The organism is Brevibacillus sp. M2.1A (assembly GCF_013284355.2).
GTDB lineage: Bacteria > Bacillota > Bacilli > Brevibacillales > Brevibacillaceae > Brevibacillus.
The window spans coordinates 4,514,972-4,572,642 of record NZ_JABSUY020000001.1 but is presented as its reverse complement, the minus strand read 5'-3'; the positions used below and the strand labels follow the sequence as shown (position 1 = coordinate 4,572,642).

The 57,671-nt window shown below is 48.1% G+C and carries 59 protein-coding genes and 1 riboswitch (2 of these 60 running past the window's edge); of the genes, 47 read left to right on the top strand and 12 right to left on the bottom strand.

Translation table 11 applies throughout. The annotated features are described in order from the left end of the window. Window positions 1-406 carry the 5' portion of a GNAT family N-acetyltransferase gene (locus HP567_RS21965; RefSeq protein WP_173608242.1) on the bottom strand. The gene continues 89 nt to the left of window position 1, outside the view, so only the first 406 of its 495 coding nucleotides appear in the window; it begins with the start codon at window positions 404-406; its stop codon lies off the left edge, out of view. Window positions 407-725: 319 nt separating this feature from the next. Here HP567_RS21965 and speD point away from each other — a divergent pair, with 319 nt between their 5' ends. Beyond that, window positions 726-1,127, top strand: coding sequence for an adenosylmethionine decarboxylase (speD, locus tag HP567_RS21960; protein WP_007723244.1), 402 nt, complete (start codon window positions 726-728; stop codon window positions 1,125-1,127). A 79-nt stretch (window positions 1,128-1,206) separates the two neighbouring features. Here the strand turns inward: speD and HP567_RS21955 are convergent, their stop codons facing one another. After that, on the bottom strand, window positions 1,207-1,818 hold the full coding sequence (locus tag HP567_RS21955) for a YhcN/YlaJ family sporulation lipoprotein (protein ID WP_173608241.1): 612 nt from the start codon (window positions 1,816-1,818) through the stop codon (window positions 1,207-1,209). A gap of 139 nt (window positions 1,819-1,957) precedes the next feature. Between HP567_RS21955 and typA the strand changes: the two genes are divergently transcribed. Beyond that, window positions 1,958-3,799 carry a translational GTPase TypA gene (gene typA, locus HP567_RS21950; protein ID WP_048033790.1) on the top strand — a complete coding sequence of 614 codons (1,842 nt, stop codon included), beginning with the start codon at window positions 1,958-1,960 and terminating at the stop codon, window positions 3,797-3,799. A 69-nt stretch (window positions 3,800-3,868) separates the two neighbouring features. On the opposite strand, the gene HP567_RS21945 is transcribed toward typA, so the two are convergent. Next, window positions 3,869-4,342, bottom strand: coding sequence for a glutathione peroxidase (locus HP567_RS21945; protein WP_173608240.1), 474 nt, complete (start codon window positions 4,340-4,342; stop codon window positions 3,869-3,871). 231 nt (window positions 4,343-4,573) lie between these two features. Here HP567_RS21945 and HP567_RS21940 point away from each other — a divergent pair, with 231 nt between their 5' ends. The 3 genes from HP567_RS21940 to HP567_RS21930 all read left to right on the top strand — a co-directional run bounded on the left by HP567_RS21940 (window position 4,574) and on the right by HP567_RS21930 (window position 6,759). Beyond that, complete coding sequence (locus HP567_RS21940; RefSeq protein WP_088908425.1) at window positions 4,574-4,900, top strand: YlaH-like family protein; 327 nt, start codon at window positions 4,574-4,576, stop codon at window positions 4,898-4,900. 10 nt (window positions 4,901-4,910) lie between these two features. Beyond that, the gene (locus tag HP567_RS21935; protein ID WP_173608239.1) at window positions 4,911-5,186 is read left to right on the top strand and encodes a hypothetical protein; all 276 of its coding nucleotides are present in this window, start codon (window positions 4,911-4,913) and stop codon (window positions 5,184-5,186) included. A 190-nt stretch (window positions 5,187-5,376) separates the two neighbouring features. Then, entirely contained in the window at window positions 5,377-6,759 is a 1,383-nt protein-coding gene (locus tag HP567_RS21930; RefSeq protein WP_173608238.1) for a hypothetical protein, read from the top strand. Between the two features lie 9 nt (window positions 6,760-6,768). On the opposite strand, the gene HP567_RS21925 is transcribed toward HP567_RS21930, so the two are convergent. Then, window positions 6,769-7,110, bottom strand: coding sequence for a DUF5665 domain-containing protein (locus HP567_RS21925; RefSeq protein WP_007723262.1), 342 nt, complete (start codon window positions 7,108-7,110; stop codon window positions 6,769-6,771). Between the two features lie 138 nt (window positions 7,111-7,248). Between HP567_RS21925 and HP567_RS21920 the strand changes: the two genes are divergently transcribed. From HP567_RS21920 to HP567_RS21910, 3 genes are all read left to right on the top strand, one after another. After that, entirely contained in the window at window positions 7,249-7,707 is a 459-nt protein-coding gene (locus HP567_RS21920; RefSeq protein ID WP_007723265.1) for a pyridoxamine 5'-phosphate oxidase family protein, read from the top strand. A 74-nt stretch (window positions 7,708-7,781) separates the two neighbouring features. Beyond that, window positions 7,782-7,901, top strand: a riboswitch (SAM riboswitch). 94 nt (window positions 7,902-7,995) lie between these two features. Further along, entirely contained in the window at window positions 7,996-9,159 is a 1,164-nt protein-coding gene (locus tag HP567_RS21915; protein WP_173608237.1) for an aminotransferase class I/II-fold pyridoxal phosphate-dependent enzyme, read from the top strand. After that, window positions 9,156-10,343, top strand: a complete 1,188-nt coding sequence (locus tag HP567_RS21910; RefSeq protein ID WP_173608236.1) for a trans-sulfuration enzyme family protein — start codon at window positions 9,156-9,158, stop codon at window positions 10,341-10,343. Before HP567_RS21915 ends, HP567_RS21910 begins: the two co-directional genes overlap by 4 nt. Window positions 10,344-10,365: 22 nt before the next feature. Here HP567_RS21910 and HP567_RS21905 read toward each other — a convergent pair whose 3' ends face one another. Next, on the bottom strand, window positions 10,366-10,971 hold the full coding sequence (locus HP567_RS21905; RefSeq protein ID WP_173608235.1) for a YhcN/YlaJ family sporulation lipoprotein: 606 nt from the start codon (window positions 10,969-10,971) through the stop codon (window positions 10,366-10,368). A 203-nt stretch (window positions 10,972-11,174) separates the two neighbouring features. Between HP567_RS21905 and HP567_RS21900 the strand changes: the two genes are divergently transcribed. Then, entirely contained in the window at window positions 11,175-12,509 is a 1,335-nt protein-coding gene (locus tag HP567_RS21900; protein WP_173608234.1) for a PhoH family protein, read from the top strand. Window positions 12,510-12,842: 333 nt separating this feature from the next. On the opposite strand, the gene HP567_RS21895 is transcribed toward HP567_RS21900, so the two are convergent. Then, window positions 12,843-13,319: a DinB family protein gene (locus tag HP567_RS21895; RefSeq protein ID WP_173608233.1), complete on the bottom strand. Its 477-nt coding sequence runs from the start codon at window positions 13,317-13,319 to the stop codon at window positions 12,843-12,845. A gap of 139 nt (window positions 13,320-13,458) precedes the next feature. Here HP567_RS21895 and HP567_RS21890 point away from each other — a divergent pair, with 139 nt between their 5' ends. Next, window positions 13,459-13,905 (top strand): hypothetical protein, encoded by a 447-nt coding sequence (locus HP567_RS21890; RefSeq protein WP_173608386.1) that lies wholly within the window; start codon window positions 13,459-13,461, stop codon window positions 13,903-13,905. An 83-nt stretch (window positions 13,906-13,988) separates the two neighbouring features. Continuing rightward, a complete protein-coding gene (locus HP567_RS21885) occupies window positions 13,989-14,528 on the top strand; it encodes a hypothetical protein (protein ID WP_173608232.1) in 540 nt (179 codons plus the stop codon). A 51-nt stretch (window positions 14,529-14,579) separates the two neighbouring features. Here HP567_RS21885 and HP567_RS21880 read toward each other — a convergent pair whose 3' ends face one another. Next, window positions 14,580-15,080, bottom strand: coding sequence for a hypothetical protein (locus HP567_RS21880; protein WP_173608231.1), 501 nt, complete (start codon window positions 15,078-15,080; stop codon window positions 14,580-14,582). A 63-nt stretch (window positions 15,081-15,143) separates the two neighbouring features. Between HP567_RS21880 and HP567_RS21875 the strand changes: the two genes are divergently transcribed. Further along, on the top strand, window positions 15,144-15,791 hold the full coding sequence (locus HP567_RS21875) for an MBL fold metallo-hydrolase (RefSeq protein ID WP_173608230.1): 648 nt from the start codon (window positions 15,144-15,146) through the stop codon (window positions 15,789-15,791). Between the two features lie 93 nt (window positions 15,792-15,884). Beyond that, entirely contained in the window at window positions 15,885-17,141 is a 1,257-nt protein-coding gene (locus HP567_RS21870) for a CapA family protein (RefSeq protein WP_173608229.1), read from the top strand. Between the two features lie 13 nt (window positions 17,142-17,154). Here HP567_RS21870 and HP567_RS21865 read toward each other — a convergent pair whose 3' ends face one another. Next, window positions 17,155-18,228 (bottom strand): hypothetical protein, encoded by a 1,074-nt coding sequence (locus tag HP567_RS21865; protein ID WP_173608228.1) that lies wholly within the window; start codon window positions 18,226-18,228, stop codon window positions 17,155-17,157. 93 nt (window positions 18,229-18,321) lie between these two features. Between HP567_RS21865 and HP567_RS21860 the strand changes: the two genes are divergently transcribed. Further along, on the top strand, window positions 18,322-19,419 hold the full coding sequence (locus HP567_RS21860; RefSeq protein ID WP_173608227.1) for a class I SAM-dependent methyltransferase: 1,098 nt from the start codon (window positions 18,322-18,324) through the stop codon (window positions 19,417-19,419). A gap of 47 nt (window positions 19,420-19,466) precedes the next feature. Here HP567_RS21860 and HP567_RS21855 read toward each other — a convergent pair whose 3' ends face one another. Next, window positions 19,467-19,733 (bottom strand): DUF2626 domain-containing protein, encoded by a 267-nt coding sequence (locus HP567_RS21855; RefSeq protein ID WP_015892123.1) that lies wholly within the window; start codon window positions 19,731-19,733, stop codon window positions 19,467-19,469. Window positions 19,734-19,870: 137 nt separating this feature from the next. Continuing rightward, on the bottom strand, window positions 19,871-20,569 hold the full coding sequence (locus HP567_RS21850) for a helix-turn-helix transcriptional regulator (RefSeq protein WP_047068388.1): 699 nt from the start codon (window positions 20,567-20,569) through the stop codon (window positions 19,871-19,873). A 439-nt stretch (window positions 20,570-21,008) separates the two neighbouring features. Here HP567_RS21850 and HP567_RS21845 point away from each other — a divergent pair, with 439 nt between their 5' ends. The 3 genes from HP567_RS21845 (at window position 21,009) to HP567_RS21835 (ending at window position 23,017) form a co-directional block, all read left to right on the top strand. Further along, window positions 21,009-21,386 carry a Spx/MgsR family RNA polymerase-binding regulatory protein gene (locus HP567_RS21845; protein ID WP_016740704.1) on the top strand — a complete coding sequence of 126 codons (378 nt, stop codon included), beginning with the start codon at window positions 21,009-21,011 and terminating at the stop codon, window positions 21,384-21,386. Between the two features lie 87 nt (window positions 21,387-21,473). Beyond that, window positions 21,474-22,241, top strand: a complete 768-nt coding sequence (locus HP567_RS21840; RefSeq protein WP_173608226.1) for an enoyl-CoA hydratase/isomerase family protein — start codon at window positions 21,474-21,476, stop codon at window positions 22,239-22,241. 134 nt (window positions 22,242-22,375) lie between these two features. Continuing rightward, on the top strand, window positions 22,376-23,017 hold the full coding sequence (locus HP567_RS21835; RefSeq protein ID WP_173608225.1) for an RsfA family transcriptional regulator: 642 nt from the start codon (window positions 22,376-22,378) through the stop codon (window positions 23,015-23,017). A gap of 86 nt (window positions 23,018-23,103) precedes the next feature. Here the strand turns inward: HP567_RS21835 and HP567_RS21830 are convergent, their stop codons facing one another. Continuing rightward, entirely contained in the window at window positions 23,104-23,571 is a 468-nt protein-coding gene (locus HP567_RS21830) for an N-acetyltransferase (RefSeq protein ID WP_047068385.1), read from the bottom strand. A 277-nt stretch (window positions 23,572-23,848) separates the two neighbouring features. On the opposite strand from HP567_RS21830, the gene HP567_RS21825 reads away from it, so the two are divergent. The 10 genes from HP567_RS21825 to HP567_RS21780 all read left to right on the top strand — a co-directional run bounded on the left by HP567_RS21825 (window position 23,849) and on the right by HP567_RS21780 (window position 33,868). After that, the gene (locus tag HP567_RS21825) at window positions 23,849-25,204 is read left to right on the top strand and encodes an acetyl-CoA carboxylase biotin carboxylase subunit (protein WP_173608224.1); all 1,356 of its coding nucleotides are present in this window, start codon (window positions 23,849-23,851) and stop codon (window positions 25,202-25,204) included. Between the two features lie 31 nt (window positions 25,205-25,235). After that, window positions 25,236-25,448, top strand: coding sequence for a biotin/lipoyl-containing protein (locus HP567_RS21820; RefSeq protein WP_015892116.1), 213 nt, complete (start codon window positions 25,236-25,238; stop codon window positions 25,446-25,448). A 52-nt stretch (window positions 25,449-25,500) separates the two neighbouring features. Further along, entirely contained in the window at window positions 25,501-26,400 is a 900-nt protein-coding gene (locus HP567_RS21815) for a hydroxymethylglutaryl-CoA lyase (RefSeq protein ID WP_173608223.1), read from the top strand. A 37-nt stretch (window positions 26,401-26,437) separates the two neighbouring features. Next, window positions 26,438-27,211 (top strand): enoyl-CoA hydratase-related protein, encoded by a 774-nt coding sequence (locus HP567_RS21810; RefSeq protein ID WP_173608222.1) that lies wholly within the window; start codon window positions 26,438-26,440, stop codon window positions 27,209-27,211. Between the two features lie 17 nt (window positions 27,212-27,228). Continuing rightward, window positions 27,229-28,767: an acyl-CoA carboxylase subunit beta gene (locus tag HP567_RS21805; RefSeq protein WP_173608221.1), complete on the top strand. Its 1,539-nt coding sequence runs from the start codon at window positions 27,229-27,231 to the stop codon at window positions 28,765-28,767. 170 nt (window positions 28,768-28,937) lie between these two features. Further along, the gene (locus tag HP567_RS21800; protein WP_173608220.1) at window positions 28,938-29,903 is read left to right on the top strand and encodes a ketopantoate reductase family protein; all 966 of its coding nucleotides are present in this window, start codon (window positions 28,938-28,940) and stop codon (window positions 29,901-29,903) included. Further along, a complete protein-coding gene (locus tag HP567_RS21795) occupies window positions 29,900-30,298 on the top strand; it encodes a DUF3397 domain-containing protein (RefSeq protein WP_016740712.1) in 399 nt (132 codons plus the stop codon). Before HP567_RS21800 ends, HP567_RS21795 begins: the two co-directional genes overlap by 4 nt. A 52-nt stretch (window positions 30,299-30,350) precedes the next feature. Beyond that, window positions 30,351-30,908: a helix-turn-helix domain-containing protein gene (locus HP567_RS21790; protein ID WP_007717657.1), complete on the top strand. Its 558-nt coding sequence runs from the start codon at window positions 30,351-30,353 to the stop codon at window positions 30,906-30,908. Window positions 30,909-31,031: 123 nt separating this feature from the next. Next, window positions 31,032-32,654, top strand: a complete 1,623-nt coding sequence (bshC, locus tag HP567_RS21785; protein ID WP_173608219.1) for a bacillithiol biosynthesis cysteine-adding enzyme BshC — start codon at window positions 31,032-31,034, stop codon at window positions 32,652-32,654. Between the two features lie 161 nt (window positions 32,655-32,815). Further along, the gene (locus tag HP567_RS21780; protein WP_173608218.1) at window positions 32,816-33,868 is read left to right on the top strand and encodes an S-layer homology domain-containing protein; all 1,053 of its coding nucleotides are present in this window, start codon (window positions 32,816-32,818) and stop codon (window positions 33,866-33,868) included. Window positions 33,869-33,908: 40 nt separating this feature from the next. Here HP567_RS21780 and HP567_RS21775 read toward each other — a convergent pair whose 3' ends face one another. After that, window positions 33,909-35,171 carry an APC family permease gene (locus tag HP567_RS21775; RefSeq protein ID WP_173608217.1) on the bottom strand — a complete coding sequence of 421 codons (1,263 nt, stop codon included), beginning with the start codon at window positions 35,169-35,171 and terminating at the stop codon, window positions 33,909-33,911. Window positions 35,172-35,299: 128 nt separating this feature from the next. On the opposite strand from HP567_RS21775, the gene HP567_RS21770 reads away from it, so the two are divergent. From HP567_RS21770 to ftsZ, 20 genes are all read left to right on the top strand, one after another. Next, entirely contained in the window at window positions 35,300-36,190 is an 891-nt protein-coding gene (locus tag HP567_RS21770; RefSeq protein ID WP_173608385.1) for a LysR family transcriptional regulator, read from the top strand. A gap of 94 nt (window positions 36,191-36,284) precedes the next feature. Beyond that, on the top strand, window positions 36,285-37,544 hold the full coding sequence (locus HP567_RS21765; protein WP_047068374.1) for an adenosylhomocysteinase: 1,260 nt from the start codon (window positions 36,285-36,287) through the stop codon (window positions 37,542-37,544). Window positions 37,545-37,695: 151 nt separating this feature from the next. Then, window positions 37,696-38,127, top strand: a complete 432-nt coding sequence (mraZ, locus tag HP567_RS21760) for a division/cell wall cluster transcriptional repressor MraZ (protein ID WP_007717680.1) — start codon at window positions 37,696-37,698, stop codon at window positions 38,125-38,127. A 17-nt stretch (window positions 38,128-38,144) separates the two neighbouring features. Beyond that, on the top strand, window positions 38,145-39,089 hold the full coding sequence (gene rsmH, locus HP567_RS21755) for a 16S rRNA (cytosine(1402)-N(4))-methyltransferase RsmH (RefSeq protein ID WP_173608216.1): 945 nt from the start codon (window positions 38,145-38,147) through the stop codon (window positions 39,087-39,089). Between the two features lie 33 nt (window positions 39,090-39,122). Further along, window positions 39,123-39,536 carry a cell division protein FtsL gene (gene ftsL2, locus HP567_RS21750; protein WP_173608215.1) on the top strand — a complete coding sequence of 138 codons (414 nt, stop codon included), beginning with the start codon at window positions 39,123-39,125 and terminating at the stop codon, window positions 39,534-39,536. Window positions 39,537-39,677: 141 nt separating this feature from the next. Next, window positions 39,678-42,149: a penicillin-binding protein gene (locus tag HP567_RS21745; RefSeq protein WP_173608214.1), complete on the top strand. Its 2,472-nt coding sequence runs from the start codon at window positions 39,678-39,680 to the stop codon at window positions 42,147-42,149. Between the two features lie 64 nt (window positions 42,150-42,213). Then, window positions 42,214-44,142, top strand: coding sequence for a stage V sporulation protein D (locus HP567_RS21740; protein ID WP_173608213.1), 1,929 nt, complete (start codon window positions 42,214-42,216; stop codon window positions 44,140-44,142). A gap of 152 nt (window positions 44,143-44,294) precedes the next feature. Then, on the top strand, window positions 44,295-45,773 hold the full coding sequence (locus tag HP567_RS21735) for a UDP-N-acetylmuramoyl-L-alanyl-D-glutamate--2,6-diaminopimelate ligase (protein WP_173608212.1): 1,479 nt from the start codon (window positions 44,295-44,297) through the stop codon (window positions 45,771-45,773). 42 nt (window positions 45,774-45,815) lie between these two features. Next, complete coding sequence (gene mraY / locus HP567_RS21730) at window positions 45,816-46,787, top strand: phospho-N-acetylmuramoyl-pentapeptide-transferase (protein ID WP_007717699.1); 972 nt, start codon at window positions 45,816-45,818, stop codon at window positions 46,785-46,787. Beyond that, window positions 46,784-48,148 carry a UDP-N-acetylmuramoyl-L-alanine--D-glutamate ligase gene (gene murD / locus HP567_RS21725; RefSeq protein WP_173608211.1) on the top strand — a complete coding sequence of 455 codons (1,365 nt, stop codon included), beginning with the start codon at window positions 46,784-46,786 and terminating at the stop codon, window positions 48,146-48,148. Before mraY ends, murD begins: the two co-directional genes overlap by 4 nt. 66 nt (window positions 48,149-48,214) lie before the next feature. Further along, window positions 48,215-49,309 (top strand): stage V sporulation protein E, encoded by a 1,095-nt coding sequence (spoVE, locus tag HP567_RS21720; protein WP_173608210.1) that lies wholly within the window; start codon window positions 48,215-48,217, stop codon window positions 49,307-49,309. A 77-nt stretch (window positions 49,310-49,386) separates the two neighbouring features. Then, complete coding sequence (murG, locus tag HP567_RS21715; RefSeq protein ID WP_173608209.1) at window positions 49,387-50,490, top strand: undecaprenyldiphospho-muramoylpentapeptide beta-N-acetylglucosaminyltransferase; 1,104 nt, start codon at window positions 49,387-49,389, stop codon at window positions 50,488-50,490. A gap of 102 nt (window positions 50,491-50,592) precedes the next feature. Continuing rightward, on the top strand, window positions 50,593-51,498 hold the full coding sequence (gene murB / locus HP567_RS21710; RefSeq protein ID WP_173608208.1) for a UDP-N-acetylmuramate dehydrogenase: 906 nt from the start codon (window positions 50,593-50,595) through the stop codon (window positions 51,496-51,498). A 15-nt stretch (window positions 51,499-51,513) separates the two neighbouring features. Further along, window positions 51,514-52,770: a UDP-N-acetylglucosamine 1-carboxyvinyltransferase gene (gene murA / locus HP567_RS21705; protein WP_015892094.1), complete on the top strand. Its 1,257-nt coding sequence runs from the start codon at window positions 51,514-51,516 to the stop codon at window positions 52,768-52,770. Window positions 52,771-52,901: 131 nt separating this feature from the next. Then, entirely contained in the window at window positions 52,902-53,687 is a 786-nt protein-coding gene (locus HP567_RS21700; protein ID WP_173608207.1) for a cell division protein FtsQ/DivIB, read from the top strand. A gap of 22 nt (window positions 53,688-53,709) precedes the next feature. After that, window positions 53,710-54,420 carry a DUF881 domain-containing protein gene (locus HP567_RS21695; protein ID WP_173608206.1) on the top strand — a complete coding sequence of 237 codons (711 nt, stop codon included), beginning with the start codon at window positions 53,710-53,712 and terminating at the stop codon, window positions 54,418-54,420. A gap of 20 nt (window positions 54,421-54,440) precedes the next feature. After that, window positions 54,441-55,187, top strand: coding sequence for a DUF881 domain-containing protein (locus HP567_RS21690; protein WP_173608205.1), 747 nt, complete (start codon window positions 54,441-54,443; stop codon window positions 55,185-55,187). A gap of 2 nt (window positions 55,188-55,189) precedes the next feature. Next, on the top strand, window positions 55,190-55,537 hold the full coding sequence (locus HP567_RS21685) for a small basic family protein (RefSeq protein ID WP_007717721.1): 348 nt from the start codon (window positions 55,190-55,192) through the stop codon (window positions 55,535-55,537). Between the two features lie 142 nt (window positions 55,538-55,679). Next, window positions 55,680-56,936 (top strand): cell division protein FtsA, encoded by a 1,257-nt coding sequence (ftsA, locus tag HP567_RS21680; RefSeq protein WP_173608204.1) that lies wholly within the window; start codon window positions 55,680-55,682, stop codon window positions 56,934-56,936. 126 nt (window positions 56,937-57,062) lie between these two features. Beyond that, on the top strand, window positions 57,063-57,671 hold the 5' portion of the coding sequence (ftsZ, locus tag HP567_RS21675) for a cell division protein FtsZ (RefSeq protein WP_106783052.1). The gene runs 540 nt beyond the window's last position; the window shows 609 of its 1,149 coding nt (coding positions 1-609); it begins with the start codon at window positions 57,063-57,065; the stop codon falls past the right edge of the window.

Sequence of the window (57,671 nt, the reverse complement as noted above, 5' to 3'; positions counted from 1 at the left end):
TTTCATAGTAGCCAATCAAATTTTCCTTACACGTAAGCGTGATTGTCTCACGATTGGACTCTCTTGCGGAGGCTTCCAGGTGTGCGAGGAGCATGGAGGCAATGCCGCGATTTTGGTAAGCGGGAGAAACCGCTAATCCTAAAATGGCTTGATGTCCGCCAGTTGCCGGATTTTCTTTAATCGTTTGAAACAGATCATCGGTAATGAAGGTGGATTCGATGACGGGTCCATTGACCAAACCCGCAATGATCCCATCCGCTTCCGCTACAAAAAAACTGTCAGGAATCAATCGAATACGCTTCTCAAATGCTTCCTGTGTTGCAGCCTCATCTGGTGAGAAGCAAAGGTGCTCGATGGCGATTAATGTTGGCAAATCTTCTGCTTTGGCATTACGGATAGTAATCATGTGTTGTGATCCTCTCCATTCTGGTTCATTTCTAAAAGTTTAGCATATTTCATAATAGGTGAGGGCCACTTGTAGCAGGCGTCGGCTCCCCATTCTGTCGAGACAGCCGTCAGCCTATTTGTATTGTTCTTATAGATTATTGAAAAAGGGTATTGTCAAACTAGGCCGATGCATGGTATTGTTGTTTTCGTTGGAAACAGGATTAGGAACCAGGATTCACTTTAAAGGGTGGATAACAACGGAAACCGCCCCCGTTAGTGAATGACGCAGGTCCTAGCGATGTTTAACATTACACTCGTTAGGAAGGGGGAACCGAAAGATGGAATATTCGACTTTCGGAAGACACGTTGCTGTTGACACATGGGGAGTTCAGTTTGATTTGTTGAACGACGCAGAATTTTTGAAAAAGGAAATGATTGAGGCTGCTGAGGCATGCGGTGCTACGGTACTGAGTGTGCAAGCGAAGCAGTTTTCTCCTCAGGGTGCTACCGTACTGGTTCTTCTCTCGGAAAGCCACCTGTCCATTCATACGTATCCTGAGCGCGGCTTTGCTGCCCTGGATTGCTACACGTGTGGGGAAACCGTTGATCCGCAAATCGCTATCGACTACTTGGTATCCGTGCTGAAGCCGGAAAAAACTTACGCGAAGAAATTAGTTCGTGGTTTGGGTGAACTGCAAGTTGTTGAGCCAGAAATGAAACTGGTTGAAGCGGCAAAGTAAGGAACAAATGGAAAAGTTTTCAAGAGGTGCGGGCTGATTCCGCACCTCTTTTATATGGAGCTTCGATTCCTATTTATCATCATGGAGTGACAGTAGGAATTCTGCCGCCAATATCATGGAGCAGAGAACGAAATTCCGTGGATGTATTGGTAATCTGACTATTCATGTTGGGTCTCACATCAACTTGATTGGTCCGATGCGTAGCTTCTTCATAAATATCTGCATGGATGGCACGAATCCGATCAAATGTGGCTGCGTCGGAGGCTACTTGGATCGAGAAGTTGGGAACACGTGAACGAACGGCTGAGTGGACTTGCTGTTCGATTATGCGCGTTTGCTCAGGGCCAAAGTTTTTCCGAACACGAATTCCGACGACTGCATCTGTGCCGCTTACGAGAACAGTAGCACGTTCCACACCAGGCACTTCATCTGCGACCAAGGTGAGCTGTTCAGCCAAATCCTGATTGAAACCATTGACCGTATAGCCTTTGTGATAATTGCGGGCATTGATTCCGCCAGTGTAGGCATGATAATCATGAGCGAGGCTAGTCCTGGCACCCGGGGCCTGCTGATTGGTGGTACTTTGTGTGTGCGCTTGATTTTTTGGATGGCTGTTCGAGCTTGCGCATCCGGTCATCATGGTTGCAATCAAAAGCAAGCCAACCAAACATTTCGGGCCACTCCGTTTCATACGTATGCCACCTCCATTTTCCTTAGTATGACGAAAACGAAGTCTCTTACTCTGGAAGTGGCTCCCGTAAAAAACTGCCCATTGTGCCGCGTTTCACTACCTGTTAATATGGAAGGTATGCATAATAGAGGAGGTTCACATGAAGCGTCTTGACATACGCAACATTGCAATTATTGCCCACGTTGACCACGGAAAAACCACACTGGTTGACAAACTTTTGATCCAATCGGGCACATTCCGCTCGAACCAACAGGTAGAAGAGAGAATGATGGACTCCAACGACCTGGAGCGCGAGCGTGGAATTACGATCCTGGCGAAAACCACTTCTGTCAAATACAAAGATTTCACGATTAACATCTTGGATACACCAGGCCATGCTGACTTCGGTGGCGAGGTTGAGCGTATCATGAGCATGGTGGATGGCGTTCTGTTGATCGTCGACGCCTTCGAAGGCTGTATGCCACAAACGCGCTTTGTATTGAAAAAAGCGCTGGAAGCAAAAGTTACCCCTATCGTTGTCGTGAACAAAGTAGACCGCGACAATGCACGTCCTCAAGAAGTTATCAACGAAGTGTACGACCTGTTCATTGATCTGGATGCGACGGAAGACCAACTGGAATTCCCGATCGTATATGCTTCTGGTCTGCAAGGGATTGCAGGACTTGAGCCAGATAAACTGGAAGGCGACCTTCGCCCACTGTTTGACACCATCGTAGAGCATATGCCTGCTCCTGACGCAGACGAATCTGCTCCGCTCCAAATGCAAGTAACCATGCTGGATTACAACGACTTTTTGGGTCGTATCGGGATTGGCCGCATCTATCGCGGAACCATGAACCTGAATGAAATGGTATCTGTCACTACACGCGAAGGCGAAGTGAAAAAGGCACGGATTCAAAAGCTGTTCGGATTCTCCGGTTTGCAGCGTGTTGAGCAAAAAACAGCAAGAGCAGGGGATATCGTAGCGATTTCTGGTATTGACGATATCAACGTTGGGGAAACCGTTTGCCACGTTGATCATCCAGAGGCATTGCCACTCCTGAAAATTGACGAGCCTACCCTGCAAATGACGTTCCTTGTGAATAACAGCCCGTTTGCTGGTCGCGAAGGTAAGCACGTGACTTCCCGCAAGTTGCGTGATCGTCTGATGGCCGAGCTGGAGACAGATGTATCTCTGCGTGTAGATGAAACAGATTCGCCAGATGCGTATGTGGTTTCCGGACGCGGTGAATTGCACTTGTCCATCTTGGTTGAGAACATGCGTCGTGAAGGCTTTGAGCTGGGCGTGTCCAAGCCTGAGGTTATCATTCGTATGATCGATGGCCAAAAAATGGAACCGGCTGAGCTGTTGATCATTGATGTGCCTGAAGAGTACACAGGGGCGGTTATGGAGACATTGGGTCAACGTAAAGCCGAGATGGTTAACATGATCAACAACGGCTTCGGACAAGTTCGCCTGGAATTCATTATTCCATCCCGCGGTTTGATCGGATATCGTACAGAGTTCTTGACGATTACACGCGGTTACGGTATTCTCAACCACTCCTTCGACAGCTATCGTCCACTTGTACCAGGAGCGGTAGGAGGACGTCACGCAGGGGTACTTATTTCCCATGAGACAGGAACAGCTACCACGTATGGCTTGATGTCCGTAGAAGATCGCGGAACCATGTTCATTCACCCAGGTACAGAAGTATACGAAGGCATGATCGTGGGCGAGCACAACCGTGACAACGATCTTGTTGTTAACGTATGTAAAGAAAAGCATGCGACCAACGTACGTTCTGCGACCAAGGATGAGACTGTCAAAATGAAGGCTCCTCGCATGTTGTCCTTGGAAGAGGCACTGGAATATCTGAACGACGATGAGCTGTGCGAAGTAACACCTCAATCCGTTCGTCTGCGCAAAAAATATCTGAACAAATCAGATCGTGAGCGCTATGAGAAGCAAAGACGCTATGAAGCACAACCGCAAGCATAAGATTGAAATGAAAAGAACGCCACTTGATCCTGTTTGGGGATGAAGTGGCGTTTTTATTTGGGCTTTTCCTTACAACAGACTCTCAATATCTGAGCTGAGTTCTTCGGGTTGAGTACGAGCACTGATGCGTTTCACGACACGACCGTCTTTATCCACGAGGAATTTGGCGAAGTTCCATTCGATATCTGGATTTTCTTCGCTAGGAGCATGTTCCTTTAAGTACTGATACAACGGGTGGGTACCAGGACCATTGACATCGATCTTCGCAAATAGCGGGAACGTCACGCCGTAATTGCGATCGCAGAACGTTGCGATTTCCTCTTCTGTTCCTGGCTCTTGCCCAGCGAATTGGTTGCAAGGGAAGCCAAGAACGACCAGCCCCTTATCTTGATAACGCTCATACAGCCCCTGTAGCCCTTTGTATTGAGGGGTAAGGCCGCATTGGCTGGCGACGTTCACGATTAGCAGGACATGGCCTTTGAAGGCGTCCAATGTCTGCTCTTCACCGGAAATCGTTTTGACGGCAATATCATACAAGCTCATCTTATTCCCACCTTTTTCTACTGACATACCCTCATCATAGCATGTACGGCGAAAATCTTGCCAGCCAAATGGAAGGGCCTACCGTTTTTTGACACAGAATGCACCACCTGATAAAGTAAGAAAGATAGCGTTTTCCTAAGAAAAAAGGAGTGACTATTCGTTTCATTCCGCCTATGAGGTGGCATGTGAAGCGGTAGGAGTTTCACCGCTTGAAGACAGGAGAGATAAGTGATGGACTGGATACAAATCGCATCAACCTATGTGCCAACGAATCCAGATCAGCTCACAGCATATGACAGCTTTCGCATATGGGCTGATAAATATCGGGCCTGGATTTTGTTTGTGGAATTAATTATTGTCTATTATCTTGGCTTTGCTACTCGTATCCGTATGCCTATTTTGAAAAACGTGCTCTTGTACATCCTTTTATTTGTTGGAGCACTCATTTTCGCTATTTTGGATGTGCAGCTTCCTGTGAAAAGTGCAATGCTGGTGGCGATCGCGATACTCGTGATTGTAAAGGTACGGATCAAACCGGAGCAAACTGGGCGAAAGTGAGGAGAACCACGTGAAGCGTGAAGATGCACTTTTTAATTGGCTCCAAATTCAAGTGGTTGCCGATGCGCGACCAGAAGACCGCTCTGCTTTGGATACCGCTGCTTTTTTCTTGCAATTGCTGAGAGAGGATCATCAAATGAGCGATATCGGTTATCGTCAGGAAGGTAGCTGGTACGTGCTATTTGGGAACGCTGATTCACAGTCTGTGGAAGTGCGATACCCTGCTGAATCAGTCGAAGCTTTATTGGTCGCGATTGAAAGCGAACCCAAGTACAACTGCAACTAACGGGACAAAGACTCCCCTCCACTTGCCGAAATGATTCGGAAGTTGGGTGGAGTTTTTTTGTATCATGCGCATTTCATAGGTAATAAGACGCGGTTTCTTGGATCATGCAACTTTTGAAAATGATTTCCCGTCAATATTCATGCCCCAAGCATACAGGGGGATTTTGACAGACGAGAAGGGGGAACTACCATTGAAAAAGTACATGACCAAGCCCGTATTAGCAGTGGTGACAGCGGCAGGTATTCTTGGCTGTTTGACGCCAATTTTTGCCAATGCAAGCTCGATTGCTAGTCCAAGTGCCACAAAGGTAGTCATGAATGACGAGGGGAAGCAAGTCACGCGCTACAATCTTAAGGAACTTGCCCAAAATGATCCAACGACACTGAACATGCTCTTGAAGAATCAGGCAGATCACTTGTACATTATTGTAGATGAGATTAACTTGAATACGAAGCTCCAAACGTATATGGAAGAAAACAAAGCAGAGTGGGAGCGTATCTACAACGAGTACTACAGCGATATCTGGTTGGAAGTGCGCCTGACAGAGAATGCTGAAGAAATCGTGAGCGTAAATGCCAAGACTGAAAATAACAAGGTGTACATAAAGGGGATTGTGACTTCGGATGTCACCAAGGTTGTTGTGAAAAAGCCGAATTCTGACATCATTGAAGTCGTTCCGACCAACGATCACTCTTTTACAGTCAGCTTTGAAGCTCCGGATGCATCGTATGAACCGTATGTAACCGTGAGTGCCTATGCAGGCAGCAAGCTGGTCGATAGCGAAGAGGTAAAAATCGTTCCAAAAGCAGAAGAAGATAAGGAAATGATCATCCATACCATGACTGTATTGGATGCGAAGAAAAAAGAACTAAAAGTAAAAGGAATTGTCAAGCAGGGGGCAGACAAAGTAACTGTCACCTATAATGGCGTGAAAAAAGACGCAAACGTGAAGAAGCTGTGGGATGGCGTAAGCAGCTTTACGGTTTCAGTAAAGGATGTACAAGCAGCAAAAGATCAAAAAGCCTTGATCGAGGTTTATGAGGATGGCAAGAAGGTTGATTCCGAATCCGTTCAGGTAGAAATTGTTAACGCCCCTGATAAGGATCAAGCGACCGAATATGCGATCAAGGCGACTGCTGTAAACAATCCTGCCGCCAAGTCCATTCAGGTGAAAGGGACAGTAAGCGGCTGGAACAAAAAGGACGATACTGAGCTGTTTGTGATCGCTCCAGACGGTCAGAAAAAAGAGATTGAACCGAATGACAAAGGTGAGTTTTCTTTGACCTTGTCTTACAAGAATCGTTCCTTTAGCGCCAAATCCATTCAATTCGCACTGTATGAAGACGATAAGCTGGTTAAGAAAGCTGACGTTGCATTAAGCACAAAAGTCATTGTCGAGCCTGTGAAGCCAACAGACGACGATGAAAACGATGATGATGACAAAAAGAAAAAAGAAAAAGGGAAGCAGAAAGATAAGCATCCCAACGGCAACGCGTATGGTTATTGGAAAAAGCACGGTAAGGAATGGAATGACGATCACGATGATGACGATCATGACGAGGACAGAGACTAGTCTCTATCATTAAGGCCGCTGCTTGTAAGTCTCGACGTACTCCACCAATTGTCTGATGTAATCACCCAGAATGGGGATCGAAAGAAATTGCGTCAAGAGGGAGCCGAGGAAAGCCAAAACGATAGCAGTACCAATCGTCAATCCCAGACCCCGGGCAAGACCTGCGAGGAAATTGATCCAGAGCAGCTTGCGCGGGGCTGTGTAATTTTGGATTACATCTGCTAGTCGGATATCTTCCAGGAACATCGCAATTTTGTGCATCCGCTCATTTACCTTCCGAACTTCCTGAAGCTCTTCAAGAACTTGATCAATTTGCTGCATGAGGCGGTCTGTAGGCGACAAGCTGTCCATCCCCTTTCACTATTCGGTATCGTTACCTACCAGTCTAGGGAAAAAGACAACCAGAATCAAGGTGGAGAGGAAACGTTTGCCTATCAGCTGTGCGAAGGGTAAAATGAACGTACAAAACGTTTGTTAGGAGGCTTTGAAATGGCTGAAACTGTTTCCCAATCTCTTTCCGAAGATTTATTCAAGCTCTTGCAAAAGGAGCGCTTTGTTACTTTGGGCACAGTAGACCATGAGTCAGGGGCACCATCGCTCAGCTCCTTGTCCTGGACGTATGCTGTCAGCGCCGATACGATTCGTTTTGCCGTGGATAATCGCTCCCGTATTTTGGCTAATATTGCGAAGGAACCGCAGGTTGTCCTGCATTTGATCGGTGCCGGCTCGTCTTTTGCCATTAATGGTCGTGCTGTCGTTAAAACAGACCGCTTGGAAGGAGTTCCGCTCAAGCTGGCCATGGCAGAGATCAAAATTGAGGCTGTTCGTGATATTATGTTTTACGGTTCCCGTATTTCCGTAGAACCACAATATGAAAAAACGTATGACAAAAACGCAGCAGCGAAGCTGGACAATCAAGTTATGACCGCCTTGAAAGATGCAAATTAACGGGTGGAAATAAATTGTTGACAAGAATCCTGCCGATCCTTTACTATTAGGGTCAATCGAATTGAATAGCAATCTTCTTATCCAGAGCGGCGGAGGGACTGGCCCGATGATGCCCGGCAACCAATCACCTGTATTTTAACAGGGAGATAATGGTGCTAATTCCTGCAGAGTTATCAAACTCTGAAAGATGAGAAGGATTTGCTTACGGTGACGTAAACAAAGCCTTCTTTCAGAGGAAAGGGGGCTTTTTTGATGCCCTCGTACACTATTGGAGGGAGAGAAACAGACATGAAATTGGAAACAAAGTTGATTCAGGCGGGAGTAGGCAGAGACGAAAAAACAGGGGCGGTGAGTTTTCCTGTTTACTATGCAACGGCTTATCGTCATCCTGCCTTGGGCCAGAGCACTGGATATGATTATACGCGCACAGCTAATCCTACTCGCACTATTTTGGAGGAAACCATCGCTGAAGCGGAATCAGGAGATGCAGGATTCGCTTGCGCCTCTGGTATGGCTGCTGTTCACACCGTCATGGGCTTGTTTTCCCAGGGGGATCATCTGATCGTTTCACTCGATCTTTACGGGGGAACCTATCGATTGTTCGAGCAAGTGCTCTCTCGTTACGGTCTGACATTTTCGTACGTGGATTTGCGTGACATTGATGCACTCAAAAATGCGATTCGCCCAGAGACAAAGGCCATCTTCGTCGAGACACCAACCAATCCGCTCATGCAGATTACCGACATTCGAGCAGTAACGCAATTGGCGAAACAGCACGGGCTCCTGACGATTGTAGACAACACATTTTTAACCCCCTATTGTCAACGCCCACTAGAGCTTGGTGCAGATATCGTTTTACATAGTGCAACCAAGTATTTGGCAGGACATAACGATGTACTGGCTGGACTCATCGTAACAAAAGGAGAAGAGTTGTCGGAAAAAATCCGGTTTTTGCACAATTCAATCGGTGCTGTACTTGGACCGCAGGATTGCTGGCTTCTCATTCGCGGGATGAAGACATTGGCATTGCGGATGGAGCGTCATCAATCCAACGCGTTGATTGTAGCGGAAAAACTGCGTGAGCATCCGGCAGTAGCGGAGGTATTTTATCCAGGTCTACCAGAGCATCCCGGGCATGAGATCCAGGTGAATCAAGCGACCGGGCATAGTGGGATGGTATCGTTCCGCGTACGCGATGCAGAGCAGGTGGGATTGTTCCTGCAAAATCTGCAAATCGTGTCCTTTGCCGAAAGCCTGGGTGGTGTCGAGTCATTGTGTACGTATCCGGCGACGCAGACTCACGCGGATATCCCGCAAGAAGTCAGAGAGCATGTCGGTGTTTGTGATCGATTATTGCGACTGTCGGTTGGCATCGAGCATCCAGATGATGTCATAGCCGATTTGTTTCAGGCCTTGAATGCTAGTTTGGTCGTAGGGGGGAGTGTACGATGAATTTTGCAACCAAGATCCTCCACGGTTCCACTTGCATTGACCCGTTCACAGGTGCGTCGTCGGTTCCGATTTATCAAGCTTCCACATTTCATCAGACTGATATCGATCAGCCAGGTACTTTTGATTACGCCAGATCTGGCAATCCGACCAGGCAGGCTTTGGAGGAAGCCATTGCGTCTCTGGAGGGAGGCGCACGAGGTTTCGCGTTCTCATCTGGCATGGCTGCCATTTCCAGCGTTTTCATGCTGTTTTCAGCAGGAGACCATGTTGTAGTGGCGGAGGATGTATACGGTGGCACGTTTCGGTTTTTGACCAAAGTTTTGTCGAGAATGGGCATCTCCGTTACATTCGTGGATGCAACAGATACTGAAGCCGTTCGCGCAGCCATTACACCGATAACAAAAGGGGTTTACCTGGAGACTCCTTCCAATCCTACCTTAAAGGTGACAGATATTGCAGCAGTTTCTCGAATCGCGAAGGAGCACGGCGTGCTCGTCATTGTCGATAATACGTTCCTTACCCCGTATTACCAGCGCCCATTAGAACTTGGCGCAGATGTGGTCATTCATAGTGCAACGAAGTTTATCGGTGGGCATAGCGATGTGGTGGCAGGTCTGGCCGTGACCAGAGACGCTTCGTTAGGGGAGCAGCTCTACTTTATCCAGAATGGCATGGGAGCGATTTTGGGTGTGCAGGACTGCTGGCTCGTGATGCGTGGGCTGAAAACATTGAAAGCCCGACTGGATGTGAGCGCGAAGACAGCCGCGAGCTTGGCTGACTGGTTGTCTACGCATCCACAAGTAAGCCGAGTCTACTATACGGGACTGACGGATCACCCCGGGCACCTGATTCAAACACAACAAGCGACTGGGCATGGGGCTGTTCTTTCCTTTGATGTAGGGAGCCGCGAGCGAGCAAAAGCGTTGTTTGATCGCGTAAAATTGCCGATTGTGGCTGTCAGTCTCGGGGCAGTGGAAACAATTCTTTCCTATCCAGCTACGATGTCACATGCAGCGATGCCTGCTGAAGAAAGAGCTGCAAGGGGAATCACAGATGGTTTGATCAGATTGTCAGCTGGTTTAGAGGATTTCAATGACTTGGTGGCAGATTTGAAGCAAGCACTGGATCATTTGCCGTCTGAAACACCAGTCCATAAAGAAAAAGAGGTATTCTCCCGGGCTTAAATCCGGGGATACCTCTTTTCTTTTATGGTGATCCTGTACGATTTGCGTTGATTTTGTTTTGTCCCTGCGGTTCTTTGTGCATGCGTTTTTCTTTTACTTGAGAAGGGGTTTCTTCGCGAGGCTGCACACTGCGCGGCAACTGGGGAATGATCCGACCTACGATGTCCGCCAACTCTTCCGTAATTCCGGCAACAGGATGGCCGCGACGAATATCATCTCTCATTTCCCGTAACCGTTGTACGATAGCAGGGTCTGCAGTTACGACAGCATTCGCTCCTTGGGGGTCTTCTTTCAGAGCTTCCGCAACCGTATACTTTATGACGCCAACTTCTGGGCGATCCAGATTCGGGTCCACTGTAATACCGACTACCGCATATTTGCCCAATACCACAGCAGTGGCACTGTGTACCCTTTTCACACGTGTTGCCAGTTGGGCGAGGCGATCAGCGGTGGCTTGGGAAGATTGATTATAAGCAGGCTCAGGAGCTGTTTGCTGAACGCGCTGAGTATGATTGGCATGCTTCGGCTGTTGTGCAGCCTGATTCGCCGGGGGTTTATTGCCTGACATACATGCTGTAAGCAACAAGCTAAAACCGAGGCAGTAGATCATGATCCGTTTCACAGGCATTCTCCCTTTCCCAGTATTGCCTTCCTTTCATGAGGAGGGCAGGGTTACAAGTATTTTGTTCTGGGCTGCCCATTTTCATTCTGGCACTGGGTCGTCTATCTCTGTCTACCTGAACATAGACTGTAGTACATCACGTCGCCGCACTTGAGCATCCCTCCAAAAATTGCATAGGGTATATAAGAAGGGTAATAGGAGGCGAGATTTTGAAGAAAATCTACGTACTGGACACCAACGTACTCCTGCAAGATCCAAGGGCGATGTTTTCCTTCGCTGACAACGAAATCGTCATACCAGCTGTCGTATTGGAAGAAATCGATTCCAAAAAGCGGTACATGGATGAAATTGGCCGCAATGCTCGGTACGTATCTCGGCTCTTTGACAGTTTTCGTGAGCTGGGGCAATTGCACACTGGCATTACCCTTGAAACGGGTGGGTTGTTTCGGGTGGAACTGAATCATTCCTCTTTCCACCGCCTTCAAAAACAATTCACGGAAATGAGTAATGACAACCGCATTTTGGCGGTTGCACTAAACTTACAAGAGGAGGAAAATGGAAAACCACAGCCAAGACCAGTCATTTTGGTAAGTAAGGATGCTCTCATGAGAGTCAAGGCTGATGCATTGAATATTTCCGCAGAAGATTTTCTTTCGGATCGAGTTGTGGGAGAGTTCTCCAGTATTTACCCGGGGTATCAGAAGATGATGGTAGCATCCGACATCATCAAGACTTACTATGCGACAAGAAAACTGCAGCTGGCCTCCTGTTTTCCGCGCTATCGCTTTTATCCTCATCAATTTTTAGTGCTGAAGGACGAATGTAACCCATCTATTTCAGCGATTGGAAAAGTCGACCCGGACGGAAAAATGTTAGAAATGCTTATCTCAGATGATGATCCGATTTGGGGCATCCGAGCCCGCAACGTGCAGCAACGGATGGCAACCGAATTGCTGCTACGAGATGATATCCCTTTAGTAACCATGACCGGTAAGGCCGGTACAGGAAAAACCTTGCTGGCATTAGCAGCGGGCCTGCTGCAAATTGAGGACCAGCAAAAATACAAAAAACTGTTAGTAGCAAGACCTATCGTTCCGCTTGGAAAAGACATCGGTTATTTGCCCGGCGAAAAAGAAGAAAAGCTTCGGCCGTGGATGCAACCGATTTATGATAATTTGGAATATTTATTCAACACAAAACGCCCAGGTGATTTGGATAAAATTTTGGCAGGCATGGGAAGTTTGCAGGTGGAAGCTTTGACGTATATTCGCGGGCGCTCCATCCCTGAACAATTTATTATCATTGACGAAGCCCAGAACTTGACAAAGCATGAAGTGAAGACGATCCTGACGAGGGTGGGGGACGGCTCGAAAATTGTGTTAATGGGTGATCCTGAGCAGATTGATCATCCGTATCTGGATGAGAGCAACAACGGTTTAACCTACGTGGTCGAAGTATTTAAAGACCAAAAGCTGGCTGGACATATTCAGTTGGAAAAAGGCGAACGGAGTGTGCTCGCACAGCTGGCGGCAGATTTATTGTAAAGAGGATGTATGAAAAACTACGAAGAGGTCATACTATTTTTGTCGAGCCCGTTGATTCATGTGAGTAAACGGCGAAATGCCTTGCAGGAGGCGAAGATCCGTGGATAATCATGATCAAGCAATCGACGAAAGTCGTATGGAGATACACCGATTCCTTTAGCTACTTTTCTCTACGACGGAGGTTGAAGAGCCAAAGAGAATAACCGGTAGAACCCCATAAGCAATTCGGGCTCGACAAGGACCGCTCCTCATTGGAGCGGTTTTCATTTTTGAGGATTTGGCAGGCAAAAGAAAAACGCGGATAAACGATCCCGCGTTTTTGTCTGATTTTCCTTATTTAGCAGCCGCGATTGCTTTTCGCAATGACGAAATACATCCGATGTGCATTCCTTCATGGAAAAGAGTGAAGACCATCATTTCCCCATAAGTATGCATAGTGCCTTTGTCTCCTAGCTCAAACGGTTTTGGCAATGGATCATTCAAGCGGGAGTGAAATTCTTCTTTGATACGCACATGCTGTTCTTTTAGCTCGGCAGCTAAGGTTTCGAGGGAAGGTGCTTCTTTTTGCCAATCAGCAGGTTTGGTTCCTGGAGCGAACATGGCTGCGTAATGCGGAGGACATTTCATTCCTTCTGGTCCGAAGAGCAAGTAATCTTGTGTCAGAAGAATATGGCCAATATTCCAGCGAATGTTGTTTTTAAAGCCAACTGGAACCACATCTGCTTCTTCCTCGGTTATTTCCGTCAATCTCGCCAAAAACATTCCGCGAATCAAGTCGTACTGATTCCATACAAAAGAAAAGTCCTGCATAGCAATCCCTGCCCTTCCTCATATTTACATGCACTTCACATCTTACCGCATAAACAACAAAGGGGAAATATACAAACTGCAAAAAAATTTGCAAGTTGTCCCTCCAACTCCATACATATGTACAAAGGAGGGAAGCATGATGGTTACGTTGGATTCATCTATTTCTTTTTTGATTTATATCACAGCGGTATCCAGCGCGGCAGCAGGAGTTACGGAAGCTTTTAAATCAGTCATTCCCTTTTTGGCGACGGACTATGAGGCGAAAGAAAATTGCTGGGAGGATCAGTATCATGCTGCTCGATTGATGCACTACAAGCGCTTTTTCAATCTGCTTATTTCCGTATTGGCTGCTGGTGTCATTTTTGGCATGCTTGGTCTGGACCCGGCACTTATTTTAACGGGTGCTGAATCCGCTTATGTAAAAGATTCGTGGCAGTTAGGAACATGGATGTGGGGAATTGTTGCGGTGTTTGGCTCGCCTTTTTTCGCATCACTCCTCAAAATATTAGAGAGCTTCAAACAATCAGTGGACAGCAATTTGCCTCCTAATCGACCGCGCCGCAAAGTCAGCGGAACACGAGAATAAAGCTCGTCTTCCTATAGTTGCCCGATGCTTGCCGGATACGCTAAGATAACCAAAAGAGCGGTAGCAAAGGTGGGCACAAGTGAATGATGTGGAAATGCTTGCGAATGACTGCGTTTTGGGTGTTGACAGTAGTTGTCTTGGTGGCATGTTCGGCCCAGTCGGAACCAACTGCTGCATTTGACCCCGAAAATCCAAAGGAATACGGAGTAAACGGCATTTTTATCGGGCAGAACATAAAAGAAGCAATGGATATGTTGAAGCCAACAAAAGCTGATTTTATGGATATGGTGACAAGACAAAGCTATACGGTAGAGCAAATGGCGCAGGGTGCGGGAGATGCAGTAATGGGAATGCTGCTGGTTGATCAAAGCCAGATGATGATCAAAGTCCACAAAGGTGAATTGACATCGATTATGCTGGGTGGAGTTCCCCGTGAGGACGCGCAAAAATTCAAAACATATCGAGGACTCACGATGTTTGACAGTGCTGGGCAGCTAGAGAAGCTGTACGGCAAAGGAAAAGGCGAACAAGAAGTGGTGTATGAAGGCAGCAAATACACCGCCAATTTTGGTCTTGTGGACAATCAGGTGGCGTGGTTCCGATTTGATCGTAAATCATCGTAATAAGGAGAAGGGAGTTCGCTATCAGGGACTCCCTTTTTTCATGGAAAGGATTCATTTGGTCGGATGGAGCCAAACGAGCTTCACTTGATAAGCCTTTGCGATTCCCTCTGCGAGTGGAATCAAGCTTTGATCAATCAGGTAGGCTTCGGGTTGTTGTGTACTTTCAGGTATCACGCCTAGAACATGCTCACGGAGTTGCTCCATGGCAGCCCACTGATCTTCAGTTTGGGATGGGGCCTCGGGCGTTACGATGGCAACTTGATCTGCATATACATACAAATGTTCATTTTGGGAGACAAAACCGATATCATCGAGTTGATCGATGGTGGTTGTTGACGGGAGCAGCAATAGAGAAAAGGCATCGCCTAACATGTTGGCTTTCTCCAAAATGGTCTCTAGCTTCTCCTGTTCGGCTTGGTTCTCTACAATAAAAAGCAGTTTGTCCCGATCAAAGACATTGACATGATCTCCGATTTTATGTATGACTTGAGCATAGAAGCCAGGGAGCTTCCCGGCTGGTACATTCAGTTCAATTCCGTACATATGGCGCATGTCATACCCCCATGTTTGCAATCGTGTTTTTTCTATCGTATCAAAAAATCAAGGAGGTTTCCTATGACAAATCAAAATCTTGCCATTGAATCTTATGCGTTGGGAGCATTTCAAACCAATGCCTATGTGGTGACAAACACCGTTACCAACCAGACCATTGTGATTGACCCGGGCATGGAGCCAGATCAGTTGCTCCGCGCTCTTGCTAATAAAAACGTCGTTGCTATTCTTTTGACGCATGCCCACTTGGATCATATTGGTGGTCTCAACCAAGTAAGAGAATTGACAAAAGCACCGGTTTACATTCATCCATTGGAGCAGGAATGGCTCACCAATCCTGATCTCAACGGATCTCGACGCTGGAATCTGCCCGAACTCATCGTTTGTGAGCGGGCTGAGAACGAATTGGCAGATGGTCAAACTCTGGAACTGGCAGGTTTTCATATTCAGGTGTTGCATACGCCAGGGCATTCACCAGGCAGTTGTTCATTCGTAATTGGCCAGCACTGCTTCGGTGGCGACGTTCTGTTTAACCAGAGCATCGGGCGTACGGATCTGTTCGGAGGAGATTATGAGACACTGATGATCAGCATTCAGGACAAACTGTTTGAGCTCGATGATGAGACAATTGTATATCCTGGACATGGTCCGAAGACGACGATCGACTACGAGAAAACGTACAATCCGTTTGTCACAGGCATGCTGCGTTAGTCACTTCATCATTCTTTATAAAGGTTGGGAGAGGATTTTGTCAGGTGGTGGAGAAAAGGAAGGGGTCACCATTTACCAAAGGAGCTATTTATTATGAAGCGAACATGGAAATGGGCACTCCTTCTCGTTATTGCCTGCACGAGTCTGGTTGGGTGTGCGGCACCCATCGCCCAAGCAGATAAGACAAACCAAGCTCCCGACGTGAAAGTGCCCGATCCCGAAACACCACAGCAGACAGCGCCCAATCATCAGGAGACACAACCTACGACTTTGCCGTCAAGATTTCCGGAACAGCGTATCTCCCTTCTCGCCGTTGGGGATATCATGATGCATCAGGAGCAGTTGGATGCCGTTTGGGACCCAGCGACGAAAAGCTATGATTTTAAACGTTTTTTCCCGAATGTCATCCCGATGTTCCGCGAGGCAGACTGGGTCATCGGCAATCTTGAGACAACGATGAGTGGTAGCGAGGCCAAATACTCAGGATATCCGATGTTTAATTCTCCTGAGTCCCTTGCACATGCGTTGAAGGAAATTGGATTTACTGCGGTAACAACAGCGAATAACCATTCGATGGACCGCAAAGAACAAGGAGTTCTGCAAACCATCAAATATCTCGATGAAGCCGGTCTACCGCACACGGGAACGTTTGCAAATCCTGAGGATCGAGATGAGCCCTTGCTGTTGACCAAGGACGGATTCACGCTAGCCTTGCTATCGTATACGTACGGAACGAATGGAATCGCGATTCCAGAGGGCAAGCCGTATCTGATCAATCTCATTTCGCCTGGGCTGATGAAGAAAGACATCGCACGGGCAAGAGAAAAAGGAGCCGATCTGGTTGCAGTGGCGCTTCATTTCGGAAATGAGTATCAGCGAATGCCCAGTCCTGAACAAATCAAGACCGCCGAGCAAGCTCTGACATTTGGAGCGGATATCATACTGGGCGCGCATCCACATGTGGTACAACCTTACGAATGGAAGACGGTTACCCTCGAAGATGGAAGTCAACACAAAGGACTGATCACCTATTCTTTAGGCAATTTCATCTCTGCGCAGCGATGGGACTACAAGGATGTTGGGGCAATCCTGAAGCTTGTGCTGTACAAGAATGAGTCAGGAGAGGCAAGCATCGAAAGTGCTGAAATGATTCCGACCTACGTTCATTTTTATCGGAAAAATAACAAGCGCAACTACGTCATTTACCCGGTGTCAGAAACATTGGAGAAGCTGAAGCAGGGGCAGAAATACCCGACGCTGACGAAAGAAGCGATCCAGTACATGACACAATTGCAGAAGGAAATGCCGGCTCATGTCAATAAGGTTGTTTCCAAGAAAAAAGCCAGCTAATGAATAGCTGGCTTTACTTCTTTCCGAATCCAAAGGGAAGATTGAATTGTAGCTGGAGTTTTAATTCTTCGTCCATCAGCGTGATGCCCTGCACTTGGATATTGGGGGAGATCAGCTCCGGATAAAATCCTAGATCGTACGCTTCCTCCATTTCCTCTACGGTCGATTGAGGCAAGGCAAAGCCGTCAAAGTACAGCTCGGTAATGTGGAATTTGAGATGGGTAGGAGAGACGAGCTCATAGTTACCAACGAGCTTGAGCTCCATCTGATCATACGTGCCTTCTACGGTCAGCTTGTTATCCTCAAAGGAGAAATGCGATTGTTTAAACAACGCATCTTTCTCTATCAAAAAATTGTTGAAGTCAGTCTGGTTAATGGTTAGCGTATGCTTAAGAAGACCTTCTGACTGAATTCGATCGGGCGTCGCCAACTCGGGAACCTGAACCATGACCTGCGCGAGCATTCCGAAGAAGGTCTGGAATGCGGGCAAACCACGTTTTTCCCAGTCTAAAATCAAGTGATTCATCATGGATTCCACAACGGTCGGGTCATCCAGCTTTTGTACATTCTTTTCTTTTTCAGCGGCAACGGCGAGCATCTCTGACAATTGAAGCTCGTATTTTTTTCGTAGCGTCTGAAGTTGTTCCAATCGATTCTTTTTGTCGGTTTGCATCGCGGTGAGCTTGGTGCGCTCAGTATGATAGGACTCTAGTCGAGACATGTCACGCTCGTACAAGATCTCGTAGAAGTCGTACATCAATAAGAACTGATTGAAATTTTCCGCATTTAATAGTAACGTCAGAAGATTAGTACGCTCGCCCATGTAATAGGCACGCGCTACTTCGCCGGCACGACGTTGTGTGGCTTCCATCACTAGCTTTTGCCGTTGCAAGTCGAGATCCATTTGAGCGATTTCCCCGTATGTCCGCGTCTCTTCTTCCTTTAGTAAGGTGAGGGTTCGCTCCAGCTCTTTTTGTGTAAAATGCTGCTGCAGGATAAGCTGCTCCAAAGGGGTAGCGGGCTCTTCCTGTGCGAATACCGTTAGTGGACATACAAACAGGAACAAGACGAGAAGAAATTTGCGCATGATTTCACCTTTTGCTTTTGCCTTTCCATATTGTATGCTTCTTTTCGTATTATAGCCTTATCTAGTTGAATTTGGATAGCAGGAGAAGAGCTTATGACGATGATCGAACTGATTCGCGAGGAAATAGAAAACCAACCAGGAAAAGCGATTACGTTCGCGCGCTTTATGGAGTTGGCCCTATACCACGATACTCATGGATATTATATGGTTGAACAACCCAAAGTAGGCAAAACGGGAGATTTTTATACGAGCGCATCGGTGCATCCCGTCTTTGCGGAAACAATCGCGGATGCTGTTTTGGCATTATGGGAGGAGGCGGATATTACTTCGCCTGTTCTCGTGGAGATTGGTGGTGGAACCGGGGCTGTCTGCCGTCACATGCTGGAGCGTATCCGCGAATGCAAGCCAGCGGTATACAAAGAGTTGACGGTCATTTTGATAGAAGCGAGTCCGTATCACCGGAAAGTGCAGCAGGAGGCACTCGAGTGGCACGAGGGTCCGAAGCGTTGGTATTCTTCCGTGAAGGAAGCTGCCAAGCATGAAAAAATAGAAGGGGTTATTTTTTCGAATGAATGGCTGGACGCATTTCCGGTACATATTGTAGAAAAAACCAAATTCGGCTGGCAGGAAGTGTGGGTGCGTGCTGCCGAGGACGGGTTGGAAGAGTGTCTGGGAGAGATGACACCAGCGCTAGGAGAATATGTGCTAGGGCTGAACTTGAAGCTGCCGATCGGCATGCGGATCGAGATAAACTTGGCGATGGAGCAAGCGGCACAAGAAGTTTCCTCCCTCTTGAAAAAAGGGTTCGTCATTACGATTGATTACGGTGATCTGCAAGAGGAGCTTTACCATCCCAGTAGAAAAAACGGAACACTGATGTGCTATCATCGTCATCGGGCGCATACGAATCCGTATATCAACATTGGCGAACAAGACTTGACGACACATGTGAATTTTTCTGCGTGGCAAGAGTATGGAGAAAAGGCTGGTTTACGGGAAATGGACTATATGAGGCAGGATCGGTTTTTGATGCGCAATGGCTTGCTTCATAAAGCGGTCGCGCATATGGATACAGACCCTTTCACGAGCGTTGCGATGAAACGGAATCGGGCTATTCAGCAGTTGATCGATCCTGCTGGCTTGGGTGGGCGTTTTTGGGTCATGGTCCAAGGAAAAGGCATCCGGGAGTAAAAGAAGAAGGGAACACAAAAAAAGATGCTCATGGCGAGCATCTTTTTTTACATAATCAATTGTAGCAAAGCGTGCTCTTGTGGGCCAACAGGCATCACGAAGAACGTGTAATACGTGAATCCAACAAAAGACAGGAACATGAAGCCGAAGAAAATGTTTAAGTATACTCGTTCAGTCAGATTCATGTAGCTCAATGCTACGAAGAAAGCAGTCAAACTGAAGAAGATGAGCGCCATCGGGTACAATTCTCCCCAAAACGCCATCAACGCGATCACAATGGTCCAGAAACCAAGAACGCGATACATACGATCCATTTTTGTCCCCCCTTTTTGCCTCGAACGGTAAGATTTACAAGATTCCTCCCCCATTATATAGGACAGGTGAACACGTGTAAACGATAAAGGTATGTCGGATTATTGTCACCCGAGGGGGAGAGACTGGACTTGCGGTGCTAATACTGAATCACCGTATAGTTGCAGGATTGGCAACCGCGAATTTTGGAATCATCCTCACGTAACTCAATGTTCCCCAAGTACGTTTCGAATATTCCCATCAAGAGAGCGTTGTGCATCTGGCATACGGCATTCGGATATTTTTTTGCGCTGTCAGAGAAGGTGCAATTATTCACGCGAAAACGCAGCTTTCCTTCATCCATTGCTTCGATGTCTGGTTTCAATCCCTGGGCCACGACAATCCGATGGACCAGGTCCAATTTTTCTTCCATAGAGGCTGTTTCTAAATTGATTCCGCTTTGGACAACCGCCCGTTTTGCCATCTCTGTTCCAATGCGATGTCCCATTTTAATGAGAGCGGCTTCGCCAGCCTCGCCGAGCGATAGGAGGCTTTCAATCGCGATATCGGCCAACAACTGATAGTCACGAGGTGGGAATTGCAGACTCACAACCTGTTCAGAAAGTGAGTACAACCGACTGGGACGTCCTCCCTTACCGCTTTTGTCTGTAACAGCAGTGAGTAAATTCACGTCTTCCAGCTTGGTCAAATGCAAGCGTGCCACATTTGGATGGATAGAGAAGTGATCAGCTATATCCTGAACCGTGATGGGATCTTTACTGTAGGCGACAAATTGGTAAATGGAAAAACGGGTGGGGTCAGCTAAAGCACTGGTTAACTTTTGCGCATCGTGGTCCATGCCGATACCCCTTTCTCAAAACAATTTCCATAAGATCAAATTCTAAAAGTCGTCTTTTCAGCACCGAGAAAGTGGTGAGTGTAGGGGACCTACATGAGCACCGGACTTTGAAGGTGAACGCCTCTTTCGATGTTACCCAACTTTCAGGACTCCTTCGTGATCAAAAGACAACTTTTTGAACAATCTTCATAAGTGTATCCCATTTTGTGTTACTTGTTAAGGTAGCAGTGTGCTACAACAGGATATCACACGAATTTTCATCTAGTTTTTAAATTAACTACTATTGACATAGTGTTAATGAAGCATTAAAATCCAAAGTAAGGAAAGAAATTTTATTGGCTAACTTTTTGTAAGAGCCTGAACCAAACATCAAGAACTGCAAATCGTAAGACTTTTATAGATGAAATCATGCGTAATAGATGAGATGGAGGGGTAACCAATGGCCGTTGCTGAACGTACACAAACACAAAAATTAACGTTTTTCACTTATCCTAGCTGCACATCCTGTCGCAAAGCGAAGGCATGGCTGGCAGAAAACGGAGTGAATTACGAAGAGCGTCACTTGTTCAAAAATCCACCGACAGCAGAAGAACTGCTGGATATTATCAAAATGACTTCAAATGGCTTGGATGAAATCTTGTCGACGAGAAGTCAGCGTTTTAAAAACCTGGATGTCGATATTAATGATATGTCGGTGAAGGAACTGCTCGAAATGCTTAGCGAAGAGCCTCAGCTTTTGAAGCGTCCGATCCTGACTGACGGTGAAAACCTGATTGTCGGATTCAATTCTTCCGCCATGAAAAATCTGTTGTCCTAATGAAGAGGGGGGAAAGACCTCCTCTTTTTTGTTTGTCCATCGAAAGGTAAAATAAAGCCACAAGCTGATAAAGAGGTGGGAGTTCTTATGGAGACCTTGCTTTTGCAAAAACAGGACGGTATTGCCACGATCACATTAAATCGACCGCATGTACATAATGCCATCAGCGTGGAGCTGGTTGACGAACTGCATCAGGTCCTGCAAGACTGCCAAGCCGATCCTCGGGTGAAGGTTCTGATTGTGACGGGGACGGGCAGAAGCTTCGTTTCCGGAGGCGATTTGAATCAGTTTATTGCAGCTCGTGGCTTTGAACAGGCGCATCCTTTGCTCAGCAAAGTGACGGGGCTTTTGTCGGCCATTGATCAGTATTCCAAACCGGTGATTGCCATGATTAACGGTGCCGCGGTCGGAGGTGGCTGTGAGTTTGCGGGCGCGTGTCATTTTCGTTTTGCCAGTAACCGGGCGACGTTCGGTTTTGTACAAATCAGTATGCATATTACGACAGGCTGGGGTGGGGGAAGTCGGCTGTTGGACTTGCTGCCAGAGTCAAAAGCACTCGCTCTCCTGTTGACTGGTGACAGATTGCGTGCAGAGGAAGCCAAGTCCTACGGTTTTGTTGACGAGGTATACACGGAAGAGAAGCTCCAGGAGGAAGTATATCGTTTCGCTCGAAAAATCGCTGCCCAGCCACTAGCTGGCATTGAAGCGTACATGCAGATCCTGCGGTGGAAGCGTATGGGTATTCCGCAAGAAGAACGAATCCGGCGTGAAGTGAGTCAATGTGCGCATCTATGGGGTAGCCCTGAGCACGTCTCCGTAGTGGAAAGCTTCCTGACAAAGCGCCCAATGTCCTGATCGATGTAGACCTTTCCGTTTAAACATTTATTTGCTTGGACATACTTTTTCTAGTAGAAAGCGATTCTACAAGAGTAGGGAAAAGCATAGGATGAATTACATCATCCTTTTTAAAGGTAACGGGAGGGACTCATATGGTAGCTTCCAGACAAGACGCATGGACCGAAGATGACGATCTAGTGTTGGCGGAAGTCACCTTGCGCCACATACGCGAAGGCGGCACACAGCTTGCTGCATTTGAAGAAGTGGGTCAAAGGTTGGGAAGGACAGCAGCTGCGTGCGGCTTCCGCTGGAACAGTTGCGTACGTAAACGGTACGATGCGGCCATTTCGATTGCGAAAAGCCAGAGGCAGCAATTGAAAAAGCTCGGGAGGATTCAAGCACCGCCCCCTGTGGTGGCAGAGGTCGAGGTCGTCACGTTGCATACAAAACGTTCTGAGACACCAATAGCAGAGGTGCAAAAGTACGCGGATGTAGAGGAGCAGCAGATTGAAGCAGTCATTCGCATGCTCGTCAATCAAAAGGAAATGACTCGTCGCTTGCGACAATTGGAACAAGAGTTGGAAGGAAAAGAGTTGGAGTTAAAAGAATTGAAAGAAGCCCACGAACGCGCTAGAAAAGAGCTGGATCAGGTTCAGGGTGTCAATGATGATTACCGTGCGTTGGTACAGATTATGGAACGTGCACGCAAGCTTGCTTTTTTACAGGAAGAAGATTCCAACAAAGCGATCTTCAAAATGGATGAAAACGGAAATTTAGAGCGCGTGGAAAAATAAGCGCTAGGTATGAAAAAAGAAGCGGTGATTGATCCGCTTCTTTTTGTTTGCGCATTCATCTGTCATTCATGTTAGTAAAGAGGGAGCTAGTCTTGCAGCTCTACGCTCTCTGGCAACCATACGTACGGGTTTTCACCACGATCACGCATGAGGTTGTACTTCACAGGCGTGAAGCCCATTTTCAACCAAAAATCGTCTGCGCGGCAGCGGGAGTTGGTTTTAATAGGAGCTCCAAAGCTCTTCGCGTGGTTAACCAAAGCTGTTCCGTAATCTTTGCCGCGGTAGTCAGGCAGGACCTCAAGCTTCCACAGCTCGTAATAGTCTTGCGCAGGTTGGAAGTAACGGTCGTATTTCCCGTCAATTTTGTAGAGGCTCATACGTGCTACCAGAAGATCGTTGTCATAAATACCGTAAAATGGAGATTCCGAATCATTTTCCACGATGTTCGCCTCCAGGTCTTCCTTCATAGAAAGCTCCTCCAGGCCAAATTCGCGAAACTTCTGGAATTCCTCCAGTGTCTTATAGTTGATTTGCAAACGTCTTACTTCAAACATGGTTAGCCACTCCTCTCACAGCTCTTTGCCTTGGCCACCTTTTGGCCCCGCCCCTTTATTATACACGATGTTAGGCTTTTCCGAAGTGTTTTTCTTTTTTTATATAGAGGGATTGTCAGGAAATGATTTCGCTTCCTTGGAAAAATTTAAAATTTCATCCTAGAACTATGATCATTCTCGTGGCAAAATAGAAAGTAGCATCACATGATACAAACCAGGCAAACAATTTGGAAGCGCTTACGGTTGTAGTCGGTTTGTCAAAGAGGGGAGCGTTGCCATGAAAAAGGTATTAATCGCAAACCGTGGTGAAATTGCCAGACGAATTATCCGTACATGCAAGGCAAGAGGAGTGGCTACGGTTGCTGTCTATTCGGATGCAGACAAGGATCTGCCGTTTGTACGTGAAGCAGATGAGTCAGTCCATATTGGTCCACCGCCCGTTCCGCACAGCTACCTGAACGTAGAGGCTATTCTTGCAGCAGCGAAAAGCACCGGTGCCGATGCCATTCACCCAGGCTACGGTCTTTTGTCAGAAAACGAAGCTTTTGCCCGCCGTGTTCTGGAGGAGGGTCTTCTATTCATTGGGCCAACCCCCGAGGTCATCGGGCAAATGGGTGACAAGCTGACTGCCCGCCGTATGATGGAGGCTGCGGGAGTGCCGGTAGTTCCGGGGTGTGAACAGGCTATCGATTCTCCAGATGAAGCAGCTGTCATCGCGATGTCCATTGGATATCCCGTGATGCTCAAGGCAAGTGCTGGCGGCGGAGGAATCGGGATGCACATTTGCCGAGAAGAGGCCGAACTGCGTCAAGCCTACCAATCGGCGAAAGGTCGGGCAAAAGCGTATTTTGGAAACGATGCGATGTACATGGAGAAATACGTGGAACGTCCGCACCACATCGAAGTGCAGGTCGTTGCTGATCAACATGGAAACGTCATCCACTTATTAGAACGGGAATGCTCCATACAGCGCAGACATCAAAAGGTGCTCGAGGAAAGCCCGTCGCCCTTTTTGGACACAGCAACAAGAGAGCTTTTGTGCAATGCAGCGGTTACCGCAGCGAAAGCAGTGGGCTACTCAGGTGTAGGAACGGTTGAATTTATCGTAGATGAACAGAAAAACTTTTACTTCTTGGAAATGAATACACGCTTGCAAGTGGAGCATCCCGTGACGGAAGAAATGACGGGCATTGACCTCGTGTCGCTCCAACTGGACATTGCCGATGGTCACCCGCTGTCGATCAAGCAAGAGGACGTCAAGGCTCTGCGCCACGCGATTGAGCTGCGTGTCTATGCGGAAGACCCTGTCACCTTCCTGCCATCGCCAGGGACGATTACGTTGTATCAGCCACCTGCATTTGAAGATGTAAGAATTGATGATGGGGTAGAGACAGGTACACAGGTGACTCCTTTTTACGACCCGATGATTGCAAAGGTCATTGTCTCTGGAGCGACAAGAGAAGAGGCTGTACAGCAGGCGCAGAAGGCTATGGATCATTTTCTGATTACTGGCATTAAAACGAACATTCCGTTTTTGCAAGAAGTATTACAGGATGAACAATTCCGAGCAGGTAACTATACAACATGGTTTGTTACTGAGCGCGGAACTGCGTCAAGCACGGAAAAACGCTAATATCCATGATATGTAAAGGAGAGATCCATCCATGAAACAAGTAGCAGCCAATATGGCAGGAACCGTTATTAATGTTCTGGTGCAGCCAGGTGACGAGATCAATGAAGGACAAGATGTCCTTGTACTGGAATCGATGAAAATGGAAGTTCCTGTACAGGCTCAAGCATCAGGCAAGGTTGTGGAAGTTAAAGCGAATATTGGCGATTTTGTCAATGATGGCGATATCATTGTCGTTTTGGAATAGGATTAGAATACTTCTAAACTGAGCGACCGCTAGGCGAGGGGGGTGACTTGTTGTGCGTGTGCAAATCGTGGAGGTCGGTCCTCGTGACGGGTTGCAAAATGAGAGCGCGATCGTTCCGGCAGCAGCAAAAATTGCCTTGATTCATAAGCTGATGGCAGCAGGCTTGAAGCGGATAGAAGCAAGTTCATTTGTGAATCCGAAATGGATACCGCAATTGGCGGATGCAGATGAGGTCTTGCAGGGAATCAATCGCAGCCAAGAGGTAGCGCTTAGCGCATTGGTTCCAAATATTCGCGGTCTGGAGCGGGCGCGCCAGTGCGGACTGACAGAGATTGCCCTGTTCATGTCTGCCTCTGAAACCCATAATCAAAAAAACATCAATAAACCGATAGCAGACACGTATCCGATCCTGCGGGAGGTTGCCCAGGAAGCGCTGGCTCTCGGGATGAAAGTTCGTGGATATATCTCAACGGTGTTCGGCTGTCCGTATGAAGGAAACGTTCCGCTGGACAATAGCCGCAGGGTGACAGAGGCTCTGTTGGAAATGGGAGTGTACGAGATTTCTCTCGGGGATACGATAGGGGTTGCAACACCGAAGCAGGTTCATGAGGTTTTTGGAGAACTTGTGAAAGATGTTACGAACGAGCGCTTAGCCGCCCATTTCCATGATACGAGAGGAACCGGATTGGCGAACGTAGCAGCGGCGCTTGATGAAGGAATCCGAATCTTTGACAGCTCAATCGGCGGGCTTGGTGGATGCCCGTATGCCCCAGGAGCTGCCGGCAACATTTCGACTGAAGATTTGGTCTACATGTTGCACGGAATGGACTATGAAACGGGAGTCGATCTCGAGAAGTTGATTGAGGCTGGTGCGTATATTGGGCAGCAGTTGGGCAAAGAGCTCCCCTCAAAAGTGCTACGGGCATCGCTCGCAAGTAAACCAGCTGGATGATCTGTATTTCCACACATTCGCAAAGAGGGGATAGAAGATGACGGTTTCCCTGCAAAGAGAGGGCGCAATCGGCGTACTGACGCTGCAACGGCCAGAAGTTTTTAACTGCCTCAATCTGGATACGCTTGTGACACTGCGCGGCTTGATCAGTGAAATCAACCATAATCGCGACATCCGGGCGGTCATTGTGACAGGGGCTGGTGACAAGGCGTTTTGCTCTGGTGCAGATTTGAGAGAGCGACGCTCCATGTCACCACAACAGGTTGATGTCTATATCCAAACGATTCGAGATACGTTCACAGAGCTGGAAAAGCTACCGAAACCTGTCATCGCGGCGATTAACGGGCTGGCACTGGGTGGCGGTACCGAATTGGCATTGGCGTGCGATCTGCGGATCATGAGTGATCAGGCCCAGATGGGGTTAACGGAGACATCGCTCGGGATCATCCCTGGCGCCGGCGGAACACAGCGCCTACCTCGGCTGGTTGGAAAAGGCGTCGCCAAGGAACTGATTTTTACGGCAAGGCGTGTTTTTCCAGAGGAGGCAATGTCCATCGGGTTAGTCAATCGGATTGTTCCCACTGATCAACTCATGGCGACAGCCATTTCTTTGGCCGAGCAAATTTCAGCGAATGCTCCACTTGCCTTAGCCCAAGCCAAGTTTGCCATCGATTGTGGAGTGGAAGTCGAGCTAGGTAGCGGACTTCAGATTGAAAGCAACGCGTACAAGCTGCTCGTCCCGACGAAAGACCGCCTAGAAGGACTCGCAGCCTTCCAAGAAAAACGAAAACCGATATACCGCGGAGAGTGACGAGGGGGATTACGCTGATGACCAAACATTTGGAAGACACATTGCACGAAAAAATTGCCCAAGTAGTGCAAGGGGGCGATGCCAAGTATCATGACAAGCTCAAGGAGCAAAACAAGCTGTTCGTCCGCGATCGCCTCAAGCTATTGTTTGATGACGAGTTCATGGTCGAGGATGGGCTGTTCGCGAATGTTATGGCAGGCGATCTGCCGGCGGATGGAGTTGTGACCGCAATTGGCAAGGTTAATGGTCAAACCGTCTGCGTGATGGCAAATGATTCGACTGTGAAAGCCGGGTCTTGGGGATCGCGGACCGTCGAAAAAATCATTCGCATTCAAGAGACAGCCGAAAAAATGCGTGTTCCTCTTCTCTATCTCGTCGATTCAGCAGGAGCGCGTATCACTGATCAATTGGAGATGTTCCCAGGCCGACGGGGGGCTGGCCGAATCTTTTACAACCAAGTGAAGCTTTCGGGCAAAATTCCACAAGTGTGCATTTTGTTTGGACCTTCTGCGGCTGGTGGCGCTTATATCCCTGCTTTTTGTGACATTGTCATCATGGTCGACAAAAACGCGAGCATGTACTTGGGCTCTCCGCGCATGGCAGAAATGGTGATTGGAGAAAAAGTGAGCTTGGAGGAGTTGGGCGGCGCACGCATGCATTGCTCCGTCAGCGGATGCGGCGACATACTGGCTGCCAATGAAGAAGAAGCGATTCAATCAGCGCGCAGCTATCTGCGCTTCTTCCCGGCGAACTATACATTGACGCCGCCGACTGCACTGGCAAAAGCTCCTGTGTCTACAGCGAAAGAAATCACGAGCATCGTGCCGGAGAACCAAAATGCAGCTTTTAATATGCATGATGTCATTACAGCATTGGTCGACGAGGATTCGTTCTTTGAAATCAAAAAATTATTTGCCCAAGAACTGATTACCGGATTGGCACGTCTGGATGGCAAACCTGTCGGTATCATTGCCAACCAGCCGCGTGTAAAAGGAGGAGTCTTGTTTGTCGATTCGGCTGACAAGGCGGCTCGATTCATCACGCTGTGCGATGCGTTTTCCATTCCACTGTTGTTCTTGGCGGATGTTCCGGGATTTATGATTGGGACAGCCGTAGAGCGGGCAGGCATTATCAGACACGGGGCAAAAATGATCTCCGCCATGGCGGAAGCCACAGTACCGAAAATATCCGTCATTGTACGTAAAGCGTATGGTGCTGGCTTGTATGCAATGGCTAGCTCTGCCTTTGAACCAGATGCTTGCCTCGCACTGCCCGGAGCCCAAATCGCCGTGATGGGACCAGAAGCAGCCGTTAATGCCGTCTACAGTAACAAAATACAGGCGATTGAGGACCCGGCGGAGCGTCAAGCGTTTATTCAGGAAAAACGCAGAGAGTATCAGGAAGACATCGATCTGTACTTACTGGCTTCGAACTTGATTGTGGATGCTGTTGTGCCTCCAAGCGAACTGAGACGCGAATTAATCCAGCGCTACGAGGTTTACAAGGAAAAGCGTCACGTTTTTTCGGACAGAAAGCATGCTGTTTATCCCGTATAATTGAGGGGTCAGGCTGTCGTCAATGGGCGACAGCCAATTTTTTTACAAAAAAGGTGTGGGAGCCAAGGAATATTTCGATAATTTCGATCTTTTTTTGTGGCAATCAATTGAACAATCCCGAAAACTCTGTTATTCTTGAAAAATAAGCATTGATTAATGTGGGTGAACAAATGCTGCTAGAACCAATGACGTTTCAGGTAGTAGTCATAGGTGGAGGGTCTGTCGGGCTGCTGTATGCAGCAAGGCTCGCACACGCTGGACAACCTGTTACGATTGTTACACGCAGTTCACTCCAGGCGAATCAGCTAAATGAACGCGGGCTCAGCTTTCAAAAGCTGAATGGGGATTCAGTCACTGTTCCCGTAGCCGCTCGCTCCATTGAAGAAGGATTGCCTGAAGGGAATCTGTATCTGTTAACTGTAAAGCAGCCAGATTTGCACAGCTTGCTCCCAGCTCTACAAAGGTTGGACCTCAAGGCAAGAGTAATCGCTTTGCAAAATGGCATGGGTCATTACGAATTGCTTCGAACCGTTTTAACGGAGACACAGTGCTTCTTTGCGATTAATACGGAAGGAGCAAGGAGATTGTCGCCTACAGAAGTCGTGCACACCGGTACAGGTACTTTGCGTGTAGGCTCTTGGGAGACTTCTGATTGCAATGATCCACTGATTCGCATATTTGTCGAATGGGCAATAGCAACAGGCATGGAGGCTGTCTATGAAAAGGCAATACAGCCCTTCGCTTGGCGCAAGCTCATCGCAAATGCGCTGATCAATCCGTTAACCGCGCTTTTTGAAATCCCAAATGGTGCCCTCCTCGAAAATTCACATACGCAACAGCTCATGCGTGCTTTATTTGTGGAAGCAGCTGCAGTGGCTGCGTATGCCGGACAAAAAATCGAGGATGCAGACTTGCAGGAAATTGTCTCCATTTGCCGAAATACTTCCCGTAATCTTTCCTCCATGCTGCAGGATATTAAGAAGCGCAGACCGACGGAAGTGCAGTCTATCAACGGCTATCTCGTCCAAGTAGGGCAAAAGGCCGGGATTCCAACTCCGCTGCACGAAACCTTGCTTCGCGTTATCCTTCTAAAGTCAGACATGGGAATACGGAAGGAGGGAGGCGACAGTAGATGACCTTTTTGGCGAATGTCTGGGCCTATTTGTGGGGGACGCTGACGGTTGTGCCGTTTCTCGGATTTCCGATCGTTTATTTCATCTTGTATGGAATGACGCGGAACAAGAAATTGGCAGGCCGCTTCGCGATAAATATCACGAATCTTTTGGTGATTCGCTCTGCCGTTTCCGCTTACGAACTGATCTGGCCCGAGGCATTCTCCGCTTGGTGGTGGGTATTCTGTTTTTACCTGGTGGTAACCATACTCCTTGGGTGGGTACAGATGAAGTTGAAGGGGCGGCTCTCCCTCAAAAAGGTAGGATTTTCAGCCTGGCGATTGTCGTTTCTCTGGTTTGGAATCGTCTACATAGTGCTGTTTACGACCGGAATTATCAAAACGATGGGTGTCGTGTAAAGCACTGTTGATACATATCGTATTTATTCCGATAAGAAAGAAGGTTGGAACTATGCGACTTCCCATCGAGACCATCGGTCATAAGATTCGAATGATTCGGAAAGAACGCGGCTTTACCTTGGAAATTATGGCAGGCAAGACAGGGTTAAGCAAGGGTTTGCTGAGCCAAGTAGAGCGCGGAATTTCACAGCCGTCGCTGGATTCGCTGTGGAAAATCACCAAAGCTCTGGAGTCACCCATCATTCATTTTTTCGAAGATATTGATCAAAAGCAGGTGCATGTGACTCGCTTGCAAAAACGCAGACAACTGGTCTTTCCTGAATCGACGGGCACGTATTCGCTGCTCTCGATGGGAGGTAGTGCCAAGCTGGGGATGCTGGAAGTGCGACTGATGCCTGGAGAAATGGCTGTCGACAAGTTCGTGCAGTCAGAGGGAGAAGAGTGCTTCACGGTCATTACTGGCAGTGTGACAGCACGCTTCAACGATGAAGAGCATGTATTGGAAGCAGGAGACAGTATTTCATTTGATAGCAGCAAAACACACTCAATCGAAAATACAGGAGAAACGGAAGCTTTGTTAATCTGGTCCGTCACCCCTCCGCAATTTTAATGCAAGCGCAAACGAGCCTGTATTACACTTTGACAACCCATTAAAGTGGGTTGTCTTGTTTTTTGTGGCTGTGGAGCATGTTATAATTTTGGTTGACCATGGCCCGAAGAAAGGTGAGCTAGCATGAATGTTGAATGTCTCGCGCTTCCATTGGCGAATCCGCTGGCACAGGAGTACCAGCAGCAAAATGCCTCTGCATTACAGTTTTTTGCACATAATCCCTACCGTGAACAGTCCTATCGAGAACGCGTGGAATGGCTTCGAAGTCAATCCTATCCTCACCGGAACCAGCTCGTGGAAGGTTTATATCGATTTAATAAAGAGATGGGTACTCACCCTGAAACACTGAAAAATATCGAGTTGCTCAAACAGCCAGACACCTATGTGGTCATCGGCGGTCAGCAAGCAGGAGTTCTGGGTGGGCCACTCTATACGGTCAACAAGGCTGTTCATCTGATCCAGGCAGCGAAGAGGCTGTCTGCCGAGCTTCAGGCGAACGTCATTCCGGTGTTTTGGATTGCTGGCGAAGATCATGACATCGATGAGATCGATCACGTGTACTGGGGAGCGGACGATGGAAAGCGCCTGCACAAAGAGCGACTGGCTCTGAACAAAAAGGGCCGTCAATCGGCAAGTACGCTACCCTTGGACCCTGAGCTGTGTACGCAGTTCCTGGAAAAGTTTTTCCAGGGACAGACAGAGACTACCGAAACCAAACAGATTCGTGAGTTGCTGACGCAGACTGCATCAGACTCGCGTACAGTCGCAGAGTGGTTTGCCCGCTTGATGGCAAAACTGTTTGGCAAGCACGGTCTTGTTCTGGTTGAATCCTCGTTGCCGTTTGTTCGTGAACTGCAGCAACCCATTTTTTCACAGATCATCGAAAACAATGAGCAATTGACGAAGGTAATGCTGCGGGCAGCAGATCGAATTTCAACGGCTGGCTATCCGCTCCAATTGCAAGTGGAAGAGCATCAAGCCAATCTGTTCGTCTATGAGGGCGATGATCGATTACTGTTAGAACGTCACGGGGAGCGCTTTATCAATCGGAGACGTTCTTACAGTCGCGATGAATTGCTCAAGCAGGTTGCAGATACCCCGGAGCGTTTTAGCACAAACGTCGTTACTCGTGGGTTGATGCAGGAGCATCTCTTTCCTACGCTTGCCTTCATTGGAGGTCCGGGTGAGATTGCGTATTGGGCGTTTTATCGGGAGGTATTCGAGCTATTCGGGATGCAGATGCCGATCGTATTGCCTCGGATGTCCATTACCCTTGTGGAAGGTGCTCAACTGAGACTGCTGGATAGCTTGGGGTTGTCTGTTGAACAAGTCTTGACTGATTTCACCGCTTGGAAAACCGAGTGGTCCAAAAATCAGGGGCCACATCCGTTGGAGCAGCAATTCGCTTCGGCACGGGAGTCGATTATGTCGATCTATCGTCCGCTGGTAGAGGAAGTCGTTTCTCTGGATGGCGGATTGCGTGGTCTGGCGGAGAAAAATAGTAAGCTGCTGCTAGAGCAAGTCTCCTTTTTGGAAGAACGTTTAATTCGTTCGCTACAGCAAAAAGATGACGTGGAACACGTCCGCGTCCAACGAATTGAGACCGCTTTGTTGCCCGAAGGTGGACTGCAAGAAAGAAAGCATTCGTTTTTCCCGTTTGCAAATAAGTATGGTCTTGGTTTGATTGACCGATTAGTAGATGCGCCATTCGCGCATGATGGTACTCATCAACTTTATTACCTGTAAAATGCAGCGCAAAATAGTCGGATCGTCCTAGAAGTGGACCCGGCTATTTTTTTGTTGTTTAAGCAGATGGAAAACTTTTCATCAAATTATGCCGAAACTTTTCCGACAAATTTTGCGTCTTAGTAGTAATGGATTGTTTTTGGGGAAAGGTGGTACTCGGGATGCAGATTACATTACAACAAATCGGGAAAAAAGCCACTCTACTAGTTGTTAGCTTGTCGGTTTTATTGACGGGCATCGCAACCGCAGGAATGAAGAAGGCCGACGCACGGGAAGAATATGTGGTCAATTCCCCTGCATTTATTGACACGAATGGACATTGGGCAGCAAAGGAAATAGGGATTGCTACCAAAAAAGGATTGATCAAAGGATTTCCCGATGGGACCTTTAAGCCAGAGCAAACGGTGACGCAAGAACAGTTTTTATCCCTGATTGAACGCGTCATACCTTCCTTCACAGGTCATGAGCCTGAAGGCTATATCAAAGAGACCTACTTGCAGGCTGCTGCGGGACGTTGGTCGGAAAAAACCTATCACCATTTGGCTTCTGCGGGTATCATGCCATCCGGGAAACCGACGGATAGCATGACGCGGTTAGAAGCGGCAAGAACCTTGCTGGCAGCCATCGGGCATCAATCCGAAGGGGAAAAATATCGGGGAACGACAGCGAAATTTTTTACGGATCTTTCGGTCGAAAACGAAACACAGGTGATGACGGTCTACCCTGCTTACAAAATGGGGATTCTGGCTGGCTTTCCAGATGGAAGCTTTCGTCCTGATGACAAAATCAACAGAGCACAGGCAGTCGTCCTATTAAATCGTTTGGAAACGAAAATAGACGAGCTGTATCCTGGCAATGTACCGGAGAGCGAGAAAAAGGCAATGACACAAGCTGTCTCGTCATTCGTAAGTGACGTGATGGATAAGCAAAAAATTCGACGTTATGATGACTTGGTCGCGTATGTAAAGAAAAACAATCTGCCTGTGAGCGAATCGTTTTTACGCGAGCATTTTTCGTTTATGCAATATGAAGTGTATGATTATATCCGGTTTCCGCAGTTCAATGAGCTGATGTACTTTGCAAAAATCGGAATAAATAAATACAGAATGACGGTTCAATATTACGCAGGGGATTTGGGCGGAAGCGTCGATCGCACGTTTTACCTTTCCTCGAGCGATGGCAAAACGTTTCGACTGATTGGAAAAGATGAATAAGAAAAAGAAGGCTGGGACATGACCCCAGCCTTTTTTCGTGTCAGGCATGACGTTTTTGCCAAATAAAAAGGACGAGTGCAATCGCGAGCGGATAGAGAGCGGACCACCCCAAAAAAGGATACAGCCCTACGGTACATACGAGAGAAGTCCAAGAAGCGATTCGGCCTACGCGACTATTGTGCAACAGCCGTACCCCGGCCAGACACCCGCCGATGTAAGTCGCAAAAAAGGTAGCATTGGGAAGCTCGATGAGTCTGGACAAGTCGATCACGTCGAAATAGAGTACGCCAAGAACGACGACAAAACAAAGAGAGAGAAACAGAAGTCCGCCGATTGGTGTCCGGTACTTGACGTGGAGGGTGCCAAACCAACGCGGAGCGATCTTTTCTTGAGCCAACGAATAGGCGATGCGTGACGCAGCTCCAATGTACGCGTTGGCTGTCGCGATACAAATGAACAAGGCGGTTACGGCTACAATCCATCCGCCGATCGGACCCAAGGAGAGTTGAACCATGACACTGAGCGACGCAGCGGAGATGCCGACCCCATAGCTATGCGTAGCCACAGTCATAAAGGCTACGGCAAAGTATAAGAGAGCAACGATTCCTGCACTCCACAAGACACCGCGAATCGCATTTTTCGCAGGATCGACGAATTCCTCTGAAAGATGCGTCACCGCTTCCCACCCAATGAAGCACCAGAACATCAGACCTGCGGCTTGCACGACACTCAACCAACCGTTTGGCATAAATGGGGTAAAGTGAGTCATAGATGCATGCGGAATGCTGGCGACAACGGCCAAAATCAAAATCGTGATAATCAGCGAGACAACAATCGTTTGGACACGTGCAGCTACATGCAAACCTACAACATTCATTATTACGACAGCGAGAAGAAGCAGAGCCGCCGCTGCATAAACTTGCGACTCATTCCAGTTCAGCAGGATCGCAATGTAGTTGGCCCCTGTAACACTAAGAATCGGTGCGCCAATCGGGACAGACAAGAGAAAGAACCAGCCAACCATGTTTCCGAATCGATCTCCGTACGCTGTCCGTACAAAAGTAGAGACTCCACCTGAGCTCGGGTAACGAGCAGATAACAGCCCCATTGTAATGGCCATGGGCAGGACGAGAATAGACATGACGAGCCAAGCTAAAATGGAAGCAGGACCAGCCTTCTCGGCTGCGAGTCCGGGGATGAGCAATACGCCGGAACCGATCACCGCCCCGATATATAAGGCGACGATTTGCGGAAGTCGCAGTGTTTTGGCTAGACCGGGGGCTTGCGTAGATAATTTCCCCATAGGTAGATCCCTCACTTTTTTACTTACCTTGTCGTTGGTAACTGAAGTGTAGCATAGACTTAATAATCGGAGTTATCTATAATATTAGATGATTCAAATCGATTTTTTCGATGAAATGAGGGGGAAATCTGGATACTCGTTATTTGCAAACCTTCCGTGAAGTAGCAAAATGCCAAAGCTTTACTCGTGCAGCAGAAATTTTGGGCTACGCGCAGTCGAGTGTTACGACCCAAATTCAAAACCTGGAATCGGAGTTCGGTGTCAGCCTATTCGAGCGTTGGGGCAAAAAAATCAGGCTTACCCATGCAGGCGAAGTGCTTCTCGGCTACAGCGAACAGCTGCAAGCCGTATTAGATGAGGCAAAAGCGAATCTGTCCGAGCAAGCGCAACTGGCGGGAACGTTGAGTATCGGAACAGTGGAGTCATTGGCGGCCTTTTATTTACCCCCTTATTTGCAAAAATTTCGCTTGGAGCAGCCGCGTATGCGGATCATGCTAGCACCGGGCATTTGCCAAGATTTGAGGCAAGGGGTAAAGGAAGGGAAGTTCGATTTCGCCTTTGTGCTCGATTGGCTCCAAGATCAATCTGAACTGACAAATGTCGTTTTAGGTGAGGAAAAACTAGTCGTTGTTACTGCCCCTACCCATCCGCTGGTGAAAAAAGAGAAGGTAGAAACCCACGATTTTACCGGGGAAACCTGGATTTTTACAGAAAAGGGATGCAGCTACCGAGGGATGATGGAAGCGGTGTTGCGTGAAGCAGGAGCAACGGTGGAATCTTCTTTTGAATTTGGCAGTCTGGAAGCGATAAAACAATGTGTTGCCTATGATTTAGGAATTGCGTTGCTTCCGAAAATTGTCGTACAAGAAGAAGTGAAAAATGGTACACTCGTTATACTCCCCTTTTCCCATCCGGATATCCGTGTATTCCGGCAGTTGGTTTACCATAAAAAGAAATGGATGCCACAGGCTTTGCTGCGCTTTTTGGAGTTGCTTACGGTAGAAACCGCAGAGCCGTAAACTGCCGATAATAGGAAAAACAGGTGATGGTTGAACTTGCGTATGATATGATAGAGAAGGTTGCTTTATGAGATAAAAGGAGGTCCATCCATACATGAACACAGTGTCTGAAAGCATCGTAAAAGATATGTCGTTGGCGCACAACGGCCATCTGAAAATTGATTGGGTAAAAGAACACATGCCTGTCCTAAACCGCATTCGTGAGCGCTTTGAAAAAGAGCAGCCATTTGCAGGCCTGAAAGTTGCGATCTCCTTGCACTTGGAAGCGAAAACGGCTTATCTGGCAAAAGTAGTTCAAGCTGGTGGCGCTGAAGTAACCATTACCGGTTCCAACCCGCTGTCCACGCAAGATGACATCTGCGCAGCATTGGTGGAAGACGGTATCCGCGTATTTGCGAAATACAATCCAGATCCTGCAGAATACAAAGAGCATCTTATCAAAACACTGGAAACTCGCCCTGACCTGATCATTGACGACGGTGGCGACCTGATCACTATTTTGCACAGCGAGCGCCGTGATCTGTTGTCTCAAGTACGCGGTGGTGCAGAAGAAACAACAACAGGTATTCTGCGTCTGAAAGCGTTGGAGAAAGAAGGCAAGCTGGAGTTCCCGATGGTTGCTGTAAACGATGCATTCTGCAAATACTTGTTCGACAACCGCTATGGCACGGGTCAATCCGTATGGGATGGTATCAACCGTACTACAAACCTTGTAGTAGCTGGTAAAACGGTTGTGGTAGCTGGCTACGGCTGGTGCGGTAAAGGTGTAGCGATGCGTGCAAAAGGTTTGGGCGCAAAAGTCATCGTAACCGAAATCGACCCAATCAAAGCGGTAGAAGCTTACATGGATGGATTTGAAGTAATGCCAATGCTCGAAGCTGCGAAGCATGGTGACTACTTCGTAACAGTGACAGGTAACCGCGATATCATCAGCAAAGAGCATTTTGCTGTGATGAAAGATGGCGCAATCTTGTCCAACGCGGGTCACTTCGATGTCGAAGTAAACAAGGTCGATCTGAATGCAATGTCGACTTCTTCCCGTATTGTGCGTAAAGATATTGAAGAATTTGTCCTGGCTGATGGTCGAAAAGTGTATCTGCTCGCAGAAGGCCGCCTCGTGAACTTGGCTGCTGGCGACGGACATCCGGCTGAAATCATGGATATGACCTTTGCTCTGCAAGCGGTATCCTTGGCTTATGTCAATGAACAGTACAAAAACATTGGCAAAAAAGTGCTGAACGTACCATTCGAGTTGGATCAAATGGTTGCTCAGTACAAGTTGGAAGCTCTGAACATCGGAATCGACAAATTGACAGATGAGCAAAAATCCTACCTGGAAAGCTGGGTCGAATAGTTCCTCGAATCCCGTCTTTTCCCGGCAAAAAAATATGCGAAAAAATCCTGCTTACAAACGCAGGATTTTTTTTTATAATAACAAATAGGTACTAGGTGGGGAAAAGTGGGGGAAAGTGGAGCCAACCGACAGGAAAGTGGGGGACCAGGGCGTGTTCATGGGGGAATATCAGCACAGCATCGACGAAAAAGGCCGCCTGACGATCCCAGCCAAATTCCGTGAAGGGCTAGGCACTTCCTTTGTTATTACCCGCGGGCTGGACCAATGTTTGTTTGCTTATCCGCAAGATGAGTGGAAACAACTAGAGGAAAGACTCAAGTCTCTCCCCTTTACAAAAGCAGATGCTCGCGCATTTACACGATTTTTCTTTTCAGGTGCCACCGAATGCGAGTGGGACAAGCAGGGAAGGGTAAACATACCACCCAATTTACGTGAGCATGCAGGCATGCAAAAAGAATGTGTGATCATCGGGGTGTCAAACCGTGTAGAGGTATGGAGCAAGGAACGCTGGGAAGATTATTTTGCCCAGTCAGAAGGCTCTTTTGGAGAAATTGCCGAAAAACTGGTTGATTTTAATTTGTAGCAGCGAGAAGAACAGGAGTGACGACATTGTCGTTTCATCACGTAACCGTTTTGATGGATGAGGCTGTCGAAGGGCTAAACATTCGTCCTGGAGGCATTTATGTAGACTGTACACTCGGCGGAGCTGGGCACAGCAGTTTGATTGCTTCGAAGTTGACGGAGGGCGGTCGACTTATTGCCATCGATCAGGACGACTGGGCACTGGATAATGCCCGCGAAAGACTCGCTACCTATATGGACAGAGTCACGCTGGTAAAGAGCAACTTCCGCCATATCAAAGACATTGTGAAAGATTTAGGCTTGGAGGGTGTAGACGGGGTGTTATTTGACCTCGGGGTATCCTCTCCGCAATTGGATGAGGGAGAGCGCGGCTTCAGTTACAATGCCGATGCACCCTTGGATATGAGAATGGACCAGCAAGCGCCATTGTCCGCCTATGACATTATTAATGAGTGGGACGAAGAAGAGATTGCCAAGATCATTTGGCTGTATGGAGAAGAGAAATTTTCCCGGAGAATTGCCCGGCAAATCGTTCAACAACGGAAGAAGCAGCCGATCCAAACAACAGGGGAACTCGTTGAGTTGATCAAGGAAGGAATTCCTGCCGCTGCGCGCCGTACCGGACCCCATCCGGCGAAGCGTACCTTTCAGGCAATTCGGATCGCAGTCAATGATGAACTGGATGCATTCAAAGAAGCCGTCGTCGATGCAATTGAGGTTTTGAATCCAGAAGGTCGGGTCAGTGTCATCACGTTTCATTCTTTAGAGGACAGAATCTGCAAGCAAATTTATCAAGACTTTTCCAAAGGGTGCACGTGCCCGCCAGCTTTTCCGATTTGTACATGCGGAAATAAAGCGGTAGTAAAAGTCATTACAAAGAAGCCGATTTTGCCATCAGAAGTTGAATTGGAAGCAAACAATCGTGCACGATCAGCTAAACTACGGGTAGCGGAGAAGCTGTAGACCGGGATCGACGAGAAAGGGGAGGGAGAAGCGATGAGTTATTACTACCGAGGAAATTTAGCTATGGAGTTGGAACAAAAATCCCGCTCTGTAACGAAAACAACAAAACGCACGGTTCGAATCAAGCCAACGATTCCGACCGGAGAAAAATTGCTGTATCTCTTATTTATCTCGTTAACCGTCGTCGGCATGGGTCTAGTGGGTGTCCGCTACTCGCAAATTTCCCAGTTGAATTACGATATCCAGAGCACCAAACATGAAAACCGTGTAACGGCAGAAAAAAATGCAACGCTGAAATTGCAAATTGAACAAATGACCAACCGGGATCGCCTGCAAAAAGAAGCAGAGAAGCAGGGGATGGTATACAATCCGGCAGCTGTACATACGATCGGCAAACCAGAAGTACAGGCGAGTTCTCTGCCACAAACACAACACAAAAAACCTTAAATGTTACTGCTCCTTATGTGCGGTAACATTTTTTCTTAGCTGGGCCAGAGTCTGCTCCTGACTCGGCTAGGTTGCGTTCGTCTCCCCCATCAGCCTTACTTGGGAGGCGGACGATCTTTGATGTGACGGAGTTGAATGGAGATGGAATGGAAGAGAAAAGTAAATTGGCGAATTCTCGTGGTAGCTTTATGCCTGATCTTGACCTTTTCGACGTTGAGCTTTCGGATTTATTGGATCCAAACGGCAGAGGCTGCCAGAATTATGGAAACGGCTCAAAAGCAGTGGGACAGAGAGAGTGTTTTGAAGCCGAAGCGTGGAGCAATCTATGATCGAAACGGAGAGATCTTGGCATATGATGGTAAGGCATACACAGTAAATGCAAGGCTGAAGCCACTTGATGCGAGAGACGAAGATGTGGTGAAAGACCCCTACTACACAGCGAATATGCTGGCTCCTATTTTGAATGCGCCTGTTCAAGAATTGGTGAAGAATTTGACCAAGCCGAACAAAGTGGTGGAATTGGGACGCTACGGGAAAAAGATCAGTGAAGAGCAAAGGAACCGCATTCTAAGTTTGCAATATCCGACACTGCCAAGTGGTGAGAAGGTCAAAAAGAATCAGCTCCCAGGAATCTATTTGACTGAAACGACTCGCCGGGTTTATCCGAATAACGCCTTCGCTTCCCACGTTATCGGTTATCTTGATTTGTATGATGAACCGAAAATGGGGATCGAACTGCAATTGAACGAACAATTGGCTGGCAAAAAGGGACATATTGCCTACCAAAAGGATCGTGCAGGCTATCAACTGCCAGACGGAGAAGGAGATTACATTCCGGCAATAGACGGCTTAGATGTATATCTCACCATTGATCGCCAGATACAGGATTATGTAGAACAAGCCCTTGACAAGGTGGAACAGCAGTACAAGCCGCAGGGCATGACGGTCGTTGTAGCCGACCCGCAAACGGGCGAGGTATTGGCGATGGGCAACCGCTCGCAGTTTAATCCGAATACGTACTACAACGGGATTGAGAACTACAACAACCATGCAGTCACCACGATGTTTGAGCCGGGCTCTACGTTTAAGATTATTACGCTGGCGGCAGCAATCGAAGAAAAAATGTTTAATCAGAATGAAACCTATCAATCAGGCGCTTACACCATCAAGGGGCAGATTCCGATCCGTGACCACAACAATGGTGCCGGTTGGGGAACCATCAGCTTTTTAGAAGGGGTTCAGCGATCCAGTAACGTGTTGTTCGCTAAGTTGGGTTATGAACGGTTGAAGCTGGAGGGTCTGAAGAAATACTTCAAAAAATTCGGGATGGGTCAAAAAACCGGAATAGAGCTTCCTTACGAAAAAGAAGGAAACTTGATCAACTTGGAAAAACCTCGGTCACCACGCGACTGGGCTGCAACAACGTATGGTCAAGCAGCGACGGTTACGGCGATCCAACAGGTTGCTGCTGTAGGGGCAATCGCGAATGGAGGAGAGCTTCTAAAACCTCATATTGTAAAAGAAATGCGCGATCCTCACACGGGAGCAGTCGTCAATCGCACGCAACGTGAGGTTGTGGACAGGGTTGTAAGTGAAGCGACTGCAAAACAGACACGCGACATTTTGGGTAAGGTTGTCTCAGAGAAGCCCGGGACTGGTACACTATATCAAATCGAAGGGTATCAAGTAGCAGGAAAGACAGGAACTGCGCAAAAATATAATCCTAATACAGGGAAAATTTTGGATGGCCGTTACGTTGCTTCCTTCATCGGTTTCGCGCCAAAAGACAATCCGAAGCTGTTAGTCTACGTCGTTATTGACGATCCGCAAACAGATGCATGGTATGCATTGTGGGGACAAATGATGCTCGCTCCGATGTTTACATCCATTATGGAACGCAGCCTGCAATATTTGCAGCAGCAGCCTGATCTGTCCTTAGTAAAGAATAAACAGAAAGAAAAGGCAACGCCGAAAAAAGAAGCGCAGGCAACGCTGGCATCCTCACCTGCTGCACCGAAGACATTGCCTAAGTTTGAAGGGATGTCCACTACAGCCGCACAATTGCGGGCGAAGCAGGACAATTTGACCGTCACGGTAGCCGGAACAGGTACGAAAATCGTCAAACAATATCCGGAAGCCTATGATCAGGTCGTTCCTGGTGAACAGATCATCCTTGTAACGGACAGGGTAAAAGGAACGAAGATGCCTGACTTCAAAGGAAAATCATTGCGGGATGTCATGGAGTTCAGCTCTTTGATCAATCTCGAAATGAAATCAACTGGAACCGGCTTCGTCACCCAACAAAGCATTCCTCCGGGAACGGTTCTCCAGGGTACAGAGCTGCTACAGGTGACGCTGCAATCCGTGTCGGAACCACCTGTACCGACACCCCCTCCTCCTGGTCAGGAGGGCAGCACAGTGCCTGTTACAACCACACCAAACAATTCGGGGTCGAATCCTGCTACAAATTCAACAGGAGGAAACAATCCGGCTCCACCATCTTCCGGTCAGCAAACTGGGCAAGGTGGGGCAGCACAGCCGCCAGCATCTGGACAGGCACCTCCTCCTGACAAACCAGAAGACCAATCGACGCAAACGCCGACAACTCCATAGTTCTAACTAGTCCCCCCTGCGAATAAGGTTAAGAAGAGACAACCTATTTGAGGGGGGACTCGCTTTGCGGGTATCCAATGCTACTGTACGCCGTCGTATTTTTATCATCTTGATTGTAGGCGTTGTTTTGTATTCAGCGCTTGTCACCCGATTGGGTTATGTTCAATTGATAGAAGGACCGAAACTCTCGCAAATGTCAGATGAACTGCTCAAGCGGGAAATTAAATTTCAACCCAATCGCGGTCGCATTCTGGACAGAAGCGGCAATGAGCTCGTGACGAATATGACCGTCCCCACACTGGTATCGGTAGGGGCACAAATCAAAGACCCTAAAGAAACAGCGAGACAGCTCGCCGTCATTTTGGAGCAAAAAGAAGAAGATGTATTTCGTGCCATTACGAAAAAAGAAATGAGCAACAACCAGATTCCTGGTGGAAGAAAACTGTCAGTTGAAAAGGCGAGAAAAATACAAGAACTGAATCTGCCAGGGATATACTTGGCAGGGGATACGAAGCGTTTTTACCCGAACGGAAATATGGCAGCCCATATTCTTGGTTTCACAGGCATTGACAATCAAGGGCTGACAGGGCTAGAAAAAATTTATGATCCTTTCTTGATGGGGACCGAGGGACATATCTCATTTCCTTCAGATGCCAAAGGGCGCGTACTGCCAGGTGGAACTGAAGACTACGTAGCACCCGTGAATGGGATGGACATGTATTTAACCCTCGACAGTACCATCCAATCGTTTATCGAACGCGAGCTGGATCAAGCGGTGGTCGCTTATCAGCCCGATGATGTTCTGGCGATCGCCATGAATCCAAAGACAGGGGAAATATTGGGGATGGGAAGTCGCCCGACTTTTCAACCGGATGCGTACAGGGACTATCCTTCCGAGGTGTACAATAGAAATCTCCCTATCTGGAAAACATACGAGCCCGGTTCCACATTCAAGATTGTGACACTGGCAGCTGCTTTAAACGAAGGGGTCATCAATCTGAACGAGGGCTTTTACGATCCGGGATTCATAAATGTGGCAGGGAAGCGATTGCGTTGCTGGAAACGCCAGGGGCATGGACAGGAAACGATGCTGGAAGTGGTAGAGAATTCTTGTAACCCTGGCTTCGTGACGATGGGCCAGCGACTGCAAAAAGAACGACTATTTGACTACATCAAAAAATTTGGCTTCGGACAAAAGACAGGGATCGATTTGATTGGCGAAGAAAACGGGCTGTTATTCAATTTGAATAAAGTAGGACCCGTAGAGCTGGGGACGACTTCTTTCGGTCAAGGGGTATCGGTAACGCCAATTCAACAAATGGCTGCGGTCTCAGCTGCCATCAATGGGGGCAAACTTATGAAACCGTTTGTCGCCAAGGAATGGCGGGATAGTGTGACACACGATGTCGTAGCGAGGACTTTGCCGACAGAAGTGCGACAGGTGATTACAGAGGAGACCTCCGCCAAAGTTCGGCATGCACTGGAAAGTGTGGTCGCGCAAGGAACGGGTAACAAGGCATTTATTGAAGGGTATCGGGTAGGAGGAAAGACGGGGACAGCGCAAAAAGTAAAAAATGGCCGTTACGTCGATGGAGAATACATCGTGTCGTTTATCGGCTTTGCGCCGGCTGATGATCCACAGCTCGTCGTATATTTCGCCGTAGACAATCCGAAAGCACTGGCGTTTGGGGGATTGATTGCCGCTCCGAGTGTAAAAAGCATCATGGAATCCTCCCTTCAGCATTTGAATGTACCGAAACGAAAAGATGGCATCCCCAAGGAAATTAACAAAGCACTTGGAGAAAGGGCGCCAATCGAAGTGCCAAACATGGTCGGACAATCCATGAGAGACGTAGTGACAACGTATGATACTCTGCCGCTAGTCGTTTCAGGGAAAGGTCAGTATGTCATTCAGCAGTCCCCTGCACCCGGAGTAAAAATTGATGAGGGCGGAAAAATTCGCATATACCTTGGTGACAAATCGACCAATTAGCTATAAAATGAGATTTCGAAGGCGGAGGGGAGTAGGCTTGTCTACGTTCGCTCTGCCTTTGTTCGTCAAGACTGCGCCTAAATGATCGGCGTAGCCTAGTACAAATGTTCAAATTTCTGTCTATACTAGTTGGAGAATGGGGTGCCTGTTTCATGTTTCTACGGGATCTGCTCATGCCTTTGTTGCCAGTAACGGTTTCGGGGGATGACAGCATGGAGATTACGGGTTTGACAGCAGACTCGCGCCAGGTAAAGCCCGGCTACTTGTTTGTCTGTCTGACTGGATATACCGTGGATGGACATACGTTCGCGGCCCAGGCGGTGAAGAATGGTGCCGTCGCCGTGTTATCCGAACAAGATCTGGACGTGCCAGCGACTATTGTCAAAGTACCGGATACCCGGCGGGCAATGGCTATGCTGGCTGATCGTATTTTCGGATCTCCTACGAAAGAAGTAAAAGTCATTGGCGTAACGGGGACAAATGGCAAGACGACCACTACGCATCTGATCGACAAAATTTTGCGCGATCAAAGCAAGCAAACAGGCTTAATCGGAACGATCCATATGAGAATTGGAGACGTAACGGAGGAAGTCAAAAATACGACTCCAGATGCCATAGATTTGCAAAGAAGCTTTCGCCGCATGTGCGATGTAAACACAGACTATGCGATTATTGAGGTGTCCTCTCATGCACTGGAGCTGGGAAGAGTCCGCGGTTGCGAAATCCATACAGCGGTTTTCACCAACCTGACCCAGGATCACCTCGACTACCATAAAACAATGGAAAACTATCGCTACGCCAAATCATTGTTGTTTTCCCAGCTCGGCAACAGCTATGACACAGACCGTCTAAAGACCGCTGTACTGAATGCGGATGATGAGGCGTCCGAATTATATGCTACCGTTACACCGGCGCGAGTCATTACATACGGCATTGATCAACCTGCAGATGTAAGGGCAAAACAAATCGAAATCACCAGTAAAGGAACTTCTTTTACAGTCGAAAGCTTTGCTGGCAGTGCGCGTATGAACTTGAAGCTGATGGGAAAGTTCAATGTGTATAACGCTTTGGCAGCCATCGCGGTTACACTCGCAGAAGGTATTCCACTAGAAGAGATTAAAGCGAGCCTGGAAGCGGTAGCAGGGGTAAATGGGCGATTTGAAGCAGTAGATGTTGGTCAGCCGTTTGCGGTGCTCGTCGACTACTCACACACGCCAGACAGCTTGGAAAATGCATTGATGACTGTCAAGGAATTTGCCCGTGGCAACGTATTTTGCATTGTTGGCTGCGGAGGCGACAGGGATCGATCCAAACGCCCAATCATGGCGCAAATTGCAACGAAATATGCTGATCTGACCGTCTTAACATCAGATAATCCACGCTCGGAGGAGCCGCAGGCGATTCTCGATGACATGCTGGCAGGCTTGTCGGAAGTGGCACCTGATCGTTATACGGCACTAACAGACCGACGCGAAGCCATTGCCCATGCAGTTTCGCTTGCAAAGCCGGACGATGTGATCTTGATCGCCGGAAAAGGACACGAAACATATCAAATTATTAAAGACCAGGTGTTGCCCTTCGATGACCGTGAAGTAGCGCGCGAAGCGATTGCCCGGTACAACCAAGAATAAAACAGATGCCACACACTGCATCGAAAGAAAGGAGGCTCGGGCATGTTCGTTGACAACGTCCTAATCGTCACGATCGTCGCTGCGTTTCTCATCGCCGTACTCATTGGCCCATTGTTTATTCCCTTCCTTCGCCGCCTGAAATTTGGGCAGGCAATTCGTGAGGAAGGACCGCAATCCCATTATAAGAAGGCTGGAACTCCCACTATGGGAGGCACCATCATTCTTTTGGCACTCATATTTACCGTGTTGAAGTTTGCCAATGCGAAAATGGAAATTTACTTCCTGTTATTGGTGACTCTCGGATACGGTTTAATCGGGTTTCTGGATGATTTCATCAAAATCAAGAAAAAACGCAACCTCGGGTTGACCGCCAAACAGAAGTTTGCTGGTCAGATTGTCTTGGCAATCGGCGCTTATATTTTGCTGCTCATGATGGGGCATGACACGTCCATTCATCTGCCAGGTACACCGTGGAAGCTGGAGCTTGGCTATTTCTACTTCCCGTTCCTGTTGTTCCTCTTGGTAGGTACAACGAATGCTGTTAACATCACAGATGGGGTAGATGGACTGTTGGCAGGGACGGGAGCCATTGCTTTTGGTGCTTATGCGATCATCGCATGGTTTGGCCAAGATTATGACACTGCTATTTTTAGTGCGGCTGTTGTAGGTGCGCTACTTGGCTTCCTCGTCTTCAATGCACATCCGGCACGCGTGTTCATGGGTGATACCGGTTCACTTGGACTTGGTGGAGCTCTAGCGGGAATTGCAATCATGACCAAGACGGAATTGCTCTTGGCTATTATTGGTGGGGTATTCGTTGTTGAGACGCTCTCTGTCATTATGCAGGTAGTCTCCTTTAAGACACGTGGAAAGCGTATTTTCCGAATGAGTCCCCTGCATCATCATTTTGAATTAACAGGCTGGTCAGAGTGGCGCGTGGTTGTCACGTTCTGGCTCGTCGGTATGTTCTTTGCTGGATTGGGTGTATACCTTGAGGTGGTGACAATCAGATGATGCGTTTTCATAATAAGCATGTCGTCGTTATTGGTATGGCAAAGAGCGGTGTCGCAGTGGCTAAACTGCTACACCGCTTTGGTGCTCATGTCGTCGTAAATGATAAAAAGCCACGTGAAGAAGCGGTGGGGATAGAAGAGCTGGAAGCGTTGGGAATCCCGGTCATTTGCGGTTATCACCCTGATGATCTGATTCATGAAGGCGTATCCCTAGTGGTCAAAAACCCGGGGATTCCGTATGAAGCAGCACCCGTCAAACAGGCTCAGTCACTAGGCATTCCTGTTGTGACGGAGGTGGAGCTAGCCTCCCAGATTGCCAAGGCACCGATTATCGGCATAACAGGCTCCAATGGCAAGACGACGACTACGACGCTCGTCGGACTGATTTTCAAAGAAGCGGGTCTGGATGCAAAGGTAGGAGGCAACATCGGTACCGTGTTGTGCGGTCTGGCAGAGGAAGCTGGTCCCGACGAATGGCTCGTTGCCGAATTGAGTAGCTTCCAACTGATGGGGACAAGGGAATTTCGCCCACATATCGGTGTTTTACTCAATCTGTATCCTGCTCATCTGGATTACCATCACACCATGGAAGAGTATTCGGCAGCCAAACTGAAAATGTTTGCCAACCAAACGGCAGATGACGCAGCTATTTTGCCATATGACCAACCAGAGATTGTAGAAAAATGCAAAGACCTCCCTGCAGCCATCTACTACTTTAGCAAGAGTCAAGAGGTACCAAAGGGTGCTTTTGTCAAGGATGGTTTGATCCTGTTTGCGGATGGGAATGGGAATACAGAGCCAATTATTGCAATAGCGGATATTACCGTTCCTCATCTGGACAACGCACTGGCAGCGATTCTTGTTGCGAAGCTCGCAGGCGCGGACAAGCAATCGATTATACAAGTTCTTACTACCTTCCCAGGGGTAGAGCACCGGATGGAGTTCGTAGATTCGATTCGCGGTGTCAAATACTTCAACGATTCAAAAGCGACCAACCCGGAAGCGGCATCACGCGCCTTGCAAGCATGCAAGGAGCCGGTCGTATGGATTTGCGGTGGGCTCGATCGTGGCGTTGATTTTCGGGAACTGCTGCCTGTGATCCAAGGCCGGGTAAAAGCAGTCATCGCGCTCGGGCAAACGGCTCCGATTTTACTGGAACGTGCTCAGGAAGCAGGGATTAATGAGCGTATCCATGTCGATACTGTGGAAAAAGCCGTTCTTGCTGCTTCCCGGTTAGCTGAATCAGGTGATGTGGTCTTACTGAGCCCAGCTTGTGCGAGTTGGGACATGTTTCCTTCGTTTGAGACAAGGGGGAGCATGTTTAAGGACGGCGTGCATAGACTTAAAACAAGCCTAGCATAACGTCCCACTGGTACCATCACGAATATGACAAAAGCGGGACGGCATGAGAAAGGATGACCTGGCACAATGAGCAAGGTACGCTCTGCCCCCGACTTCGTAATTATTTTTGCAACACTTTTTTTATTGGGAATTGGCATCGTGATGGTGTACAGCGCCAGCGCGATCGTGGCGCAAAAGCCGCCGTTTTCCGATCCGTATTTCTTTGCCAAGCGGCAACTGATCTTCGCTCTGTTAGGGATTACATCCATGTACATTACGATGAATATTGATTACTGGGTGTGGAAGCAATGGGCCAAGGCAGGATATTTGGCGAGCATCGGTCTGTTGATTCTTGTTTTGATCATCGGGATCGAGGTAAATGGCTCGAAAAGCTGGCTTGGATTTGGCGCTTTTGGAATTCAACCAGGAGAATTTGCAAAACTGGGCGTTGTTGCATTTCTCGCGAAGTGGCTCTCAGATAATCAGAAGCAAATTGTCTTGTTCCGCAAAGGTCTTATGCCTGCCTTGGGAATCCCGGTTCTGTGCTTTGGATTGATCATGTTGCAACCGGACTTGGGCACCGGGACGGTTTTGATGGGAACAGCGGTTGTCATGATTTTTGCGTCAGGTGCGCGGGTCAGTCATTTTGTCGGATTGGGAATGATCGGAGTGGTTGGCTTCATCGGATTGGTTTTGTCAGCTCCTTATCGAATCAAAAGGATTACGTCCTTCCTCGATCCGTGGTCTGACCCGCTCAATACCGGCTATCAAATCATCCAATCCCTTTACGCAATAGGTCCCGGTGGTTTGTTGGGTCTTGGTCTTGGACAAAGCAGACAGAAGCATCTGTACTTGCCGGAGCCTTACAATGATTTTATTTTCTCGATTGTCGCGGAGGAGCTGGGCTTTATCGGAGGCACGCTCATTCTCCTGCTTTTCCTCCTCTTGTTGTGGAGGGGAATGCGGACGGCGATTACGGCTCCGGATTTGTTCGGAAGCCTGCTTGCGCTAGGAATCATTGGAATGATTGCCATCCAGGTTGTCATCAATATTGGTGTTGTAACAGGGATGTTTCCGGTGACAGGAATCACGTTGCCATTCTTAAGCTACGGCGGTTCATCATTGACACTGATGCTCACAGGTGTAGGTGTCTTGTTGAACATCTCTCGTTTTTCTCGATAACAGAAACCTCAACAGGAGTACGCAATAGGAATGTACATCAGCTCATTGCTACTCCTTCTAAAAAAGGGTGTGAACGTATGCGTGTCGTCTTAACAGGCGGTGGCACAGGTGGACATATTTATCCGGCGCTTGCGGTGGCGAGGGAAGTTTCCCGCCAAAATCCGCAGGCTGCCTTTTTGTATATTGGCAGTAAAAAAGGCTTGGAAGCAGGTTTGGTTCCGAGATCAAATATTCCTTTCCAATCCGTAGAAATTAGCGGATTGAAACGCAAGCTTTCGTTGGACAACCTGAAGACCTTGTGGAAATTCGTCCGGGCTGTTGGTGATGCCAAGAAAATGCTGCGCGAATTCAAACCGGATGTCGTAATTGGTACAGGTGGCTACGTGTGTGGCCCAGTCGTATATGCAGCTTCTCGCTTGGGGATTCCAACGCTGATCCATGAGCAAAACGTAGTGCCAGGCTTGACCAACAAGTTTCTTTCTCGCTCAGCTACACGGGTGGCTGTTTCGTTCAAAGAATCGCTTGCCCATTTTCCCCCGTCTAAAACGGTACTGACCGGAAATCCGCGTGCAACGGAAGTCATGCATGGTAATGCAGAGGCGGGGCGTAGCTTTTTGGGTGTGGACAATAGCAAAAAAATCGTGCTGATCTTTGGTGGCAGCAGGGGAGCCCGCGCAATCAATGAGGCGGTGCTTTCGGTTGTTACGCAGTTGGGCAAATATGCCGATTCTCATTTTGTATATGTGACGGGCGACGTTCATTATGAAACAATTTCAGCACAGCTTCGTGAACTGGGAACACTTCCAAGTAACATTTCTGTGCTTCCGTTCGTCCATAATATGCCGGATGTTTTGGCAGCGACCCATGTATTGGTTGGTCGCGCAGGGGCATCTACCTTGGCAGAAATTACGGCACTAGGTGTGCCTTCGATCTTGATTCCGTCCCCGTATGTCACGAACAATCATCAAGAGAAAAATGCAAGGGGATTGGAGCGGGCAGGGGCAGCTCATGTTATCGTAGAGCGGGAACTTACCGGAGAGAACTTGCTACTTTCTTTGGAAAATATTCTTGCCAATCCAGCAAAATGGGAAGAGATGAAAAATAGTTCTCTTTCCTTGGGGATGCCGCAAGCAGCTACGGAGATTGTCCGTCAATTAGAGGCGATTACACGAAAAAAATGATCAGATAGGCGATTGTCACGCCGATCTGGGCGAACGCATAGTATGGAGCAAACACGTGAGAAGACTAGGTCCGACCTAGCAAACGTATCAGGAGGTTCACAAATGAAAAAAATCGCAGATGAACTCATGCAAGCAGGAATTGACAAAGTGTGGACCGATGAACCCCTTGCTAATCATACAACGTGGCGGATCGGGGGTCCTGCTGATTTGTTAATCCAACCCAAGGATAAAGCATCCTTGCAAAAAGCCTTGCAGATCATCCATCGTCATGAAATTCCTTGGAGTGTAATCGGGCGCGGTTCAAACCTTCTGGTGAGGGACAGAGGGATACGTGGAGCCGTGCTTAAGGTGGCCGAGGGCTTGAGCCACTGTGAGTTCAGGGGCGAAGAGGTGTGTGTGGGTGCCGGATATTCCATGATCCGCCTGGCGGTGGAGACAGGCAAGATGGGATTAACAGGTATGGAGTTTGCAGGAGGGATTCCTGGTACGGTAGGCGGCGCCGTCTATATGAATGCGGGGGCACACGGATCTGATCTTTCACGTATTCTTATTGATGCCGAGATCCTTTTCGAAAACGGCGAAAGTAAAGTGTTGAGTAACGAAGAACTGAGCTTTAGCTATCGGACTTCTCTTTTGCAAAAGCAAAAAGGGATCGTGCTAGAGGCCCGTTTTCAATTGAGGACGGGCGACCGCAAGGAGATTGCCGCCACACTCGCTGCCAATAAGGAACGACGGCGCAATACGCAGCCGCTGCAGATGCCGTGTGCTGGCAGTGTGTTCCGAAATCCGCCGAATGACCACGCAGGTCGCCTGATTGAAGCAGCTGGGCTGAAGGGCTATCAGATCGGAGGAGCTCAGGTTTCAGAAAAACACTCCAACTTCATCGTGAATTGCGGAGGAGCAACGGCTGCCGACGTCCTCACCTTGATTAATCATGTTCGGAGCACCATTCTCGAGAAAAATGGGATAGACCTGCATCCGGAAGTCCTGGTGGTGGGCGAGGGGTAACACGGAGGTGAAAGTTTGGAGACTTTTGCGATCGAAGGCGGAAGACCTCTGTCCGGTTCGCTTCGGATCCAAGGTGCTAAGAACGCTGCTCTTCCCATTCTTGCCGCTGCAGTGCTCGCGGAAGGGCAATTCTATATCTATGACGTCCCCCATCTAAAAGACATTAAAGTCATGCTCGAAATCTTGACATTGCTTGGGGCGAATACGAAGCATGAGGACGGATGTGTCGATCTGGATACAACGTCTGTCTGTGTCCCGCAGGTGCCGGATGATTTAATGAGCCAAATGCGATCTTCGATTTTTTTGGCGGGACCACTCCTCGCACGGCTGGGTGAGGTCACGATTTCCAGACCAGGTGGATGTGACATTGGAGAGCGCAGGATTGACTTGCATTTAGCTGGATTGACTGCGCTGGGAGCCAAAATCGAAGAATCGGAAGGCTACATTACATTTCGGGCCAAACAATTGCGTGGGTCCAATATCTTTCTTTCCTTTCCCAGTGTGGGCGCGACGGAAAATATCATGATGGCGGCTGTGCTGGCAAAAGGCACAACCCGAATTTGTAATGCAGCACGAGAACCGGAAATCATCGACCTCCAGAATTTCCTGAATGCAATGGGAGCGCGAATCAGAGGGGCAGGCACCGATACGATTGAGATCAGTGGTGTACCTCGTTTGCGTTCCGTCAGTTACCGGATCATACCGGACAGGATTGTGACAGGAACCTATCTGTTGGCTGTCGGTATTTCACAGGGACATATCGAATTGACCAATACATTGCCTGAGCAATTGATGGCATTGATTGAGGTCGCCCGTAGCTGCGGTGTTGAAATCAAGACCCGCCATGATATAATGGAAATCAAAAGCACGTCCCGTCCACGTGCCTACGACCGGATCATCACCTCGCCATATCCTGGGTTTCCGACTGATTTACAGGCGCAGCTGATGGTGTTTCTGTCACAGGCAAGGGGAACGAGTGTCATCAAAGAGACCATTTTTGAAGGAAGATTCAAACATGTGAATGAATTGGCGCGAATGGGCGCCTCTATATACGTAGATCTTGGCTCCGCAATTATTCGGGGTGTCAACAAATTGACCGCTACGAATGTCGAAGCTACTGATCTTCGAGCAGGTGCTGCCTTAGTCCTCGCAGGGCTTGCTGCAGAAGGTATTACCACGGTGAACCAGATCCATCATATCGATCGTGGATACGATCGGCTGGAAGAGCAGTTGCGTCAATTAGGAGCCGATATATCACGAGTATCGATGTAACCGAGGGAGAGTGGGCGGCATAATGTTATGCCGCTTTCCCTGTTTTGTTCAATGACATTTATTCGAAAGACATCCAGTAATTTACTTTGCTCTGGGCAATGAGCCTAAAAAACAAGAGGAAGGGTACGGCCATGGCGGTATATGAGGAACGCATTCCGCAAGTCAAGCAACAACGCCCCAGAAGAAGGGGCAACCGCAAGCTGGTCTTTTTGCTGGTATTGTTTTTTCTTACCATTCTCATCATCGTTTTTATCCGTTCTCCTTACAGTAAGGTGCAAGAGATTCGAGTGACTGGCAATGATATTTATACGACGGAGCAAATCGTTGCTCAATCCGGCTTAGTGAAGGACATGCAGTTTCTAAACGTATGGGAGAACAGTGTACGAAATAACTTGAAACCATTAGAGGCCATTAAAGATGTGACGGTGAGCCGCTCTTTTCCCGGATTGATCACGCTACATATCACCGAACAAAAGCGCGTCGCTTTTTGGAGTGGGCAGGACGGAAGCCGCTATGCCTTACTGGACAATGGCTATGTGCTCAAACAGGTTAATTTCGCCAAGCGTGTAGTGGACAGGCCATTGATTAGCTCCTGGGCCTCACCTGAGCTCCTTCCCCATCTTGCCAAGTCGTTATCGAAATTATCACCAGATGTACTCGCGGAGATTTCGGATATTACACTGACGCCAACGGTTTACGACAAACAACGCGTAACGCTGTACATGCGCGATGGGAATGAAGTAAGAAGCGTCATCTACAAGCTGGACAAGATGATGAACTGGTACCCGGCAATCGTGAAAGAATTGCCGCCAGATACAAAAGGGGTGCTCTCCTTGTTTGAGCAGCCGTGGTTTATTCCTTACGGGGCTCAAGGGGCTATTCCGATACAGGAAGGGCAAGAACAGCCACAGCAGTAAATGAAAAAGGGGAAAGTAGACAATGAGTCGTCGTCGCAAATTTCATTTGTATTTAACCATCGTGACGTTTTCTACCGGCTTTCTAGTGGCCACTTCCTTCGAAACGAACAAGCTTACGCGCAAAGAACGGATGAATGATCAGCTGTTCCAACAGGAAACGCAATTGAATGATCGGATTTTGGCTGAGAAGGAGCAAAATCGGCATCTGGAAAGTCAACTGCTCGATTTGCAGCGTCAGGTGGGAAAAGTGGAAGAGGCGATGGCGGAGCGCAAATCGGAGGCTGCTGATACACTCAGTCAACTGGATGCAGCGCGGATGTTGGCAGGGGTAGTCGCTGTCGAAGGACCGGGTATCGTCATAACGATGCAGGATAGCCAGAATGCAGCGAACAGCGCAGACATCGCGAACTACATCGTGCATGAGCAGGATGTACGTCTGGTCGTCAATGAACTGCGTGCAGCAGGAGCAGAGGCCATCAGCATTAATGGGCAGCGTGTGGTGAGCAATTCCGAAATTCGTTGCATTGGACCTACGATCATCGTAAACGGCATCAAGTCGGCCGCTCCATTCGTAGTAACAGCGATAGGGAATCCCGACACACTAGACAGTGCTTTGAACTTGCCGGGAGGTGTTTTGCACTCCTTGCAAGACTTTGTCCAAATAAGCGTAGCCAAAAAAGAGAAGGTTGAACTGCCTGCCTTTGTTGGTGACGCGAAAACGAAACACTCCTAAATAAAAGGATGCGTTTACCTATGTTACAAAAAAGCCGTAAAATCACATTTATTCTTGCCATCATTAGTGCTATCATAGGTGTGATGTTGACTGTGCAATTACGAAGCAGTCTTCATCCTGTGCATAAAGAGTCTCGCAGCATCGCGGAACTTCGGACCACGTTGCAAAAAGAACTGGAGAAACACAAAAACCTGCTTGCAGACATTTCAAAGTATAATCAGCTGTACTACCAATACGAAACCTCCCTCAGTGAAGATGAAAGTATCTCCGTTATGAAAGAGGAGTTGGCACGGACTCGCCGGATGGCTGGTATGGTAGGGATGGAGGGAGAAGGCATTGTTATTGATGTTGTCGATGCCCCTACGCCTGAAGAACCAGTTTTGGATGAACATATGCCTGTGCCTGTTGTAGGAGACTATACGATTGACGATGAAGATTTGCGCTGGTTGGTAAATATCCTGTTTGCAAACGGAGCACAAGCTGTTTCCATTAATGGCCATCGACTGATTGCTACCACTGCAATCCGCAATGTGGGAGACGTCATCCAAATCGATACCAGGACGATCAGGGCTCCGTATGAGATAAAAGCATTGGGGGAGCCTGAAGTATTGTTGTCCGCATTGAAGCTGGAGGGTGTAGAGGAGAACTTCCAGCTGGCGAATAAAAAGGTGCTGGCAGAAAAACGGGACAAGCTGATGATTTCAGCGAATAACGAAACACGTGTCATTCAATTTATGAAACCTGTGAAACAAAAAGGAGATTCGTAACCATGTGGCTCCCGCTTATCGGACTGATTGTCGGTCTTGTTGTCGGCTTCCTGCTGGATTGGCGTGTGCCCCAGGAGTATAGCAGCTATCTATCAATAGCCCTCTTGGCTGGATTGGATACGATCTTTGGGGGGATTCGTTCGTTTTTAGAGCGTACTTTTAACGTTCGTATTTTCATGTCTGGATTCTTTTTCAACACACTTTTTGCAGCAGGCTTGGCCTTCATTGGAGGGTTCTTGGGGATTGATCTGTATTTGGCTGCGATCGTGGCTTTCGGGGTCCGGTTGTTCAACAATCTCGCTGTCATTAGGAGAATTGTTCTATCCAAATGGATCAATCAGCAAGAATAGCGCGAAGAAAAATGGGAAGATGGTCATTTTTTTACAAAAAATCAATAAGAAAAAAAGGGAATGGTAGTCCTGTGTGGAATAATTTATGCAGGTGTTCTCACTTTAGCAAGAAAAAAGACGTAGCAGGGGAGGTGTCACAGGTTTGGTAAGCAATGAATTCATAGTCAGCCTAGACATTGGAACATCCAAAGTACGCGTCATGATTGGCGAGATCAACAATGGTTCCATCAACATCATCGGCGTCGGACAATCACACTCAGAAGGCATCAAGAAGGGCGTGATTGTAGACATCGACCAAACCGTGCATGCCATCCGGGAAGCGGTTGATCATGCAGAGCGCATGGTTGGCGTTTCAATCGAAGAAGTGTATGTAGGGATCACTGGAAACCATATCGATCTGCATGAAACCCAAGGGGTTGTCGCTGTATCCAGCGAAGACCGTGAGATACGAGAAGAAGATATTCAACGCGTAATTCAGGCAGCGAAGGTCGTGGCTATTCCTCCAGACCGTGAAATCATCGAGGTAGTCCCAAAGGAGTACATCGTTGATGGACAAGGGAGTATTAAGGACCCGCGTGGGATGATTGGTGTCCGACTGGAAATGGAAGGGACCATTGTGACCGGGTTGAAAACGGTCGTACATAACATCGTTCGCTGTGCTCAACGAACCAATCTGCGTGTAGCTGGAATATTCTTGCAACCGCTTGCGGCTAGCACTGTTGCTCTATCCAAAGATGACAAAAATATGGGTGTCGTTCTTGTCGACATCGGTGCGGGTTCTACCACGATCGGTGTATTCGAGCAGGGGAAACTGGCAGCGACCACCGTGATCGGCATCGGTGGCGACCACATTACGAGCGATATTTCACTCGGACTGCGAACGCATACAGATGTGGCAGATCGTGTGAAAACCAAAAACGGCTGTGCCCTTATTGACGAAGCATCCGAAGATGTGAAGTTCAAGGTGAACCGGATTGGCAGTGAAGTCGAAAAACAATTTACGCAAGTGGATTTGGCCAATATTATCGAGCCGCGCGCTGCGGAAATATTCCAATTAGTCGAGGATGCTGTATACAAATTGGGCTATCGCGACGAAATTGCAGGTGGCTATGTTCTTACGGGTGGTACCGTAGCTATGCCGGGCATGTTGGAATTGGCAAAAGAAGAATTGGACGCACCTGTTCGAATTGCGATTCCTGATTACATCGGAGTGCGAGATCCTGCCTACACCACCGGGGTAGGTTTGATTCAATATGCCTTGCAGTTGATGGAGCGCCGCAGCATTCGCGTCACCCCCTCATTCAAGGGCACTCAGAAGCAAACTGTTTCGTCTAAGCCAAAAGCAGAAGGCGGCGGTTTGATGGAAAAAGTAAAAAACTGGTTTAGCGAATTTATTTAATGGAGTTCGCTTTATCGAGCTTAACTACAATGACGAAGACGGGTTTCGATTCGTTCCATTGTGTTTAGTTGACAGGCTTCTGTAGCCACGAAGTTTTCTTATGTTGAATTGGGGAGGACTAGCAATATGCTGGAATTTGATATGGATATGGAATCCTTTGCACGAATTAAAGTTATTGGTTGCGGCGGCGGCGGTAGTAACGCAGTAAACCGCATGATCGCAGGAGGGTTGAAAGGTGTAGAGTTCATCACCTTGAACACTGACGCGCAAGCACTCCAACTCTCTAATGCCGATATGAAGCTGCAAATTGGTGAAAAGCTGACACGTGGATTGGGAGCAGGTGCGAATCCTGAGATCGGTAAAAAAGCAGCGGAAGAAAGTCGTGATTTGATTGAGAACGCTCTGCGTGGAGCTGATATGGTATTCGTAACGGCTGGTATGGGCGGTGGTACGGGTACAGGGGCAGCACCTGTTGTTGCAGAGATCGCCAAGGAGATGGGTGCTCTTACAGTTGGTGTAGTAACCCGTCCGTTCTCCTTTGAAGGTCGCAGACGTTCCCAGCACGGTGAAATCGGTATTTCTGCTTTGAAAGAAAAAGTAGATACACTGATCGTGATTCCTAACGATCGTCTTTTGGAAATCGTTGATAAGAATACGCCAATGCTCGAAGCATTCCGCGAAGTAGACAACGTTCTTCGTCAAGGGGTTCAAGGTATTTCCGATTTGATTGCAACA

Coding starts and splice junctions, on each gene's coding strand:
- speD (WP_007723244.1), top strand. CDS start 726: ATGGAATATTCGACTTTCGGAAGACACGTTGCTGTTGACACATGGGGA.
- HP567_RS21955 (WP_173608241.1), bottom strand. CDS start 1,818: ATGAAACGGAGTGGCCCGAAATGTTTGGTTGGCTTGCTTTTGATTGCA.
- typA (WP_048033790.1), top strand. CDS start 1,958: ATGAAGCGTCTTGACATACGCAACATTGCAATTATTGCCCACGTTGAC.
- HP567_RS21945 (WP_173608240.1), bottom strand. CDS start 4,342: ATGAGCTTGTATGATATTGCCGTCAAAACGATTTCCGGTGAAGAGCAG.
- HP567_RS21940 (WP_088908425.1), top strand. CDS start 4,574: ATGGACTGGATACAAATCGCATCAACCTATGTGCCAACGAATCCAGAT.
- HP567_RS21925 (WP_007723262.1), bottom strand. CDS start 7,110: ATGGACAGCTTGTCGCCTACAGACCGCCTCATGCAGCAAATTGATCAA.
- HP567_RS21920 (WP_007723265.1), top strand. CDS start 7,249: ATGGCTGAAACTGTTTCCCAATCTCTTTCCGAAGATTTATTCAAGCTC.
- HP567_RS21915 (WP_173608237.1), top strand. CDS start 7,996: ATGAAATTGGAAACAAAGTTGATTCAGGCGGGAGTAGGCAGAGACGAA.
- HP567_RS21910 (WP_173608236.1), top strand. CDS start 9,156: ATGAATTTTGCAACCAAGATCCTCCACGGTTCCACTTGCATTGACCCG.
- HP567_RS21905 (WP_173608235.1), bottom strand. CDS start 10,971: ATGCCTGTGAAACGGATCATGATCTACTGCCTCGGTTTTAGCTTGTTG.
- HP567_RS21895 (WP_173608233.1), bottom strand. CDS start 13,319: ATGCAGGACTTTTCTTTTGTATGGAATCAGTACGACTTGATTCGCGGA.
- HP567_RS21890 (WP_173608386.1), top strand. CDS start 13,459: ATGGTTACGTTGGATTCATCTATTTCTTTTTTGATTTATATCACAGCG.
- HP567_RS21885 (WP_173608232.1), top strand. CDS start 13,989: ATGATGTGGAAATGCTTGCGAATGACTGCGTTTTGGGTGTTGACAGTA.
- HP567_RS21880 (WP_173608231.1), bottom strand. CDS start 15,080: ATGCGCCATATGTACGGAATTGAACTGAATGTACCAGCCGGGAAGCTC.
- HP567_RS21875 (WP_173608230.1), top strand. CDS start 15,144: ATGACAAATCAAAATCTTGCCATTGAATCTTATGCGTTGGGAGCATTT.
- HP567_RS21870 (WP_173608229.1), top strand. CDS start 15,885: ATGAAGCGAACATGGAAATGGGCACTCCTTCTCGTTATTGCCTGCACG.
- HP567_RS21865 (WP_173608228.1), bottom strand. CDS start 18,228: ATGCGCAAATTTCTTCTCGTCTTGTTCCTGTTTGTATGTCCACTAACG.
- HP567_RS21860 (WP_173608227.1), top strand. CDS start 18,322: ATGACGATGATCGAACTGATTCGCGAGGAAATAGAAAACCAACCAGGA.
- HP567_RS21855 (WP_015892123.1), bottom strand. CDS start 19,733: ATGGATCGTATGTATCGCGTTCTTGGTTTCTGGACCATTGTGATCGCG.
- HP567_RS21850 (WP_047068388.1), bottom strand. CDS start 20,569: ATGGACCACGATGCGCAAAAGTTAACCAGTGCTTTAGCTGACCCCACC.
- HP567_RS21845 (WP_016740704.1), top strand. CDS start 21,009: ATGGCCGTTGCTGAACGTACACAAACACAAAAATTAACGTTTTTCACT.
- HP567_RS21840 (WP_173608226.1), top strand. CDS start 21,474: ATGGAGACCTTGCTTTTGCAAAAACAGGACGGTATTGCCACGATCACA.
- HP567_RS21835 (WP_173608225.1), top strand. CDS start 22,376: ATGGTAGCTTCCAGACAAGACGCATGGACCGAAGATGACGATCTAGTG.
- HP567_RS21830 (WP_047068385.1), bottom strand. CDS start 23,571: ATGTTTGAAGTAAGACGTTTGCAAATCAACTATAAGACACTGGAGGAA.
- HP567_RS21825 (WP_173608224.1), top strand. CDS start 23,849: ATGAAAAAGGTATTAATCGCAAACCGTGGTGAAATTGCCAGACGAATT.
- HP567_RS21820 (WP_015892116.1), top strand. CDS start 25,236: ATGAAACAAGTAGCAGCCAATATGGCAGGAACCGTTATTAATGTTCTG.
- HP567_RS21810 (WP_173608222.1), top strand. CDS start 26,438: ATGACGGTTTCCCTGCAAAGAGAGGGCGCAATCGGCGTACTGACGCTG.
- HP567_RS21805 (WP_173608221.1), top strand. CDS start 27,229: ATGACCAAACATTTGGAAGACACATTGCACGAAAAAATTGCCCAAGTA.
- HP567_RS21800 (WP_173608220.1), top strand. CDS start 28,938: ATGCTGCTAGAACCAATGACGTTTCAGGTAGTAGTCATAGGTGGAGGG.
- HP567_RS21795 (WP_016740712.1), top strand. CDS start 29,900: ATGACCTTTTTGGCGAATGTCTGGGCCTATTTGTGGGGGACGCTGACG.
- HP567_RS21790 (WP_007717657.1), top strand. CDS start 30,351: ATGCGACTTCCCATCGAGACCATCGGTCATAAGATTCGAATGATTCGG.
- bshC (WP_173608219.1), top strand. CDS start 31,032: ATGAATGTTGAATGTCTCGCGCTTCCATTGGCGAATCCGCTGGCACAG.
- HP567_RS21780 (WP_173608218.1), top strand. CDS start 32,816: ATGCAGATTACATTACAACAAATCGGGAAAAAAGCCACTCTACTAGTT.
- HP567_RS21775 (WP_173608217.1), bottom strand. CDS start 35,171: ATGGGGAAATTATCTACGCAAGCCCCCGGTCTAGCCAAAACACTGCGA.
- HP567_RS21765 (WP_047068374.1), top strand. CDS start 36,285: ATGAACACAGTGTCTGAAAGCATCGTAAAAGATATGTCGTTGGCGCAC.
- ftsL2 (WP_173608215.1), top strand. CDS start 39,123: ATGAGTTATTACTACCGAGGAAATTTAGCTATGGAGTTGGAACAAAAA.
- HP567_RS21745 (WP_173608214.1), top strand. CDS start 39,678: ATGGAATGGAAGAGAAAAGTAAATTGGCGAATTCTCGTGGTAGCTTTA.
- HP567_RS21735 (WP_173608212.1), top strand. CDS start 44,295: ATGTTTCTACGGGATCTGCTCATGCCTTTGTTGCCAGTAACGGTTTCG.
- mraY (WP_007717699.1), top strand. CDS start 45,816: ATGTTCGTTGACAACGTCCTAATCGTCACGATCGTCGCTGCGTTTCTC.
- murD (WP_173608211.1), top strand. CDS start 46,784: ATGATGCGTTTTCATAATAAGCATGTCGTCGTTATTGGTATGGCAAAG.
- spoVE (WP_173608210.1), top strand. CDS start 48,215: ATGAGCAAGGTACGCTCTGCCCCCGACTTCGTAATTATTTTTGCAACA.
- murG (WP_173608209.1), top strand. CDS start 49,387: ATGCGTGTCGTCTTAACAGGCGGTGGCACAGGTGGACATATTTATCCG.
- murB (WP_173608208.1), top strand. CDS start 50,593: ATGAAAAAAATCGCAGATGAACTCATGCAAGCAGGAATTGACAAAGTG.
- HP567_RS21700 (WP_173608207.1), top strand. CDS start 52,902: ATGGCGGTATATGAGGAACGCATTCCGCAAGTCAAGCAACAACGCCCC.
- HP567_RS21695 (WP_173608206.1), top strand. CDS start 53,710: ATGAGTCGTCGTCGCAAATTTCATTTGTATTTAACCATCGTGACGTTT.
- HP567_RS21690 (WP_173608205.1), top strand. CDS start 54,441: ATGTTACAAAAAAGCCGTAAAATCACATTTATTCTTGCCATCATTAGT.
- HP567_RS21685 (WP_007717721.1), top strand. CDS start 55,190: ATGTGGCTCCCGCTTATCGGACTGATTGTCGGTCTTGTTGTCGGCTTC.